At 45.0% G+C, this 57,671-nt stretch carries 55 protein-coding genes (2 of these 55 cut by a window edge); 41 read left to right on the forward strand and 14 right to left on the reverse strand.

Annotated elements, in window-relative coordinates:
• A protein-coding gene (locus tag AC0J20_RS00485; RefSeq protein ID WP_473020192.1) for a hypothetical protein crosses the window boundary here: on the reverse strand, positions 1–341 show its 5' portion. 532 nt of this gene lie to the left of the window's left edge; only the first 341 of its 873 coding nucleotides appear in the window; it begins with the start codon at positions 339–341; its stop codon lies off the left edge, out of view.
• A 27-nt stretch (positions 342–368) separates the two neighbouring features.
• Positions 369–1,691 carry an exodeoxyribonuclease VII large subunit gene (gene xseA / locus AC0J20_RS00490; RefSeq protein ID WP_473020193.1) on the reverse strand — a complete coding sequence of 441 codons (1,323 nt, stop codon included), beginning with the start codon at positions 1,689–1,691 and terminating at the stop codon, positions 369–371.
• A 126-nt stretch (positions 1,692–1,817) separates the two neighbouring features.
• Between xseA and guaB the strand changes: the two genes are divergently transcribed.
• Both guaB and guaA read left to right on the forward strand, forming a co-directional pair.
• Entirely contained in the window at positions 1,818–3,287 is a 1,470-nt protein-coding gene (gene guaB, locus AC0J20_RS00495; protein WP_229529538.1) for an IMP dehydrogenase, read from the forward strand.
• Positions 3,288–3,393: 106 nt separating this feature from the next.
• Positions 3,394–4,971, forward strand: coding sequence for a glutamine-hydrolyzing GMP synthase (gene guaA / locus AC0J20_RS00500; protein ID WP_473020194.1), 1,578 nt, complete (start codon positions 3,394–3,396; stop codon positions 4,969–4,971).
• Between the two features lie 154 nt (positions 4,972–5,125).
• Here the strand turns inward: guaA and AC0J20_RS00505 are convergent, their stop codons facing one another.
• The 3 genes from AC0J20_RS00505 to AC0J20_RS00515 all read right to left on the reverse strand — a co-directional run bounded on the left by AC0J20_RS00505 (position 5,126) and on the right by AC0J20_RS00515 (position 7,191).
• On the reverse strand, positions 5,126–5,737 hold the full coding sequence (locus AC0J20_RS00505; RefSeq protein WP_473020195.1) for a class I SAM-dependent methyltransferase: 612 nt from the start codon (positions 5,735–5,737) through the stop codon (positions 5,126–5,128).
• 125 nt (positions 5,738–5,862) lie between these two features.
• Positions 5,863–6,702, reverse strand: a complete 840-nt coding sequence (locus AC0J20_RS00510; RefSeq protein WP_473020196.1) for a class I SAM-dependent methyltransferase — start codon at positions 6,700–6,702, stop codon at positions 5,863–5,865.
• Between the two features lie 267 nt (positions 6,703–6,969).
• Positions 6,970–7,191, reverse strand: a complete 222-nt coding sequence (locus AC0J20_RS00515; RefSeq protein ID WP_229529536.1) for a hypothetical protein — start codon at positions 7,189–7,191, stop codon at positions 6,970–6,972.
• Between the two features lie 178 nt (positions 7,192–7,369).
• Between AC0J20_RS00515 and tadA the strand changes: the two genes are divergently transcribed.
• Entirely contained in the window at positions 7,370–7,882 is a 513-nt protein-coding gene (gene tadA, locus AC0J20_RS00520; RefSeq protein ID WP_229529535.1) for a tRNA adenosine(34) deaminase TadA, read from the forward strand.
• Here tadA and AC0J20_RS00525 read toward each other — a convergent pair.
• A complete protein-coding gene (locus AC0J20_RS00525; protein WP_229529534.1) occupies positions 7,879–8,028 on the reverse strand; it encodes a hypothetical protein in 150 nt (49 codons plus the stop codon). The genes tadA and AC0J20_RS00525 overlap by 4 nt on opposite strands.
• Positions 8,029–8,252: 224 nt before the next feature.
• Positions 8,253–9,638 (reverse strand): membrane-bound lytic murein transglycosylase MltF, encoded by a 1,386-nt coding sequence (gene mltF, locus AC0J20_RS00530; protein ID WP_473020197.1) that lies wholly within the window; start codon positions 9,636–9,638, stop codon positions 8,253–8,255.
• Between the two features lie 197 nt (positions 9,639–9,835).
• Here mltF and purL point away from each other — a divergent pair, with 197 nt between their 5' ends.
• Positions 9,836–13,723: a phosphoribosylformylglycinamidine synthase gene (purL, locus tag AC0J20_RS00535; RefSeq protein WP_473020198.1), complete on the forward strand. Its 3,888-nt coding sequence runs from the start codon at positions 9,836–9,838 to the stop codon at positions 13,721–13,723.
• 452 nt (positions 13,724–14,175) lie between these two features.
• Here the strand turns inward: purL and smrA are convergent, their stop codons facing one another.
• Positions 14,176–14,757 carry a DNA endonuclease SmrA gene (gene smrA / locus AC0J20_RS00540; RefSeq protein ID WP_229529530.1) on the reverse strand — a complete coding sequence of 194 codons (582 nt, stop codon included), beginning with the start codon at positions 14,755–14,757 and terminating at the stop codon, positions 14,176–14,178.
• Between the two features lie 273 nt (positions 14,758–15,030).
• On the opposite strand from smrA, the gene AC0J20_RS00545 reads away from it, so the two are divergent.
• Entirely contained in the window at positions 15,031–15,303 is a 273-nt protein-coding gene (locus AC0J20_RS00545; protein WP_229529529.1) for a RodZ family helix-turn-helix domain-containing protein, read from the forward strand.
• Positions 15,304–15,551: 248 nt separating this feature from the next.
• Here the strand turns inward: AC0J20_RS00545 and AC0J20_RS00550 are convergent, their stop codons facing one another.
• Both AC0J20_RS00550 and AC0J20_RS00555 read right to left on the reverse strand, forming a co-directional pair.
• Positions 15,552–16,415, reverse strand: coding sequence for a hypothetical protein (locus AC0J20_RS00550; RefSeq protein ID WP_473020199.1), 864 nt, complete (start codon positions 16,413–16,415; stop codon positions 15,552–15,554).
• Positions 16,416–16,965: 550 nt separating this feature from the next.
• On the reverse strand, positions 16,966–18,117 hold the full coding sequence (locus tag AC0J20_RS00555; RefSeq protein WP_473020200.1) for a flagellar assembly protein T N-terminal domain-containing protein: 1,152 nt from the start codon (positions 18,115–18,117) through the stop codon (positions 16,966–16,968).
• A gap of 283 nt (positions 18,118–18,400) precedes the next feature.
• Here AC0J20_RS00555 and AC0J20_RS00560 point away from each other — a divergent pair, with 283 nt between their 5' ends.
• Positions 18,401–18,898 (forward strand): LPP20 family lipoprotein, encoded by a 498-nt coding sequence (locus AC0J20_RS00560; RefSeq protein WP_229529526.1) that lies wholly within the window; start codon positions 18,401–18,403, stop codon positions 18,896–18,898.
• A 219-nt stretch (positions 18,899–19,117) separates the two neighbouring features.
• On the opposite strand, the gene flgN is transcribed toward AC0J20_RS00560, so the two are convergent.
• The 3 genes from flgN to flgA all read right to left on the reverse strand — a co-directional run bounded on the left by flgN (position 19,118) and on the right by flgA (position 20,731).
• Positions 19,118–19,537: a flagellar export chaperone FlgN gene (gene flgN / locus AC0J20_RS00565; protein ID WP_473020201.1), complete on the reverse strand. Its 420-nt coding sequence runs from the start codon at positions 19,535–19,537 to the stop codon at positions 19,118–19,120.
• Positions 19,538–19,540: 3 nt separating this feature from the next.
• Positions 19,541–19,876, reverse strand: coding sequence for a flagellar biosynthesis anti-sigma factor FlgM (flgM, locus tag AC0J20_RS00570; RefSeq protein WP_229529524.1), 336 nt, complete (start codon positions 19,874–19,876; stop codon positions 19,541–19,543).
• Between the two features lie 240 nt (positions 19,877–20,116).
• On the reverse strand, positions 20,117–20,731 hold the full coding sequence (flgA, locus tag AC0J20_RS00575) for a flagellar basal body P-ring formation chaperone FlgA (RefSeq protein ID WP_473020202.1): 615 nt from the start codon (positions 20,729–20,731) through the stop codon (positions 20,117–20,119).
• A 244-nt stretch (positions 20,732–20,975) separates the two neighbouring features.
• On the opposite strand from flgA, the gene AC0J20_RS00580 reads away from it, so the two are divergent.
• From AC0J20_RS00580 to flgL, 13 genes are all read left to right on the forward strand, one after another.
• Positions 20,976–21,914 (forward strand): chemotaxis protein CheV, encoded by a 939-nt coding sequence (locus AC0J20_RS00580; protein WP_229529522.1) that lies wholly within the window; start codon positions 20,976–20,978, stop codon positions 21,912–21,914.
• A gap of 6 nt (positions 21,915–21,920) precedes the next feature.
• Positions 21,921–22,745, forward strand: a complete 825-nt coding sequence (locus AC0J20_RS00585; protein ID WP_229529521.1) for a CheR family methyltransferase — start codon at positions 21,921–21,923, stop codon at positions 22,743–22,745.
• Positions 22,746–22,891: 146 nt separating this feature from the next.
• Positions 22,892–23,293: a flagellar basal body rod protein FlgB gene (flgB, locus tag AC0J20_RS00590; protein ID WP_229529520.1), complete on the forward strand. Its 402-nt coding sequence runs from the start codon at positions 22,892–22,894 to the stop codon at positions 23,291–23,293.
• Complete coding sequence (gene flgC, locus AC0J20_RS00595; RefSeq protein ID WP_229529519.1) at positions 23,293–23,718, forward strand: flagellar basal body rod protein FlgC; 426 nt, start codon at positions 23,293–23,295, stop codon at positions 23,716–23,718. Before flgB ends, flgC begins: the two co-directional genes overlap by 1 nt.
• A 9-nt stretch (positions 23,719–23,727) precedes the next feature.
• Positions 23,728–24,654 (forward strand): FlgD immunoglobulin-like domain containing protein, encoded by a 927-nt coding sequence (locus AC0J20_RS00600; RefSeq protein WP_229529518.1) that lies wholly within the window; start codon positions 23,728–23,730, stop codon positions 24,652–24,654.
• Between the two features lie 18 nt (positions 24,655–24,672).
• Positions 24,673–26,127 (forward strand): flagellar hook protein FlgE, encoded by a 1,455-nt coding sequence (gene flgE / locus AC0J20_RS00605; protein WP_229529517.1) that lies wholly within the window; start codon positions 24,673–24,675, stop codon positions 26,125–26,127.
• A gap of 121 nt (positions 26,128–26,248) precedes the next feature.
• Entirely contained in the window at positions 26,249–26,992 is a 744-nt protein-coding gene (locus AC0J20_RS00610) for a flagellar basal body rod protein FlgF (protein ID WP_229529516.1), read from the forward strand.
• Positions 26,993–27,072: 80 nt separating this feature from the next.
• Positions 27,073–27,861 (forward strand): flagellar basal-body rod protein FlgG, encoded by a 789-nt coding sequence (gene flgG, locus AC0J20_RS00615; protein WP_229529515.1) that lies wholly within the window; start codon positions 27,073–27,075, stop codon positions 27,859–27,861.
• An 18-nt stretch (positions 27,862–27,879) separates the two neighbouring features.
• Entirely contained in the window at positions 27,880–28,572 is a 693-nt protein-coding gene (flgH, locus tag AC0J20_RS00620; RefSeq protein ID WP_473020394.1) for a flagellar basal body L-ring protein FlgH, read from the forward strand.
• Between the two features lie 36 nt (positions 28,573–28,608).
• Positions 28,609–29,721, forward strand: a complete 1,113-nt coding sequence (locus AC0J20_RS00625) for a flagellar basal body P-ring protein FlgI (RefSeq protein ID WP_229529514.1) — start codon at positions 28,609–28,611, stop codon at positions 29,719–29,721.
• Between the two features lie 18 nt (positions 29,722–29,739).
• Positions 29,740–30,714 carry a flagellar assembly peptidoglycan hydrolase FlgJ gene (gene flgJ, locus AC0J20_RS00630; protein WP_473020203.1) on the forward strand — a complete coding sequence of 325 codons (975 nt, stop codon included), beginning with the start codon at positions 29,740–29,742 and terminating at the stop codon, positions 30,712–30,714.
• Positions 30,711–32,837: a flagellar hook-associated protein FlgK gene (gene flgK, locus AC0J20_RS00635; RefSeq protein ID WP_473020204.1), complete on the forward strand. Its 2,127-nt coding sequence runs from the start codon at positions 30,711–30,713 to the stop codon at positions 32,835–32,837. The genes flgJ and flgK overlap by 4 nt, the downstream gene beginning before the upstream one ends.
• A gap of 58 nt (positions 32,838–32,895) precedes the next feature.
• Positions 32,896–34,104, forward strand: a complete 1,209-nt coding sequence (gene flgL / locus AC0J20_RS00640) for a flagellar hook-associated protein FlgL (RefSeq protein WP_473020205.1) — start codon at positions 32,896–32,898, stop codon at positions 34,102–34,104.
• A gap of 11 nt (positions 34,105–34,115) precedes the next feature.
• Here flgL and AC0J20_RS00645 read toward each other — a convergent pair whose 3' ends face one another.
• Positions 34,116–35,111, reverse strand: a complete 996-nt coding sequence (locus AC0J20_RS00645) for a hypothetical protein (RefSeq protein ID WP_473020206.1) — start codon at positions 35,109–35,111, stop codon at positions 34,116–34,118.
• A 306-nt stretch (positions 35,112–35,417) separates the two neighbouring features.
• Between AC0J20_RS00645 and AC0J20_RS00650 the strand changes: the two genes are divergently transcribed.
• From AC0J20_RS00650 to aepY, 22 genes are all read left to right on the forward strand, one after another.
• A complete protein-coding gene (locus AC0J20_RS00650; protein ID WP_229529509.1) occupies positions 35,418–36,242 on the forward strand; it encodes a flagellin N-terminal helical domain-containing protein in 825 nt (274 codons plus the stop codon).
• Between the two features lie 611 nt (positions 36,243–36,853).
• Positions 36,854–37,678, forward strand: coding sequence for a flagellin N-terminal helical domain-containing protein (locus tag AC0J20_RS00655; RefSeq protein WP_229529508.1), 825 nt, complete (start codon positions 36,854–36,856; stop codon positions 37,676–37,678).
• Positions 37,679–38,034: 356 nt separating this feature from the next.
• Positions 38,035–38,865 carry a flagellin N-terminal helical domain-containing protein gene (locus AC0J20_RS00660; protein WP_229529507.1) on the forward strand — a complete coding sequence of 277 codons (831 nt, stop codon included), beginning with the start codon at positions 38,035–38,037 and terminating at the stop codon, positions 38,863–38,865.
• 1,630 nt (positions 38,866–40,495) lie between these two features.
• A complete protein-coding gene (locus AC0J20_RS00665; RefSeq protein WP_473020207.1) occupies positions 40,496–41,320 on the forward strand; it encodes a flagellin N-terminal helical domain-containing protein in 825 nt (274 codons plus the stop codon).
• A 79-nt stretch (positions 41,321–41,399) separates the two neighbouring features.
• Positions 41,400–41,852 (forward strand): flagellar protein FlaG, encoded by a 453-nt coding sequence (locus AC0J20_RS00670; protein ID WP_473020208.1) that lies wholly within the window; start codon positions 41,400–41,402, stop codon positions 41,850–41,852.
• Positions 41,853–41,864: 12 nt separating this feature from the next.
• On the forward strand, positions 41,865–43,373 hold the full coding sequence (fliD, locus tag AC0J20_RS00675) for a flagellar filament capping protein FliD (protein ID WP_473020209.1): 1,509 nt from the start codon (positions 41,865–41,867) through the stop codon (positions 43,371–43,373).
• A 16-nt stretch (positions 43,374–43,389) separates the two neighbouring features.
• Complete coding sequence (gene fliS / locus AC0J20_RS00680; protein ID WP_229529503.1) at positions 43,390–43,821, forward strand: flagellar export chaperone FliS; 432 nt, start codon at positions 43,390–43,392, stop codon at positions 43,819–43,821.
• Complete coding sequence (locus AC0J20_RS00685) at positions 43,818–44,129, forward strand: hypothetical protein (protein WP_473020210.1); 312 nt, start codon at positions 43,818–43,820, stop codon at positions 44,127–44,129. Before fliS ends, AC0J20_RS00685 begins: the two co-directional genes overlap by 4 nt.
• A gap of 52 nt (positions 44,130–44,181) precedes the next feature.
• Entirely contained in the window at positions 44,182–45,180 is a 999-nt protein-coding gene (pseB, locus tag AC0J20_RS00690; protein ID WP_473020211.1) for a UDP-N-acetylglucosamine 4,6-dehydratase (inverting), read from the forward strand.
• Complete coding sequence (pseC, locus tag AC0J20_RS00695) at positions 45,177–46,322, forward strand: UDP-4-amino-4,6-dideoxy-N-acetyl-beta-L-altrosamine transaminase (protein WP_473020212.1); 1,146 nt, start codon at positions 45,177–45,179, stop codon at positions 46,320–46,322. Before pseB ends, pseC begins: the two co-directional genes overlap by 4 nt.
• A complete protein-coding gene (gene pseF / locus AC0J20_RS00700) occupies positions 46,319–47,011 on the forward strand; it encodes a pseudaminic acid cytidylyltransferase (protein ID WP_229529499.1) in 693 nt (230 codons plus the stop codon). Before pseC ends, pseF begins: the two co-directional genes overlap by 4 nt.
• An 11-nt stretch (positions 47,012–47,022) precedes the next feature.
• A complete protein-coding gene (locus tag AC0J20_RS00705; RefSeq protein ID WP_473020213.1) occupies positions 47,023–48,000 on the forward strand; it encodes a glycosyltransferase family 9 protein in 978 nt (325 codons plus the stop codon).
• A gap of 2 nt (positions 48,001–48,002) precedes the next feature.
• Positions 48,003–49,073 (forward strand): pseudaminic acid synthase, encoded by a 1,071-nt coding sequence (gene pseI / locus AC0J20_RS00710; protein ID WP_473020214.1) that lies wholly within the window; start codon positions 48,003–48,005, stop codon positions 49,071–49,073.
• Entirely contained in the window at positions 49,070–50,101 is a 1,032-nt protein-coding gene (gene pseG, locus AC0J20_RS00715) for a UDP-2,4-diacetamido-2,4,6-trideoxy-beta-L-altropyranose hydrolase (RefSeq protein ID WP_473020215.1), read from the forward strand. Before pseI ends, pseG begins: the two co-directional genes overlap by 4 nt.
• Positions 50,098–50,652, forward strand: a complete 555-nt coding sequence (locus AC0J20_RS00720; RefSeq protein WP_473020216.1) for a GNAT family N-acetyltransferase — start codon at positions 50,098–50,100, stop codon at positions 50,650–50,652. Before pseG ends, AC0J20_RS00720 begins: the two co-directional genes overlap by 4 nt.
• Positions 50,649–50,888 (forward strand): acyl carrier protein, encoded by a 240-nt coding sequence (locus AC0J20_RS00725; protein ID WP_473020217.1) that lies wholly within the window; start codon positions 50,649–50,651, stop codon positions 50,886–50,888. Before AC0J20_RS00720 ends, AC0J20_RS00725 begins: the two co-directional genes overlap by 4 nt.
• A gap of 9 nt (positions 50,889–50,897) precedes the next feature.
• Positions 50,898–51,647 (forward strand): SDR family NAD(P)-dependent oxidoreductase, encoded by a 750-nt coding sequence (locus tag AC0J20_RS00730; protein ID WP_473020218.1) that lies wholly within the window; start codon positions 50,898–50,900, stop codon positions 51,645–51,647.
• Between the two features lie 22 nt (positions 51,648–51,669).
• Positions 51,670–53,028, forward strand: coding sequence for an AMP-binding protein (locus AC0J20_RS00735; RefSeq protein ID WP_473020219.1), 1,359 nt, complete (start codon positions 51,670–51,672; stop codon positions 53,026–53,028).
• Positions 53,021–54,085 carry a LuxE/PaaK family acyltransferase gene (locus AC0J20_RS00740; protein WP_473020220.1) on the forward strand — a complete coding sequence of 355 codons (1,065 nt, stop codon included), beginning with the start codon at positions 53,021–53,023 and terminating at the stop codon, positions 54,083–54,085. The genes AC0J20_RS00735 and AC0J20_RS00740 overlap by 8 nt, the downstream gene beginning before the upstream one ends.
• Before the next feature lie 64 nt (positions 54,086–54,149).
• Positions 54,150–55,280, forward strand: a complete 1,131-nt coding sequence (locus AC0J20_RS00745; RefSeq protein ID WP_473020221.1) for an acyl-CoA reductase — start codon at positions 54,150–54,152, stop codon at positions 55,278–55,280.
• A 201-nt stretch (positions 55,281–55,481) separates the two neighbouring features.
• A complete protein-coding gene (gene aepX / locus AC0J20_RS00750) occupies positions 55,482–56,783 on the forward strand; it encodes a phosphoenolpyruvate mutase (protein ID WP_473020222.1) in 1,302 nt (433 codons plus the stop codon).
• 36 nt (positions 56,784–56,819) lie between these two features.
• Positions 56,820–57,671, forward strand: the 5' portion of a protein-coding gene (aepY, locus tag AC0J20_RS00755; RefSeq protein ID WP_473020223.1) for a phosphonopyruvate decarboxylase. The gene runs 270 nt beyond the window's last position; 852 of the gene's 1,122 nt are visible here — the first part of the coding sequence; the start codon lies at positions 56,820–56,822; the stop codon falls past the right edge of the window.

Raw genomic sequence — 57,671 nt, forward strand, 5'->3', positions numbered from 1 at the left:
GGGTAAACAACTGTACCATCTGAATAGGTGGCCCTGTCGGTGGCCTGAGCGCGTTTAATCATGCAGGGAAAGCAGGCGTGTTGCCCTTCGTCCAGATATTTGCCAATGCGTGTGTGAGGCAATATCAACTCTTCATGTTGGATGTTTGGCAATGCCTGTTGCAGTGCAGAAAGCGTTACATCACATATGCCGGTGAGCTTGTGTTGACCGTGAGTGATAAAAAAGGGCGGGGCATCGTTAATTAACCAGGTGATTTTCTCTGGTGGGGGCAGCTCGGCACGCAGTGTCAAACACAGAAATGCCAATGTAGAGGTTAAAAATCGCCAGAGAAATCGCTTCACGAGTACCCTAATTGATTCTATGTCATATTATGAAACCTGACTATACACCTCTCCGTCAACTAATTTTGTACAAATATTGTCCCCTTTTTGTAATTGTCGGCTGCTTTTGACTATCGAATTATCTTTGTAAGTTATTGAATATCCGCGGGTTAATGTCGCCAGCGGGCTTACGGTATCCAGCAAATGACACTGATTGATAAATTGCTGTTGTTTAGACTGCAAAAGATGCTGAAATGCACTTTGCAAATGCTTCTTATCCCGGGCAAGTGAATGTTGTAATTGTGTGATATGTTGGTCCGGATTTTTTTTAACAATGCGGTGGTTCAGAGCGACGAGTTTCTCCCTGTGTCGTGACACACACTTTTCCGTAGCGCGTTGCAAAGCGGTTTGCAACCGGTCCAGACTCTGCCATTGCTCTCTTAATCTGGATTCCGGGTGTAACCGGTTCAGCTCATGGCGACGCTGTTGCAGTGCATGTCGTTTGGTGTGCAACAGATTCACAAAAGCTGCGCTAAGCTGCCGCCTGATATTCAACAGCTGATTTTGGGTTTCGGCATTAGAATAACTCAATAATTCTGCTGCTGCCGATGGTGTCGCAGCCCTGAGATCAGCGACAAAATCACAAATGGTAAAGTCAATTTCATGACCTACCGCACTGACCACCGGGATTGCGCTTTGGGTGATGTCACGGGCTAACTGTTCATCGTTGAAACACCACAAATCTTCCATTGAACCACCACCACGACCAATGACCAATGCATCAACGTACTGATGTGCGTTGGCCTGTTTTAATGCGTTGCGCAATGAGACGGCTGCACCGTCTCCCTGCACCAGCGCCGGATATACCGTTAATTCAATGCCGGGATTGCGCCGTTTGAACACCGTAATGATGTCTCTGATTGCTGCACCGGTGGGGGAGGTGATGATGCCGATGCGTTGTGGCCTGGGGGGCAGTGCCCTTTTTCTTTCCTGCGCGAACAAGCCTTCATCGGCCAGTCTGGTTTTCAGTTGTTCGAATTGTTGTTTTAAGTCGCCTTGTCCGTCTGGTTCAAGTTGAGAGGCGATAAGTTGATAATCACCACGGGCCTCATAAAGGCTGATATCGCCCCTGACCAGGACTTTATCCCCCTCTTTTGGTAACTGCCGTACTTTGCGGTTAGCACCTTTAAACATCGCTGCTTTAACCTGGGCTCTGGCGTCTTTTAAGGTAAAGTACCAATGGCCTGAACTTGCTGCGACAAAATTAGATATCTCCGCTGATATCCAGATGCTGCCAATTTCTGATTCTAAAATGTGTTTGGCAAACCGGTTGAGTTTGCTGACTGTAAAAATATCGCTACGACTTTGCATGTAATTGGCTCAGAATTTCAGGTTGGGGTAAAAATAAACTTTACTACAGATAGAGTTTTTAAGTTTACCTGATTAACTAAAGCAGCTACAATTGCGCCGCAACAAAATACTCATATAGGTAGTTACATGTTGCGCATCGCCAAAGAAGCTTTAACGTTTGATGACGTTTTATTGGTTCCCGGACATTCCTCCGTTTTACCTCATACTGCAAACCTACGCACCCGACTAACTCGTGAGGTGTTTCTCAATATTCCGCTGGTGTCAGCTGCTATGGACACGGTTTCCGAAGCGCCATTAGCTATCGCTTTGGCACAGGAAGGCGGTATGGGTTTTATTCATAAGAACATGTCTGCTGAAGAGCAGGCAGACCACGTTCGCCGTGTTAAAAAATACGAAAGTGGCGTGGTTTCTGATCCGGTCACTATCGATCCTGACGCCACTATTGCCGATGTTAACGCACTGAGTGCTTTGCACGGCTTTTCCGGTTTTCCCGTTGTTGATAAAGACAACAATCTGGTGGGTATCGTTACCGGACGGGATTTGCGTTTTGAACAACACTTAGATCAACCTGTTTCCAGTGTTATGACGCCAAAGGAGCGCCTGGTAACTGTGACTGAAGGTGCCGATCCGGAACAGGTACTGGAATTGATGCATGAGCATCGCATTGAAAAGATTTTGGTAACTGATGATGATTTCAAGCTCAAAGGCTTGATCACCGTTAAGGATTTCAAAAAAGCCGAAAGTAAACCTAATGCCTGTAAAGACAAATTAGGTCGTCTTCGTGTTGGTGCTGCGGTTGGCGTAGGGCCAGGTACTGATGAGCGAATTTCGCTACTGGTGGATGCTGGTGTAGATGTTTTACTTATCGACACATCTCATGGTCACTCTGAAGGGGTATTGGAGCGCGTCAGAACGGTTCGTGCTAAATATCCTGAGCTGCAAATTATTGCCGGTAATGTGGCTACTGGCGAAGGTGCCAAAGATCTGGCTGAAGCCGGTGTTGATGCGGTGAAAGTGGGCATCGGTCCGGGTTCTATCTGTACCACGCGTATTGTTACTGGTTGTGGTGTACCGCAAATTACCGCCGTGTCAGACGCCGTTGAGGCTTTAAAAGATCTGGATATTCCGGTTATTGCTGATGGTGGTATTCGTTACTCTGGTGATATCGCCAAGGCGTTAGTCGCTGGTGCCAGCTCGGTAATGGTAGGCAGTATGTTAGCCGGTACTGAAGAAGCGCCAGGCGAAGTAGAACTATACCAGGGACGCTACTATAAATCTTATCGCGGCATGGGCTCATTGGGTGCCATGAATCAGCGCAATGGTTCCTCAGATCGTTACTTCCAGGACAGCAAAAATGCTGAGAAGTTAGTACCTGAGGGCATTGAAGGACGTGTTGCTTATAAGGGGCCGATTGCCAACATAGTACATCAACAAATGGGTGGTTTGCGCTCTGCTATGGGCCTGACAGGTTGCCAGACTATTGATGAAATGCGCACCAAGCCGATGTTTGTGAAAGTCACGTCTGCGGGCATGGGCGAGTCGCATGTTCACGATGTTACCATCACTAAGGAAGCTCCAAATTATCGTATGGGTTAAGCCCCAATAATAATGGAGTCAGAGTTTTATCATCACGTTAACTCTGGCTCCAATTAATACCTCTTTTTTCTCGTTTCACACTTAACTGAATTCGGAAGACTATCAAATGAACTTAGACATCCATCAACACAAAATCCTGATTCTGGACTTTGGATCTCAGTACACCCAATTGATCGCACGCAGAGTGCGTGAGATTGGTGTTTACTGTGAACTGTGGGCCTGGGATGTCGATGAACAAAGTATCAAAGAGTTTGCGCCTAACGGTATTATTTTGTCTGGTGGCCCTGAGTCAGTGCATGAAGCGGATTCTCCCAGAGCGCCACAGTGGGTTTATGAGGCTGGCGTCCCTGTACTGGGTATTTGTTATGGTATGCAAACCATGGCTGAACAACTGGGCGGTAAGGTGCAGGGCAGTACAGAGCGTGAATTTGGTTACGCTCAGGTTGAAGTAGTCAATCCGTCTCCGTTGTTAGAGAAAATCGAAGATCATCTCAACAGTGCAGGTAATCCACTATTAGACGTCTGGATGAGTCACGGTGACAAAGTAGTTGCATTGCCGGAAGGCTTTGAGTTAATGGCACAAACTGAAACCTGTCCATTTGCCGGCATGTTTCATGCTGAAAAACAATTTTACGGTGTACAGTTCCACCCCGAAGTGACCCATACCAAACAGGGAATGCGCATGCTATCGCATTTCGTGCAGGATGTTTGTCAGTGTGAAGCCCTGTGGACCCCTGCATCAATCATTGAAGATGCGGTAGAGCGCATTAAACAACAGGTAGGTGATGAAGAAGTTGTGCTGGGCCTATCCGGAGGTGTTGATTCATCTGTGACTGCGATGTTGTTGCATCGGGCCATTGGCAGCAACCTGACCTGTGTCTTTGTGGATAATGGTTTACTGCGCCTGAATGAAGGACAGCAAGTGATGGATATGTTCGGTGATCACTTTGGTCTGAATATTATCAAAGTGCAAGCCGAAGAACGTTTTCTCAATGCGCTACACGGTATTGAAGATCCGGAAGCCAAGCGCAAAACCATTGGTCATGTTTTTGTGGAAGTGTTCGATGAAGAGTCTAAAAAGCTGAAGAATGCTAAATGGCTGGCGCAAGGCACTATTTACCCGGATGTTATCGAATCTGCAGGCTCCAAAACCGGTAAAGCGCATGTGATCAAGTCTCACCACAATGTCGGTGGTTTACCTGAAGATATGGAACTGGGACTGGTGGAACCATTGCGGGAATTGTTTAAAGACGAAGTACGCAAGATTGGCCTTGAGTTAGGTATACCTTACGACATGTTATATCGCCATCCGTTCCCTGGACCTGGTCTGGGTGTACGTGTACTGGGCGAGATTAAGAAAGAATATTGCGATTTGCTGCGCAGAGCCGATGCGATTTTCATCGAAGAATTGCACGCTGCCGACCTGTATCACAAAGTGAGTCAGGCCTTTACCGTATTCCTGCCGGTACGCTCAGTTGGCGTAATGGGCGATGCCCGTAAATATGACTGGGTGGTATCACTGCGGGCGGTGGAAACCATAGACTTTATGACCGCTCATTGGGCGCACTTGCCTTATGATTTCTTGGGTAAGGTATCTAATCGTATTATCAACGAAATCGACGGTATTTCACGCGTAGTTTACGACATCTCCGGAAAACCACCGGCCACTATTGAGTGGGAATAATTTTCAAGTTGGGCATCTGAAGGTAAGGATAGCGCTAGAGAACCAGAAATCCTTACCTTTAGCACTATTTTTCATTTTTAGACGGTGTAAGTAACTTTAATGATTAATCAGGAGCCATTAGTTTGGAATAAAAAATCCAGTATATACCTATGTGTTAATCATTGCTTAGTTTCAATAACAATCTCTGATAAGGCGGAAGCAATTGAATAACTGTGTGTTGCTCCTCAATTCTCATATGAGCTGAGACAAGGTCATCCAAATTCTTTTGAGATCTTACAAATCGACCTCTGTCCAAATTGGCAAGTGCATTCGCAATTGGTCTTCCTTTGCAGTAGGTTGGGTCAATACTTATTATTTTTGCTGATTTATTAAGCTTTTTTTTGAGTTTAGATAGAAAGTCGTTAATGCTGTCATCAGACATATGATGGAATACACCTTTCATTAATACTAAGTCGATATTATCAATGGGTAAACTTTCGATATTTTCAGCGGAAATACAATAAAAATCCCCAAAGTTAGAGTAAGTTGACTGAGCATGAGACACATATACTTGGGATATATCCATGCCAACGTATCTTTGGGCATCAGTAAAATAAACACTATCTTTTCCTGGACCACAACCAACATCTAAAACCAACTTTTTACTGTGGTTGCCAATAAGTCTAAACCAAGTATTTGATGTAGCTTTGTGTCTAAATAAAAGTTGGACGAAGCGATAGACGATAGGAACACGTAAAATCCTGTAAAGACCTTGTCTCTCAGACATATTATATTGAACCTTAAGATATTATGCTGGCAGTTTAATTAGAATTGGCTTTTCGCACAAGTGATGGTATCGAAGTTAATTAAGCTTATTAATAAGAGTGAAAGGTCTGCATTAACGCTCATTTTTTAATTTGGCGAGCCATCACGAATTCCTCTAACCAATTCAAGTTTCATGTAGGGAAGGTATTTTGGAAATAGCTTAATTATTTTGTTGAGTCTCAGAAAGAAAATCGATTTCGCTAATATTGTCAGGAAACGTTGCCGGGCTCTAAATTCAGGATCTATTATTCCTCTCAGAAGTAAGTCATCTATAATTCGCAAATCATCAAAGATTGTCATATCAAGTTGGTCTGAATTGGATTTAATATGAGCAATGACTTCATACTTTTTGACGAAGTTTATAGAATCCCATAGTCCTTCAGCTGAGTTTCTAGACTCGTATTCACGTATTTGGTTGTTGAACAGTGTATAAGTAAATTTAGGGTTTATTAAAATAGGAAGACTAAAGTGGCTTTCATACGGAAAGGAATAGTTGGGACAAAGAATGACCAATTTTCCCCCTTTTACAAGTCTTGAGTTACACCAATTCAGGAAGTGTTTCCAATCATTCAAATGTTCAAAAACATTTATACAATATATTAGATCATATTCCCTGTTATCTGTGTAATCTTCAAACCCCAAATTATGTATCTTAATACCACTGCTCTTTATTATCTTGTTTAATTCTTGCAACGAGGAAAAACCTGAACCGAAAGGTTCAATTCCTTCAAAATCTAGCTGTGTAAATCTTTCCGAAAGTATTGAGAGCAGAATACCACTACCACAGCCAACCTCTAATATTTGAGAGTTGGGACTCAAGTTTTCGCAATAGTGCTGTATATACTGAAAACCGAAGTTTGCTTCATTTATCCAGAGGTTAGCTTTTGGAACATTGAGCTTTTTTAAAAGTTTGATAATACTACTCATAATGTATTTGAAATTTTAAGTTCCATATTGTTACTCAATGGCATTGACTAAAAGTTATATTTCTCAGGGTAATGAGATTGAAGTGGAATATTGTAAACTTATCATTAGATACATTCATTCCTTACGTCGATTAGATGTGTTTTGACTTTTCATGTCCAGATTAATAACGCTAAACATTACGAGTTACATTCAATGATCAATAACACCATAGTTAGTTGCCAACAAGTGTTTGGAAACTAACTATGTTTGCATCATGAACGATTGATTTCAGCTCAGTGAGTCAAATTCTTTTTTCAGTTGGTACTTTTCGTCAGTGACGATTTTTTCCAGAGTGGCCACACGCTCTTTGAGTTGCGAAATTTCTGCCTGCAGACGCTCGCTGTCTACGGAATTGAGTCTTGACTGACTGCGGTGTTTTAAAATCATGCCGACTAAGGCAATGGAACACCCAAAGATAATAGAGATAATCGCAACAGCGGTGACATTCATAATTATTTCCCCTTAAAATATGAATCGTGTGATAATTTCATGAATATTCGCAACCTGAAAGCAAATCTTCGGCCAAAATAAAAAGCCTATATAAAACAATGTTTTATCAGATTTGCAAGTATCCTGAATTTATTGAGTTTGGCTATATTCGCCAAAGTATGACCTGAATGACGAAAAAATGCTAAAGCAAATAAAAGATGATGACTATTACATGGCGCAGGCGCTGGCATTAACGCCTAACGCAGAAGCCGCCGGAGAGATCCCGGTGGCCGCTATTTTGGTTAAAGATGGCGAAGTGATCGCACAAGGCTGGAATCAGAGTATTACGCTTAACGATCCTTCGGCCCATGCCGAGATGATGGCTTTGCGTCAGGCGGGTAGCGCACTTAACAATTACCGGATGCCGGGCACAACACTGTATGTCACACTGGAGCCCTGTCCGATGTGTGCGGGCGCACTGGTCCATTCACGTATCGAGCGGCTGGTATATGGTGCTTCTGATTATAAAACCGGTGCCTGTGGCAGCATTATGGATCTGGTGCGCAATGACAAGTTAAACCATCAGATAAGCGTGACATCGGGTGTGCTTGAGGCACAATGCAGTAGCGTGATTTCGGATTTTTTTAAGCGTCGAAGAGAGGAGAAAAAGGCATTAAAGCGGGCTGCTCAGGAAGCGGATAGAAATGCCTAGCCGGCAGTTGCCAGCTCCTGCATTTCTAACTGAGACTGAAAGTCTTGTCGGCGCATATTAACTTTGCGCTGTAGCTTTTTTAACAATTGTTTTCTGCGGGTTGCGCAGTTTATATTTCGTCTTTGGGTTACATTGTTTCTTTTCATATAAAACTCCTTGTTTTGTAAATAACCTCTTTGTTTTTATAGTGACTAACCAGAATGGCAATAAGTCACATTAACTATGACCTAATGTAGCGCACTTTTGTTTCATAACCGTTACATACAACGTTATATTTGAGACTTTTATTTCAAAATACAAGGGAAATTGTGAAGCTAAGCTGACATTATCGGTAACAAATTGTGATTTTCAGTCGTTGTTCCGGTCATTGTTATTCGGTGGCTTCAGTGTTGGCCGGATCTGGGTGCTCATCGTAGTAGTATACTAAGCTGTCGTAATAACGACGAATATTGGTGACATAATTGAGGGCTTCATGGCCGCGAGCATATCCATAGCGGGTCGTTTTGTAAAAGCGTTTTTGGCGCAACAAAGGCAGGTGCTTTTTCACATCCACCCACAAATCCGGGTTAGCTCCCTGTCTCTGAGTTAATACTCTGGCATCTTCCAGGTGTCCTAAGCCGATATTGTAGGCCGCCAGGGCAAACCAGAGCCGGTCGGGATACTGGATGCGATCGGGGATCCGGCTTAGTAAGCTGTTAAAATACTGGCTGCCACCGCGAATGCTTTGTTCCGGATCAAGGCGGGAGGTAACTTTCCAGTCCCGGGCGGTGGGCAAGGTTAACATCATCATGCCCCGTACACCGGTAGGTGATTTGGCTCTTGGGTCCCAGTGACTTTCCTGATAACTCATTGCTGCCAGTAAACGCCAGTCAATGTCGCCCGCGTATTGCCGAAACCAGGCTTCATATTTGGGTAATACCTCTTTTGCCGCTTTGAGAAAGAGTGTGGTATCGACATAATTAAACTGGCGGACATGACCGAAGTATTTATCTTCTAACGCGGCCAGTTGGCCATTTTGTTTGATGTTACCGAAATACTCTATTAAAGCGCCATTGAGTGAGTCGTCAGTTTTAACTGATGTTACCCAGGCGATGGGGTGGGTTTCGGTCACTGAAAATCCGACACTGAGTTCCGGATGTTTTCTGCGCACTAACGAAAGCAGATTGGAGTCTACGATAGTGTAATCAATAACCCCATTTACCACATTTTCCAGTAGTTCCAGTTCGTCCTGTTCGTCGGTCAGTTCAAATTGCCACTGCGCAGCGAGCTGGTTTTCGTAGGCTTGTGTTACCTCGCTGATTACGTGGCTGTCGCTGGTATCGCTGGCAATAACCAGGGTGCCGGCTAAATCGTCAAAACTTCTGGGCCGAACATTACCCTGCAAAAAGACCAGCTTTTCACTAACGTTTTGGTAGGCCGGACCAAATTTAAAATATGCCCTGTTGGCGTCTGTAACGGTCAGATTGGAGGCGATTAAATCAATATTGCCTTTGTCCAGCGCGCGCAATAGCGACGTACTGGCGTAATAGGGAAAAACCTCCAATTTCACGCCGAGATAATCGGCAAAGCCCCTGGCCATTTCATATTCGTAACCAAGCGGTTCAACTGCGCCATTGAGATAGGTAGTGGGGCCATACTGCATACCCACTTTTAACACGCCCTGCTGACTGACATGCAGTAAATTGGCGTCGGGTAATTGTTGTTGACAACCACCTGTCAGGCCGATGATTAGCGCAATCTGGAAAACTTTTTTCATTGAAACAAAAAAATACTAAAAATAAGTGAAAACTGTCCTGGTTTTTGGTCTGGCAACTTATAAAAAGTTTGCTTTTGCTCTATAATCCAGCCGCCATTAATACCTGATTCTGCATATTGCAGTTTGAGGTTATGTCCTTTTTATCAATTGATTTCCTTTAAATCAAAGGAAACTGTCATTCTGGGTAGTGATATCGCATGTTAATTTTGCATGGTGCCAGCGCACTTTCCGACTTCAAAGTTAAAAAACTCATTAATCAATTTCGCGAGCAAAATTTGCCGGTGGCTGACGTCAGTGCACAGTACGTGCATTTTGCCCATACCGCAAATCCACTAACTGACGCAGAAATGCAGGTGCTTGAGCAATTGCTTACTTATGGTATTCCCATGCAGAAGCAGTGTGCTGATGAGGTATCCGTATTGGTGACACCGCGACTGGGTACGATTTCTCCCTGGTCTTCCAAAGCTACAAATATTTTGCATAACACCGGGCTTACACAAGTCAGAAGAGTGGAGCGAGGTGTTGCTTACTATCTTTCCTATTCAGAAGCCGTTAATGAAGAGCAACAGGCTGCGATAAACGCCTTACTGCATGATCGCATGACGGAAGTGACAATGAGCTCTCTGGCTCAGGCTGAAACTTTGTTTGCTGAAACCGCGCCAGTGTCTTTTTCTCAGGTGGACATCCTCACCGGTGGTAAGGCGGCGCTGAGTGACGCCAACCTGACCTTAGGTTTGGCGTTGGCAGAAGATGAGATTGATTATCTGGTGGCAAATTATCAGACCCTGGGGCGCAACCCCAATGATATCGAACTGATGATGTTTGCTCAGGCGAACTCGGAACATTGTCGTCATAAAATTTTTAATGCTGACTGGACAATCGATGGTGTCGTGCAGGACAAATCATTATTTAAAATGATTAAGAACACCTACGAACAATGTTCAGACTATGTGTATTCGGCCTACAAAGATAACGCGGCTGTTATGGCTGGCTCCTATGCCGGACGTTTTTTCCCCGATGCTGAAAACTGTGAATATCGCTATCACATGGAAGATATTCACATTTTGATGAAAGTAGAAACCCATAATCACCCCACGGCGATATCGCCATTTCCGGGAGCGGCCACAGGGTCGGGCGGTGAAATTCGCGACGAAGGTGCCACTGGTATTGGCGCCAAACCCAAAGCGGGACTGGTGGGTTTTACGGTTTCCAATTTAAATATTCCGGCTTTGCCACAACCCTGGGAAATCGATTACGGAAAACCGGATCGTATTGTCACGGCCTTATCTATCATGTTAGAAGCCCCTCTTGGTGGTGCTGCTTTTAACAACGAATTTGGTCGACCTAATATTCTGGGTTATTTTCGTACCTATGAGAATCAGGTGAACAGCTTTAATGGCGAAGAAGTTCGCGGTTATCACAAGCCAATTATGATTGCTGGTGGCCTGGGCAATATCAGAGCTGAACACATTGAAAAGGGCGACATTACACCCGGCGCTAAGTTAATTGTGCTAGGTGGGCCAGCCATGAACATCGGTCTTGGCGGTGGTGCGGCCTCCTCTATGGCCTCCGGCCAATCTAATGAAGATCTCGATTTTGCTTCGGTACAACGCGATAACCCGGAAATGGAAAGACGTTGCCAGGAAGTGATCGACAGATGTTGGCAATTGGGCGAAGACAATCCCATTCTGTTTATCCACGATGTTGGCGCAGGGGGCTTATCGAACGCCTTCCCTGAATTGGTTAATGATGCCGGACGTGGTGGTGATTTTGAATTGCGCAATGTACCCAATGACGAGCCTGGTATGTCACCACTGGAGATCTGGTGTAATGAATCGCAGGAGCGTTATGTACTGGCGGTGGCGCCTGAAAAACTGGAAATTTTTGAGCAGATTTGTGCGCGTGAACGTGCCCAATACGCTGTTGTGGGTGTGGCCACTGAAGAGCAGCACCTGAGAGTCACTGATGCTCATTTTGGTAATGAGCCAGTGGATTTACCTTTAGATGTGCTGTTGGGCAAACCACCCAAGATGCACCGTGATGTGACTTCGTCTGAGGCTGAAGGCGATGATTTTAACGCCGCGGAATTGCCGTTATCTGAAGCGGTGGAGCGCATACTTAGCCTGCCTACCGTCGCCGAGAAAACCTTTCTGGTGACTATCGGTGACCGCACAGTGACCGGATTGGTGGCTCGTGATCAGATGGTGGGACCCTGGCAGATCCCGGTTGCAGATGTTGGCGTAACCTGCGCCGCATTTGATACTTACAATGGCGAAGCCATGTCTATGGGCGAGAGAACGCCAATCGCACTGCTGGACCATGCCGCCTCTGCAAGAATGGCCGTGGGTGAAGCCATAACCAACATTGCTGCTGCAAATATTGAATCCTTAAAGCGCATTAAATTATCGGCAAACTGGATGTCTGCTGCCGGGCATACTGGTGAAGATGCCGGGCTATACGAGGCAGTAAAAGCGGTAGGTGAAGAGTTATGTCCGGCTCTAGGGCTAACTATCCCGGTAGGCAAAGACTCCATGTCCATGAAAACGCAGTGGCAGGATGGCGATGAAGACAAGAGCGTAACCGCGCCATTATCACTCATTATTACTGCGTTTGCCAAAGTCGAAGATGTCAGAAAAACCTTAACACCACAGTTATCGACAACACTGCAAGACTCACGATTATTACTTATTGACTTAGGACGTGGTCAAAACCGCATGGGCGGCTCCTGTTTGGCTCAGGTATATCAGAAAGTGGGCAAATCGGTACCTGATGTGGATTCTGCAGAATCGCTTAAAGCTTATTTTGACGCGTTGCAAACCTTAAATACCAAAGGGTTACTACACGCGTACCATGATCGTTCCGACGGAGGATTGTTTACCACTTTAGTGGAAATGGCATTTGCAGCAAATTGCGGATTACAAATTTCTCTGGATTCACTCAGCGGTGATGCCAACAGTGCTTTGTTTAACGAGGAGCTGGGTGGCGTGATTCAGGTGGCAGGACATGACGTTGACCAGGTTATGGCAGTTCTTGCTGAAGCCGGACTAGGCGACATGGTGCACGAAGTGGCAACTGTAAACAACACTCAGGATATTGTGATCAGTCAGAACGAGCAGGTTTTACTGCAAAACAGCTGTTCTTACTTCCGTATGTTGTGGGCACAGACCACTTACAACATGCAATTACTGCGCGACAACCCTGAATGTGCGCAACAGGAGCATGAACTCAAAGCCAACCCGGAAAACACCGGACTATTCGCTAAATTGAGCTTTGATCCTTCAGAAGATGTTGCTGCTCCCTACATTTCTACCGGAAAGGCGCCCAAAATGGCGATACTGCGGGAACAAGGCGTCAATTCTCATGTTGAGATGGCGGCGGCGTTTGACCGTGCCGGGTTTAACAGTGTCGATGTTCACATGAGCGACCTGATTGCCGGCCGTGTTTCGCTGTCGGCATTTAACGGCCTGGTGGCTTGCGGTGGATTCTCCTACGGAGATGTACTGGGTGCCGGTGAAGGCTGGGCAAAAACTATCCTGTTTAATGAGCAGGTAAGAGAGCAGTTTCAGACCTTCTTTGAGCGACCCGACAGTTTTTCCTTAGGTGTGTGTAACGGCTGCCAGATGCTTTCCAATTTGAAATCGCTGATCCCCGGCGCAGAACATTGGCCGCACTTTGTGCAAAACTACTCAGAGCGTTTTGAAGCCAGATTCTCTATGGTAGAAGTGCAAAAGAGCCCATCTATATTTTTTGAAGGTATGGCCGGTTCTGTAATTCCGATTGCTGTTTCTCACGGTGAAGGGCGGGCTGTGTTTGCAAATAATGATGTGCAAACCGCAGCACAGAATTTGGTCAGCCTTAAATATGTGGATTATGCCGGTAAGGTCACACAGCAGTATCCGATGAACCCGAATGGTTCCCCGGATGGTATTACCGGACTCACCACCCAGGACGGCCGCGCAACCATTATGATGCCGCATCCGGAAAGGGTATTCCGCACCGTGGCAAATTCATGGCATCCACAAGACTGGCAAGAGGACGGCGCCTGGATGCGTATGTTCCGCAATGCCAGAAAGTCTTTAGGCTGACATTAATGTGGCGAGAGGAAATTTACCCTCTCGTCCACTTTCGGTGATTTTTGACTAAAAAAATCGAATTATTAGTAAAAAATCACCAATTTTGTAGGGTTTCCTGGTTGTTTGTGAAATCTATATTGTTTATGATTGCTCAAATAGTAATCTATGAGTATGTCTTATCATACGCTACAGGAACGTAGAAATATCACCTGACGGATAGGATTACCTGAAGGATAAAATGCGATGGTCATTTTCGGATAAACCTCAACAACAAAAACAAAAATAAGAGTAGGTTATGAATCGTTCCAGCAAAGGTTTCGGACTCACCGGTGTGTTGTTAACTGTGATAGTGCTCATTGTAAGCGCTATCATCAGCACGTCTGTTTCTTCCAAAGACACGCCATCCCTTAAACCTGTAGAGCATAAAACAGCGAAGTCAAATAACACAAAAACAAAAATTTAAACTACCTGAGTTTGTGACGTTCTCTGTTGTCGGCTTTTTGTTGCTTGTTTTTCTTCAACAACACGTAGGTGCTCTTTAGTCCGCCATGTTGTAGTTGACTGGAATGAAAGGCGAGCACTTCCGGGATTTGCTGTAGCCAAACGTTGAGATAACTTTTGAGGTAACCGGGAAAGGGTTTACGATTTTCGTTAAGGCCGTGCCGCATGAGCACGCATCTTAATCCACGTAAATGACTCTGAGTAATGAATTCAAACACCTCTTTATGTGCTACGTCCAGGGTCATAGATTGCATATTTAAGGTACTTTCTATCGCGTATTTCCCCAGCCTGAGGTTTTTATAAACCAAATCCTGAACGCCTTCCAGTTTAAACTGAATCGGATCATTTAGGGCTATTGGGTCGATGTCTGCGAGGGTAAGGTAGTTGTTACTGCGCCGTTGTTCGCTTTTGATGGCATCTCTGCGTAATCGTCTGGCCAGCTCATTGCCGTCCTGCCTTTTCAGAAATACCTTATCGTCTGATTTTAGCTGTTTCACATCAGCGACCTCAGCTAAAAATGCACTGAAATCCTCTTCAACAGTCATAACTCAACCTGTTTACTAACTACATTTTCTATTTATATTGGTATTAATTGGGGTCATTCAAGGTGTTGCGTTACTTGCTTTTATTGTTACCTGGCACGGAGACAATATGGAAATATTGAAAGGTAAAAAAAATATCCTGTTTGTGTTGTTATTTTAGCTGTTTTTGGTTAACGTTCACGGTAAGTAAACATATCGAAATAGAGTTATATCTCTGGTTAAAAAACTGACTAATTAACCAGCAGACAACTCACTATCAGGAAGTAGTAGTAAGCCATGGCGATTAAAAGTACAGATGTATTACATATTGAACGTTCTGAGGTGCTAAGAGGATTACGCCTGGAAAGCAGCCTGACGCAACAACAAATAGCCGATAAGTTGGGTATCAGCCGTGAAAAAGTCGTGGCGGTTGAAAATTGTCATGTTAAATCTATGCTGGCACTGGAACTGGATACAGTAAAAAACTGGTGGGAACTGTGCCGTCCCCGAGCTGATATTCAAACACAAAAACAATTTGTGAAACTCATGAAAAAGGAACTGAGTATCTGATCTCGGTATGCCTGTTTGACTACATTGTTGCTGGGTCTAATGGCCTGAAATAAGGGGTAAGATGGTCACTGATGTGAATCGAAATGTGGCCACACTTCCCGTCAAACTCAAAAGAGGTTGTGCATTTTCGGTGCAAGAGGTTTGATGCATTAACGATGGTTGCAAGATTTAGTTACTGACTCAAGTGTACTGGTGATTTACAAATAAAATTTTTAATAGAATCTTTTTCATAACCGTCCCGCTAGATCTCAATCATTATTCCAACCTGAATTCTTGTAAATTTCCTTTGTTTTCTCCTGTATCTCTCCGTTATCGTATTGGCTCAAAATGTTTTGCAGTTCTCCGTTTGTTAGACTGGAATTGAAATCTGAAATTGATAACCAGTAATACACTGCAGCGGTAAACGGTTCTTTTTCTTTCAACTCGTTTGCTAATTGATAGGTTATGTAACCTTTGTCTCTTTGGGTTTTTAGGTGAGGAATAATGTATTTGTAAGTTGCTATTGCATCATCCGTATAACCAGTTGTAGAGTAATAGCGACCAAGGAGTCTGGCAGCTTGTGCATCACCATCTGCTACTAAGCTATTCCAATACTTAAAACCCTCGTTGTAAGCATGTGCATCAACCCACTCTTCTTTGCCCTCAAAATCTGCACCCCCTACAGGACCTTCAGGATTTTCATTTTCAATACGAAGACTGCCATCGAGGAAGTAAGTCAGGTTAATCTCCAATTCTGCTCGAGTAAGTGGCATGCCTTTAATGTATTTTCCAATGATTGTCAGTTGTTCAATAGAATAACGATCAGGTCTCAAGCCAAAGTCAGTTTCCGTAATTTTTTTAATCGCAAAGTCAACAAGCTCTTTGTCAGTTGGAACTTTTTGAACTTCCAGGTCACCGGTATTGTCTTCGACGATTTGAGCTGACTCCTGCGCTTGCGATATGGAGGAGTCTTGGATTACAGAGGTTAAACCTTCTGATAAATTATTTTTGTTATCCGTGGCATTCGAAATTTCCAGGGATGTCTTCTCCACTACAGGTTCAACTGAGATGTAAAAGAAAAGACCAGATGCTATTAATAAGGAACCTGTAGTGACGATCAACTTGTTGTTCAAAGCGAATCCTTAAAGTCAATGAATAACTGCGAGAGGTAAATTTACCATTTTCATGTTGTTTCGTGGTTAATTATTAACTTCTTCAATGGATTTTATTTTAACTGTTGTGGGTGGTGTGTAGGCCATCATGGTAAATAAGTGACAGTTTAACAAATACTTTTTAGAGGTACTCTACAGGTGATAAAAAACTTCATAATTACAAAGAGTTAGATGTAAATGTTCAAAAACAACGATACCAGATTGCAGCGTATTTTTATGAAGGATTGAGTTACAGAAGAACAAAATAACACTTTTTGGCTGTTTTTTGACCTTTTTAGGTTTTTGGCGTGTCGTTTGATGAAATGCTGAACGCCTTTAAAGATGCAGATTGGGCATATTAAAGGGCTGCACGAATGGCGTCCCCACCGCGACTCGAACGCAGATCTAAAACTTAGGAGGTTCTTGTTTTATCCGGTTAAACTATGGGGACGCACAGGTTTTGGTTACAGCTTTCTATATTAGATACAAAGCCTTAGGTGATTATTACCCATTCAAAATCGCTTTGAAACCCCTATCTTCTGACCACAAAATCGTTTGGCTGAATATTGGCCAGCGGAGTACCGTCGGATACTCTGAGTAACGAGGAGTCATAAAAGGCTTCGGCGACGGTTACCTTAGAAGGGTGAATCGAATACTGGATATGCGGCATACCTGACGGAGAGAAAAATTGCCTCATTTGGAACACTGAGAGCTCATCGCCTTTTTGAACACCTTGCTTAGTCCCAAGATTAACTGACAGGCTGTTGTTGTGGATGGCGATAATTCTGCCATATGTGGGGTTACAGGCGATCAGGTTGTCGATATCTGCGGTTAATTCCCGTAGTAACTCTTCGGTGACCTTTCCAAACGGTGACTGCCACAAGGTTTTGCTATTGGTTTCCAGCGTTTGATGGCTGTCGAATTCCCATACCGAAGAGGTTCGATAAATCTTATCCAGCAATATGTCGCCTTTTGTCCCGTCAATTAACACAAAGCGGATCGCCAGATTGCGCTCCGGATGTTTTGTCTCCCAAAACCTGGCAACATCCAGATAAGTTTGTTCATTGCTATCCAGACTAATTTCAATGATGTCTCCGATGAGCACGTATTGAGCATTGGATTCGGCCGACAACAACATGGACTGTGTTTTTAGTTCATGAGCCTGCGGGAAAAAGGTGTAGGGCTCGATTTTACTGATCAGCGCTCGCTGAGAAAATGTATCAAAACTGGATTTAATGCGCTCAGAAATTGGGCCTGAAACATTATTCAGTCCACCTATGGCAGCCTGCCGAAAGGCACTTATGTGTAGTTTGCTGGTAACGATGCTTTTTTTATAATCAGAAGCACTGCATTGATCACGCTGTGGAAAAATATCCGCTCGAATAGCGACTTCTACATAGTCGTCAAAATAGTGTTCACTGATTAATTCTACGCTGGCGACTTCACCACTTGCGCGAATTTCGAGGCGGTCATTTTGTAGTAAACCGTCCGTCATCTCTTGTACGCTGCGCACCGAAGCACCGGCAAACAACAGTGCCTGTCTGATGGCCTCATGCGTAGCCTGCTGTTTTGCCAGGGTTTTGTTGTCATTGTGAATGACGGCCTGACCTGTTGATTCAAACCAGGCCGATTGCACGCCACAGGAAAGGATTGAAACACAACAGAATAATATTAGCTTGTACATGGTAACCTCGTTATGAGTCTGAACAGATCCATACAGTGGGCTGAGCATAGAATCTACATTTTAATAGTGTCAAAAAACTACGCTATTGCCCTTTTCTAAATATGTTGCCCCACTTAAAGCAGGATACGTACCACTATTTATTAATATGCCCGGTAAACTATGCTGGTTTGGCAAAAAACTTGCTTTGAAAAGCTGACAGAATATCAATGTCAATATTTTAACATTCATGGATATTGGCTTAGTGCCTGCTGAACAGTATGGCTGCAATAGATTTAGGTGAGTTATGATAAGCAAATTTGTAAACAGGATTGATAAGGCACTCATTGTCAGTGTACTTGCTCTGAGTGTTTCCGGGTGCAAGACATTGGAGTCTATGTATTACAGTGATAAACAGGTGGAGTGGGAGTATGTACAACCTGAAGAATATCCGGTACTAACTGCGGTGGGGTATGCTCCTATCAGTTCGCAGATGGGCAACAATGATTCCGTTAAAATGTTGATGGCTATTAAAGCATCCAAATTAGACGCATATAAAGAACTGGCAGAGCAGGTATATGGTCAGCGCATTGACACTGAGCAGTCTTTGGCTAATTTGGTCTTGCGGGACAATGAGCTAAAAGCCTCTGTAGAAGGAGTTATTCGCGGTGCACAAGTCATCAAATCATACCCGGTGGGCGAGGATGTTTACGCGACAGAGTTGTCATTGGATTTTCAAAAAGTTTACGACATTTATTTATCAACTGCCCGGCCTCGCAAAGTCAAAGACGTCGTTTATTACTAATCCGGGCGTGTTAACACGGCTGATGTCATATTGCGACCAGCGGCCAGCTAACACAGAGTAAGGCGACTACATAAAAGTAACCCCACCTGAAACCTCCTTTACCGGAGGTTTTTTAATGGAACTTCACCAACAAGATACAAAGTCACAATTATAGTGGATGAAAAACACCAGGTCACTGTCAGATGATATTGGGAAGAAGTCGTATAAAGGTGGGTAGGATCAGGCTTTAACGCCACTGCCGAGCATTCCGCCCTGGGTTTTACCTTTATTCGTGTAGGTCATAGATTCTTTATTGCGCGTCGCCATCATAACATCCCGCAGCCGTTGTAAACGAATCTGGTTTTTTTCAACCGCGATTGCATTGACGTTGGTTTGATGTTGGCACTGAAGTAACAAGGCTTTGCCATCTTCAGCTAATTGACGTTGAGCATCGTTGAATTCACCGGATGACAATCTGGCTGACTGCAGTACTTTGTCGTTTTCAGCAATCTGTTCCAGTAAATCTGATTTCTCGTTAACCAATGTCAGCAGACCGTCAGCGTCACGAGCAACAATTAATTCCAGCTCGTTATCGAGCTTTTCTTTCAATGCCTGCAGCAATGAAATTTGTTGCGTAAGCGCGTTAGTCATGTCTGACATTCATTAACCTTTGGATAAACCAAACAGGTCCGACTCAGCTTTAGAGATCTTGGAGGCTAATTGCTCTGCGTCGATCTTGTAAGAACCGTTCTGGATAGCTGCTTTCAGTTTATCTACTTTGTCCTGATTTACAGGAGCATCGTTGCCCTTTTTCTGCACGTTAGCAAGCTGCTGTGCAGACTGTGTTAAAGACACAGAATCTTGACGCGGCGCTGCTGATGCAGTTTGCGCCTGTTGTGCCGTGTTGGCACTCTGGCCCTGTTGAGTTTGCTGTTGATTGAGTCGCTGACTCTCCAACTGCGGTTTCTGGCCAGCACCATTTACATTGTTAATAGCCATGATTAATTTCCAATACTTTTGATACCCTCAGTTAGTGTATCGGCATCGACATTACTAACTTTAATAAAAAACCGACAATTTTGTCGTTTTTTTATGCACTGGATTTCGATTTATCCAGTGTAATCTAAGCACACATAAAAGTCTCTACAAAATCAACAACTTCATGTAGACAAAGTGGCTGAAACTAAACTGCCCAAAGGCAACATACCGGCACGCTGAGCCCTTTAAAAAAGAGGCGGATCAGATATGCACCTGAACTTCGTTGACATTGGCCACCTGAGCTTCAATCTGTTTCTTAGAGCGGCGATTTTTAACCGATATGGTATCGCCTATGTTGCCATCCTGGAGCGCAATACCACTGGTTTTGATTTCCAGACCGCTTAATTTTGCAGTAATCACTATGGCATCACCTTTACACACAAAACACAACATATTTGCAGTGACAGGGCTGCCATCGCGGGTCCGTCGTTTTAGCCTGGCACCAATGACTTCGTTTTTGTCACTGAAGGTGCCGCCGCGTAAACGCCGTTTGTCAATTTTTTCGATACTGAGATTGTTCTCTGTTAACAAGGTGCCTGGTGATATTGTATCGGCCACTACGACCACTTCCTGCATCTCAGTCACCTGAGCACTCATGTAGTAAAACCAGCCGTTGCTGGGACAACTGATTTTTACCGTAATATTGGATTGTTGTAGCGATTGCGTACTGCTACTGGCCACCAAATCAACCGGGCAGACCGGGATGTGCACACGCTCGTCGACATCCCTAATGGTGATCTCGACATCGTTAATGTTTTCGACGTCAGCGTTTTGATAAACATAAATTTCAGCGGTTTCTTTGACTAAATCATGCATTAAATGTTTTTCTTGCGCAGCCGCTATATTGGTTGTTATAAACCATCCCAAAAGGGAAAGTTTTAGAGTTTTCTTGATGTTGGCGAAATTTTTCATGTTCACTTTCTTCCAATTTGGCTATGCTTAAAGACAATTTCTAAAAACAGTAGACAGCGTCAAAAAAATAACGCTGTGCGGATAAATTTCAATCACGTGAACAAGATAATCAAATATCGTGCCTGATTGGATAAATTAGAGGTGCTATATGGCGGGAATTTTAGATTCTGTAAACCAACGAACTCAGCTGGTGGGGCAAAATCGACTTGAGTTGCTACTGTTCAAGTTGAATAACCGCCAACGCTACGGGATTAACGTATTCAAAGTCAGAGAAGTGCTGCAATGCCCGCCTCTCACCTCGATGCCAAAACTCAATGCGCTGGTACGTGGCGTAGCGCATATTCGCGGCCAAACTATCTCGGTTATTGATATGAGCATGGCCACTGGCGGTAGAAAAATTGAAGACATTAAAAACAGCTTCATCGTCATCGCTGAATACAACCGCTCAGTGCAGGGCTTTTTGGTGTCTTCGGTGGAACGTATCATCAATATCAACTGGGAAGCCATTTTACCGCCACCCGAGGGCGCCGGGAAAGCGAGCTATTTAACCGCAGTAACAGAAGTAGACGGCGAGCTGATCGAAATTCTGGATGTTGAAAAGATCCTCAATGAAATTGCGCCTGCCAGAGAAGTGGTCAGAGAGGACATGGTAGAAGAGCTGGCCAGGCACGATGCCAGTCTGGATGACAAGATCATATTCATTGCCGACGATTCTTCAGTTGCCCGCAGTCAGGTTAAAAAAGCGCTGTCTTCTTTGGGACTTGAAATCGAAGCGGCCAAAGATGGACGGGAAGCACTGGAGCGACTAAAAGAAATTGCGGCTGAAACCGGCGATGTCACCGACAAAGTAGGCGTCATTGTCAGTGATATAGAAATGCCTGAAATGGATGGTTACACCCTGACTGCAGAAATTAAGAGCACGCCAGAACTGGCGAAGCTGCACGTGGTATTACACACTTCTTTAAGTGGTGTATTTAATCAGGCGATGGTGAAAAAGGTGGGGGCTGACGATTTTATCGCTAAATTTCATCCCGATGAATTAGCCACTGCGGTTAAAAAATGGTTGGATAAATCTGCAACGGAATAATGGTTCGTGGTGAATAAAACCTTAAGTGAAGACGACTACACCTTATTCAGCGAATTTCTGGAGCGTTGTTGTGGCATTGTTTTAGGTCCAAATAAACAATACTTAGTGCGCAGCCGGTTAGCGCCATTAATGCGTAAATATGAAGAGCCATCACTCAGCCAGGTGGTTAACGATATTATTAATGGCCGCAATCGCGGGTTGCGTGAAGACGCAATAGATGCGATGACCACCAATGAAACCCTGTGGTTTCGCGATCGGTATCCATTCGAATTGTTGAACAAGGAGTTGTTTGCCCGATTTTCTGAAAGTCGTCAGCCGGTTAAGATATGGTGTGCTGCCGCATCCTCTGGTCAGGAACCTTATTCTATTGCGATGGCGGCGGCGGAATATCAAAAGCAAAACAGTCGTTTTCCGGGTGTACAAATAACCGGTACAGATTTGTCTACTGAAATGCTGAGAAAGTGCAAGCAGGCGACGTATGATAACCTGTCTTTGTCCCGGGGATTGTCAGATGAACGCAAGCGCCAATTTTTTGAAGATACCCCCGAAGGCAACAAGCGAATCAAACCTGAAATTACCCGCATGGTGAATTTTCGCCAGTTGAACCTGTTAGATAGCTATGCAAATCTTGGCCGCTTTGACATGGTGTTTTGCCGCAATGTACTGATTTACTTTGCTCCGGATGTTAAAAGTGCCATTTTACAAAAAATAGCGACAGTGCTTAATAAAGATGGCGTGTTGTTCCTGGGCGCTTCTGAATCCATGGCAGGCCTGTCGTCAGATTTTAATATGGTCCGCTGTAACCCCGGCCTTTACTACACCCGAAAGTAACCAGCCACGGCTTTAAGGCACTGAGCCGGGTGTTTCAACTCCGGCTCAGAGTCGCTCATTTTCACTTTTCCTCTGTTGAGTTTCATTTTTGGCATGTGCTTTGCTTTCACTCCACTGTAAGTTTTTTGACGCTGTGGAGAGTCATCATGGCCATCAGTTTAGATAAGTTAACCGCATTGCATCATCGCGCAGTGTCTGTTCGACAGGATCGAATGGAACTGATCGCCGGTAATTTGGCAAACCAAAATACACCGGGGTACAAGGCGCGTGATATTAATTTTCAGGAAGCGATGAAAAGTGCATCCTACGAACAGCGTATGCACTTAAACCGCACTTCCACCGGCCACATTGAAGGCCAGATGCAAAGCGATCGCTTAATTACTTTTCGGGTACCTACACAACCTGACACTGGCGATGGCAACACAGTCGAATCTCAAATTGAAAAGAATAACTTTTTAGACAACGGCCTGCGTTATCAGGCCAGCCTGCAGTTTTTAGACGGCAAGTTTAAAGGCATGAAAAAAGCACTGACCGGAGGGCAGCAATAATGAGTTTATTTAATGTCATGGATATTGCTGCATCAGGTATGCATGCAGAAGGTATCCGATTAAACACGACCGCCAGTAACGTTGCTAACGCAAACAGCGTCAGCTCGTCTTATGGCGAAACCTACAAAGCACGGCATGCTGTTTTCGCAGCCGAAATGAAAAATGCCAGTGATGCACAGTCCCCATTGGGAACCAAAGTGAATGTCCTTGGTGTGGTGGAAAGTCAAAAACCATTGCAAATGGAGTATTCACCCAATCACCCTATGGCCAATGAAGACGGTTACATATTCAAGCCCAATGTCAATGTTGTGGAGTCTATGGCAGATATGTTGTCAGCATCTAAAGCGTATGAAGCAAATGTGCAGGTGGCGGATACAACTAAACGTATTTTCCGTCGGGTTATGATGCTTGGTCAGGGTCGATAGGAGAAGAATATGGACGCTATTCGAGACAGATTATTAAACGATGGTCTTTACTGGCAGGACGAAGGGGTACCTGTTGCTGATCCCAATGCCAATTCCCAGTTAACACAGGAAGATTTCTTTTCTTTGCTGACTGAACAGCTCGCAATGCAGGACCCCACCAAGCCGGTAGATAACGACCAGATGGTGGCGCAGATGACCAGCTTTACTATGGCTGACAGCTTATCGCAGTTAAACGATAAGTTTGATGAGTTTGCAGCATCAATGAATTCCAATCAGGCATTACAGGCCACCAGTCTCATCGGACAAACAGTGTTAACTGAGTCCAGTGTGGGTACTACCTGGCAGGATGGTGCAGTCAGTGGAGCCATTATTGCCGATGCTCCTGTGGAAGACATGAAAATTCAAATCCTGAATGAATATGGCGAAGTGGTGCGTGAGATTGACGGTGGTAATCATGATGCAGGAGCTATTTCCTTTGGTTGGGATGGCACTGACGCAGATGGAAACCACATGCCGCGTGGAAAATACAAAGTTGAAGCCACTGGTACGGTAGATGGCTTAAACACCCAACTGAATGTTCAGATGAACGCCCAGGTGACAGGTACAGCCGTTGCCGCTGAAAACGTCAAAGACATGAAAATCATCGTCGAAGACAGTATTGGCCAGGTATTGCGCACCATTGATGTGGGCAGTCAGCAGGCTGGTAATATTGAGTTTGGTTGGGACGGAACCGATGATGCTGGCAATATTTTGCCGCCCGGCTCCTACAAAATCAAAATCGAGGGTGAGGTTAACGGTCAAACCGAATCTATCCCATACGGAATTAATCGCAGAGTAGAAAGCGTCAGTCTGGCCGGTGCCGGTACTTCAGGCGTGGTACTCAACCTGGCGGGTGATGAGAGTATCCGCCTATCAGATATTATAAATGTCGGCTAATTAACAGGAGAACGAGCAATGTCATTTAATATAGCCCTGAGTGGTGTCGCTGCCGCTCAAAAAGACCTGGATACCACGGCAAACAACATTGCCAACGTTAACACCGTGGGATTCAAAGAATCACGTGCCGAGTTTGGCGATGTTTTTGCGTCATCACTTTTAGGTGGTGGTCGTACTAAAGTCGGTGATGGTGTAGTCACGCAGGAAGTTGCCCAGCAATTCAGCCAGGGCAGTTTGCAGTTTACTAACACCGCACTAGATTTAGCCATTACCGGAAACGGCTTTTTCGTGACGGTGCCGGATATATCGTCACAAGACTTTACCTATACCCGGGCAGGTCAGTTCAAGCTGGATGAAGATAACTTTGTGGTTAACTCACAGGGAGACAACTTGTTGGGCTTCCCGGTTAACAGTGATGGCACTTCTTCATCTATCGCGCTGAGTACTGCTGAGCCGGTGCAGATCCCCGATTCATCGGGTAATCCATCGGCGACTACAGAGGTGGATTTAAGAATGAATCTGCCGGCTGGTGATCCGGCGCTGGACCCCGATGATTTTAACCCCAATGACACTACTACCTATAATGCGTCTACATCGATTACTATCTATGACTCATTGGGCGAATCTCATATTCAAACTTTTTATTTTATTAAAGACGAAAACGCCGCCAGCAATGAATGGTTAGTGGTAACCTCAGTCGATGGTGAGTTTTACGACTATACCAACCCCGACGGTACGGTGCCTGCAGATCCAACTATCCCAAATGATGGTCCGGTAGCCGGTGTAGACCAAAACTATGTGGGCTTTGGACAATCCTTAACCGGACCCGGTGGAGCTACCGGCACTACGGGTGTTTGGGCAACCCGCTTAGTCTTTGATTCCAGTGGTGATTTTACTCAAGTGCAAGCCGCTAATGGCTCTTCTTTACCAACAGGGACTGCCGGTGACATATTATTGCCAACAACGGTTGCCCTGACCGGGCTGACGTCAGGTGCTGATACAGCGCAGACATTGGCAATCAATTTCAATCTGGACACCAACGGAATTGGCGACAACGAACCCACCCAGTTTGCATCTTCTTTTGAAGTGACTTCACTGGAGCAGGATGGTTTGCCGGTAGGGCGCTTAACAGGCATTGATATCGGTCCGGACGGTCTGGTGCGTGCAACTTTCTCTAATGGTACCTCTGAGCCTATCAGTCGTATTGCATTGGCGCGTTTTTCTAACGAGCAGGGCCTGACTCAAAATGGTAATGCGTCCTGGAAAGAAAGCATCTTGTCTGGCGAAGCCCTGGCGGGTGAGGCTACCACAGGTACTTTCGGCGATATCAACTCCTCCGCACTGGAACAATCGAATGTTAACCTGACCACAGAGCTGATTGACATGATTATTGCTCAACGGAACTTCCAGGCGAACTCGCGAGCACTGGAGATTAACAACGCTCTGAATCAGACTATTCTGGGTATTCGATAAGCTATTCTTTGTTCTGTTATCAAAGGCCACTGTTCTGTGGCCTTTATTTTATCCGCTCTTATCTTCCTGGCATGATTAATGCTTTTATCCTGTTAAGTTAATAACAGGTCAAATAACTGTCATGGATAAAATGCTCTATATTGCCGCCTCGGGTGCCTCGCAAGACCTTCTGGCAAGCGCGGTTCGGGCCAATAACCTGGCCAATGCGCAAACTACCGGTTTCAAAGCAATGATGGAACAGGCCCGTGCCATGCCGGCATTCGGCGACGGTTTGCCGACGCGGGTGTTCGCCATGACGGAAAGTCCGGCCAATCGCTATGATCCGGGCGCCATGGTTCAAACTAACCGCGATCTGGATATTGCCGTTGAAGGGAACGGCTGGTTTGCAGTACTGGATAAAAATGGCGGTGAGGCCTATTCCCGAAATGGTAGCCTGCAAATGGGGACCAATGGAGAATTATTGGATACCCGGGGCAATCAGATAGTGGGTGAAGCGGGGCCAATTTTCCTGCCTATACCACTTTCTAACGTGAATGTTGCGCAAGACGGTACCATTTCTGTTCGACCTCAGGGCGCTCCTGCCAATGTGCTGGAGCCGGTAGGTCGCATCAAATTAGTTAAACCCGACCTGAATAATTTAGAACGCAGCCAGGATGGCTTGTTTCGCCTGCCAGATGGCGAACAGGCTGACCAGGATTTAACTGTTGGTATCAGAACCGGCTTCCTGGAGGCCAGTAATGTCAATCCCATTGAAGAGATGATGGGCATTATCCAGTCGCAACGTCATTACGAAATGCAGGTGAAGTTTATGAAGCAGGCAGAAGAAATTGATGAGCGCGGTACGCGACTGATGATGATCATGTAATGGCTTAACCGCATCAGGCAACAACGATTTTGAATATATCTGAAAGCATAAGGCTTTCGAAATAAATGAGGAGGTGATTTATGCACCCGGCATTGTGGATTAGTAAAACAGGATTAGACGCGGCACAAACAGACGTGTCTGTCATTTCAAATAACCTGGCCAACGCCAGTACGGTCGGTTTCAAAAAGGACCGGGCAATATTTGAAGATTTGCTGTACCAGAACATTAACCAACCTGGTGGTCGCTCATCTGCGGATACTGAATTGCCGTCAGGTTTGATGGTGGGAGCGGGCAGTAAGGTGGTTGCGACGCAAAAAGCACACACCCAGGGCAATATGCTGACGACTGAAAACTCGCTGGATATGTCGATTCAGGGCAGAGGTTTTTTTGAAATTTTGCAGCCGGACGGTTCGATTGCCTATACCCGGAATGGTCAGTTTACCCTGGACGATACCGGACAGATTGTGACCCCTGGTGCCGGCTTCCAGTTGCAACCAGCCATTACTATTCCGGAAGATGCGCAGCAAATCACTATCTCTCAGGATGGTGAAGTGTCAGTACAGGTGCGAGGTCAGGCGGCACCTACTATTGTGGGGCAGCTGAATATTTCTGATTTCGTTAACTCTGCGGGTTTACAACCCATTGGACAAAATCTTTATGTCGAAACAGCCGCCAGTGGTGCGCCTATACAGGGAGTTCCCGGACTGAATGGACTGGGCACTATCCAACAAGGTGCTTTGGAAACCTCCAACGTTAATGTGACGGAAGAATTGGTCAACCTGATTGAGAGCCAGCGCTTATATGAAATGAACTCCAAAGTAATTTCAGCGGTGGATCAAATGTTAGGTCAGGTTATCCAGCAATTATAGAGGTGATCTAAGATGAAAATGCTCAATGCCCAACAGGCTCTGATTGCTTCGGCTGCATTACTGATGACGGCCTGTCAATCTACTGTTCCCGTCGATCCGCGGCCCAATGATCCCTTTTTTGCGCCGGTCGTGCCAGAAATGCCTGTGGAGCAAATCTCCAATGATGGCTCCATATTTAACGCTATACATGCCAACAGCTTGTATTCAGACGCTAAGGGCAGACGTATTGGCGATATTATTACCGTCATTCTGCGGGAAAATACCTCGGCGACTAAATCCGCCAGCACCACATTGGAACGGGAATCTGAAATTGACTTTGACCCCATCACCGGACCTGGTGGTGGTAACTTAAATTTGGGTTTGGGTGGTGATTTTCAACTGAATTTGGGTGCCACTAACGACTTTGAAGGCGATGCCTCAGCGAACCAAAGTAATAATCTTAGCGGTAACATCTCCGTAACTGTGGTGCAGGTGATGCCCAACAACAATCTGATTATTCGCGGCGAAAAATGGCTTACGTTAAACAATGGCGATGAGTATATACGCCTGACCGGTATTGTCAGACCGGCTGACATCAATCCGGCGAATGAAGTTTTATCGTCCAAAATAGCTAATGCCAGAATTCAATACAGTGGCACGGGTAGCTTTTCTCAGGTGCAGCAACAAGGTTGGCTTGGCAAGTTTTTTGCTTCTACCTGGTGGCCCTTTTAATTTTTTGACGTATTGAGGCAAGTGAGGAACTACATCATGAATCGTTTTACCATCGTTTTAGCGCTGACAGCAATGTTGTTGAGCACTTCAACCTATGCGCAAAAAATCAAAGATGCGGTTTCTATTTCCGGCGTTCGCAGCAACCAATTAATCGGTTATGGTTTAGTGGTTGGTTTGCCGGGTACCGGCGAGCAAAGCCCTTTTACTGAACAGAGCTTTCGCGCCATGCTATCTAACTTTGGGATCGCTCTTGCCAGTAACGTCAGCCCTAAGATTTCCAACGTGGCTGCGGTAGCGGTACATGCTGATCTACCGGCATTTGCCAAGCCGGGCCAAAAAATTGACATCACAGTTTCTTCTATCGGTGAATCGGAAAGTTTGCGCGGTGGTACGCTGATGCAAACCTTCCTCAAAGGTATGGACGGCAAAGTCTATGCCGTCGCGCAGGGCAGTTTAGTGGTCAGCGGCTTTGGGGCAGAAGGTGCTGATGGCTCCCGAATTATCGCCAATACACCTACAGTTGGTCGCATTCCCAATGGTGCCGTCGTGGAGCGCTCCGTTCCCAGTGGCTTGATGAACGGCGACTTTTTAACCCTGAACCTCAATTACCCCGATTTTTCTACGGCTAAAATCCTGGCGGATACAATCAATCAACGTTTGGGTGCCGATCCTGATAAAGGGTATGTCATTGCAACCCCGATTGATGCTGCCTCAGTACGGGTCTCTGCGCCACGTGAAGTGGGCGCCCGGGTTGGCTTTTTAGCCACTATTGAGAATTTCGAATTTGAACCAGCTGATGCACCGGCGCGCATTGTTATCAACAGTCGCACCGGCACCATTGTTATTGGCGAAGATGTCCGGCTTAAACCGGCTGCAATTACCCATGGTGGATTAACGGTCACCATTGCTGAGACGCAAACCGTTTCGCAACCTAATCAGTTTGCAGAAGGCGATACCACGGTAACACAGCAGTCGATTGTGGATGTGAATCTTGACGATACCCGCATGTTCAAGTTTGACCCGGGGGTCAGTCTCGATAACCTGGTTCGGGCCGTGAATGAAGTCGGTGCTGCGCCTGGTGATCTGATGGCCATTTTAGAAGCGTTACGCGAAGCCGGTGCCCTTCAGGGTGAGCTGGTGATTATTTAGGGTGACATGATGGACTCTATGAATCACGTGCAAACACAAATTCAGCAGGCGCGAAATGCTTACGACGTGCAAAGCCTTGATGCGTTGCGTCAGGGGGCACAAAAAAATGACAAGCAAGCGTTAGAAGAAACCGCCAAACATTTTGAAGCTATTTTTGTACAAATGATGCTGAAATCCATGCGGGCCGCAGAAGATGTGCTGGCGGATGAAGACAGCCCGTTTAATTCCCAGGAAGTGCGATTTTATCGCGACATGCACGATCAACAATTGGCAACGAATATGTCAGCCTCTGGTAGTGTCGGCCTGGCAGAGTTGATTGTGCAACAATTGGATCCTCAGGGCAGTAATGTCATGCCAGCTAACGCAATTCGCAATGATGGCAACCTGTCCTCCATTAATGACTTTAGTCGCGCCAAAGTGAGTATGGCTCAAAGTTCCGCAATACCCGGAAATCATGCGGTTGCTAATCTGGCACCGGAAAAACGTCCCGGATTCGAGTCGCCCGAAGACTTTGTTAAGAATCTGATGCCCATCGCTGAGCAGGCAGCTGAAAAAATTGGCTTAGATCCCAAAGCGATGGTGGCTCAGGCCGCAGTAGAAACCGGCTGGGGCCAGTATTTAATTCATTCAGGTGACGGTCAAAATTCCCATAATTTATTTGGGGTTAAAGCGAGTCGGGGTTGGCAGGGCGATAAAAATTATATTGATACGCTGGAGTTTGATAATGGGACAGCCCACAAAACTAAAGCAGCGTTTCGTTCTTACGGCTCATTTGAAGAATCTATGAACGACTATGTCGAGTTTTTGCAGTCCAGTCCGAGATACCGACAGGCGCTGGAAAAAGCCGACGATCCCCAAACCTATTTTAGTGAATTACAAAAGTCCGGGTACGCCACGGACCCCAGCTACGCTGAAAAAGTGATGTCAGTGTACAACAGTCAACGGTTAAGCGGCGAGGACCGCCAAATTAATACTATGAGGTCTGCGTTATGATCCAAACGGATATTTTTACTATTGCTACCTCTGGCTTAAATGCCCAGCAAGGGTTGCTAAATACTACCGCCAATAACATTGCCAATGTTAATACTGAAGGTTATATACGGCAACGCGGCGCGCTTGAAGAGCAAAGTGTTGGCGGTGTGTTATTGGGGAACGTGGAGCGCGTTGTTGATAAATTTGCTCAGGAACAATATATTCGCGATACCTCTGCGTTAGGTGAGGCGGAGCAATATCTGGACAAACTCAATCAATTGGACAACATCTTTGCCAGTGAAGCTATTAGTGCGGCAGAGGGGATGAGCCGTTATTTTGCTGCCTTGCAAACAGCCAATGATGATCCGAATAATGTGGCCGCCAGGGAAATAGTACTGGCTGAAGCTGAAGCCATGGTCAAACAGTTTAATAACCTGGACGGTTATTTAGAAAACAGTGTTGAGGTGGTTAATCAGGAGCTGGATGATAAACTGGAACAGGCCAATGATCTTATTGCACAGATCGCAGAATTGAATACGCAAATTAAAGCAACGCAATTTGCACCGCAAACCTCCGGCTCAGAATCCGTCAAAAACCAGCGTGACAAGGCCATTGTGGAATTGTCTGAATTAGTTGAAGTTACTACGCAACAGCGCACAGATGGCTCAACACTGGTGTTTATGAGTACCGGTCAGGCGCTGGTGTTAGAAGATGGTTCGTTCAATGTATTCAGTGAAAATGGAAACCCCGATCCCACCTATAAAGACCTGGAGTTGAGGGTTGCCGGAAAAGAGAATATTACCATACCACTAAGTGATGATGATTTAGGTGGTCAGATTGGTGGTTTGATTCGCTATCGGGATGATGTACTGGAACCCAATGTCCGTGAGTTGGGACAAATCGCCCTGGCGTTGACAGATGCAATGAATGAACAGAACAAATTGGGCATGGATCTCGATAATGAATTGGGCACTGACCTGTTCACCACGCCTGTATTTGGTGCTTTGACATATGAAGACAACACTACAACCACCGGGGTCAATGCCCGTATTCCTGATGGTGGCGGTGGTGACATTACGTCTGCTGATTATCAGATTACCATTGATGCGGTTACAGCAGGTCCACCTGATACCGTCGATATTACTATCGCATTATTAAATGCAGACGGCTCTGCGGTTACCGATAGTAGCGGTGCAGCCATTACCCAGACGGTGACAGGGGTTGCCGCAGCAGGCGGCACTTTTACCACCATTCCGGCAGGTAATATTGGGGGAGATTTAGAACTTGAATTCCCGGATGGCGCAGGTTACGCCGCAGGTGATCAATTCTTATTGCAACCCGCTAAAGAGGCGGCGGGGGCCATTGCGATGGCCACCAACCGGCCCGAAGATTTAGCGTTAGCTTCGCCAATTCGGGTTGAGTCTGATCTGAATAACCTGGGTACAGCGTCGGTTTCGTCAATTACGGTTACTAACACTGAGGTCAGTGCCGGTACCGACGGTTCTGCATTTGATGGCGCGGGTGGCATTCAGGGACCTGGTGCATCACCACATGGCGGTGGGGATGGCGCGCCAACAACGATTGTATTTACAGCGGCTGATAGTTTTGAAGTACGGGATTCCGCCGGCACGGTGCTGGCGACGGTGAATAACGCTACATCCCTGGAAAACCTGTTGCAGCAGGCAGCGGCAACACCATGGGATGCCGGTTTTACCGGCCAGGATGATTATCCTGGTTATGATCTGAGCATCGAGGGTGTGCCACAGGCAGGCGACACCTTTACCATTGCGTACAACACCAATGGCTTTAATGACAATAGCAATGGTCTGGAGCTTGCTGCATTGCAGGAAGCAGATACCATGTTGCGGGGAAATGACGGCAACAGCACACAGGTTACCTTTCACGAAGCCTATGCCGGTATCGTTACCGATATTGGCTCAAAAACGGCCAGTGCCAATGTCGAATATGATGCTGCTGTGGCAATGGAGCGTCTTTCAAAAGAATGGATGGACTCTGTTTCCGGGGTGAACCTGGATGAAGAAGCGGCCGATCTGATCCGTTTCCAGCAAGCTTATGCTGCATCCGCCAGGGTCTTGACCACAGCACAAAGTTTGTTCCAAACTATCTTAGGTGCAGTGAGCTAATGGCACAATTTAGGCAATTGATCATCGCGGGGATATTGATCATCGTGGAGAGAATGTCATGAGGATATCGAACAACCAAATATTTGATCGGGCCATCAATGGCGTGATTGATAATCAAATCGGTTTATCTGAAACCCAGTTGCAGTTATCTACCGGCAAAAAACTGATTACCCCATCGGATGATCCTGTGGGGGCTGCCAGTGTGTTGCGTCTGACTGAAGAGTTAGATCAGATCACTCAGTACAATCGCAACAATACACTTTTACAAAATTCCCTGTCGCAGGAAGAAGCGGTACTCAGTAATGTCACCAGTTCAGCCAACAGAGCCAGAGTGCTGGTGGTGCAGGCGGGTAATGGTATTAATACCGACGAAGACCGCACCGCTATCGCTGGTGAGCTGGCACAGATCCGCGACGAAATCTTTGATTTAATGAACAGTCAGGATGCCAACGGAAACTACATTTTTGCCGGTAATCAGTCTGACTCTCCGGCGTTTGTTTACAATGCAACCGCCACCGGAAATCGCTATGTGTTTCAGGGGGATGACGGGCAAAACAAGTTGCAGTTATCCAATAATGTCACGGTTGCGGGCAGTGATTCTGGCAAAGATGTTTTTGAGAATGTGCTGGCGAGATTAACCGGAACCGTTACCGGTGGAACAGCGAATGCCAGTGTAAAGGTTATTCAACAGGGCGAGTTCGATAATTTTCACAAAGCTAATTATGATGCGGTTACCGCCGCAAATAACGTTTTCACCGGTACAGTGAATGGGGCCGGGAATCAGATAACCTTTGACGATCCGGACGCAACTACCCTTAATTTTACTTCGGGTGAGCCCTTTACCTTTAAAGGGGTTGAGTTTACGGTTACCGGTGGGGCTGCCAGTACCGTGGAATTTACTTTATCTCAGCCGGAAAAGAAAAACCTGGCTGTGACGCTGGATGAAATTGTAGCAGCGTTAAATGATCCAACAGTCAGTGGTGACGCCCTCTCTGAAGCGCTAAATGATGCATTGGTGGGACTGGACAATGGTCTCAAGGAAGTGTCTAACACCGTGGCTACAATAGGTGGACGTGTAAAGGTTGCCACTTCTGTTTATGAGTCTAATCTGGACCTTGAAATTGCAAACAAAGATGCCCGTTCTAAAATTGAAGATGTAGACTACGCTGAAGCAATTTCAGAGCTGAGTAAACAGGAAACCGCCTTGCAGGCGGCGCAACAAACCTTCGGACGGGTAACTAATTTATCACTGTTTGATTATATATAAGTCAGTGTAATTTACTCATCTTTGACTTCAAATTGAGCCAGATAAATCTGGCTTTTTTGATCTTCATGACTGGAATAGTAAGACAAAAAGAGAGTCTTGTTGTGCAGTACCAATCCCGGATAGCTGTTATCGCCAGCCGATGGTAGTGTGGTTATTTTCCTGAGCTGTTTATCCTTCAGGTTTAATCGTAACAATGCCGTTGAGAATCGTTGGTTTTGCCAGATTCTGCCGGCCAGCCACACTTCCCCGTTATCACCGGGCTGCATACAAGGGCCACCCAGATAAAACCCAAGGTCGTGCCATTGCCACCGTTTAAAGGGCCAGTTTGAATAACCTAATTGTGCGCTGCAGGAATCGGCATCTCTGCGCACAATTGCCCAGGCGATATTGTTGGAGAAAAACAAATCACTTTCATTTGGGTATCCCAGTTTGTGTTTTTCTAAACTCAACACGTCTGGCTGATGAATGTGAAATGAACCGACAGGATCACCGGAATACAGGTGTACACTGTTCGCTGCGCGATTATAGGCAAAGCCAAAGGCCTGGTGTTGCGTTTTTGAGCTGGTTGCATGTCTTTGCTGATGCCAGCGCATTCGCCAAAGCCACCAATTTTTGTGGCCCAATGTTGTTCTCGAAGACCAACTGTTTCCATTAGCAGATTGATACACCAGCGGCTGGCTGTGAAGGTGCTTGCCCATGGCATCAAAGATGCGTTGATAGGCCAGCAGCATGAGGGTGTTTTGTGGTGTTACTGATAATTTAGGGTCGCGTAAATCAGATGACACTTCGCGAATCGTATCTTTTGCCAGTACATTACCTTCTAGGTCCAGTTTCAGAATAGCAATGTGGCCATCATTACTGATGTGATTTAACGCCTCCCGAAAACAGCAATACAGATGTCCCCGCCAAAAACAAAGATCCGTGAAAGCGCTGTGAGTGGCTGTGCCTGAGATTTTAGTAACGGTGTAATGCATAGCGATAAATTTGTTTTTTGCGGATAGTAACAATTTATCGCCTTAAGCGGGAATATTGATTGTGTTTTTCCGCACGCCAGTTTTCAGCTCGGCTGACCCACTAAATTCAACATTACAAGTCACTGTTTTATATATATTTCTCAAAAAAGTACAAAAAACCTTCAAGGAAATTTTTACCAGTACGATAACCCTAAGTGAGAGAGCCAGTGACAATCACTTAATAAAACCAATAAACGGGTGATTGTTGAATATTAACGATTTGACTGTACGACGACAGTCACCGGTAAAGCCCAAATACCTCACAAGCTGATCCGGGTCGAGAGTGTAGGAGAGAGACAAATGTCTTTATTTGTAAATACTAACGTATCTTCATTGAACGCCCAGCGTCAATTATTCGATTCAGGCAACGCCCTATCAACTTCATTTGAGCGTTTGTCTTCCGGTTTTCGTATCAATCGCGCTGCAGACGATGCCGCCGGTTTACAGATTACTGACCGTTTTACCTCACAAATTCAGGGCCTTGACCAGTCAGTGCGTAACGCCAATGATGCGATTTCACTGGTACAAACTGCTGAAGGCGCGTTAAACGAGACCACCACGTCATTGCAACGTATTCGTACTTTGGCCATTCAGTCTCAAAACGGTATCAATTCATCTGCTGACAGAACCGCTTTACAGCAGGAAGTTACCGCATTAGTTGCAGAATTATCAAGAATCGGTGCCGATACACAATTTGCTGGCAATGCCATCTTAAGTGGTAGCTTTTCCGCGACGTTCCAGATTGGTGCCAATGCCGGACAAACTATTGGTGTTAACCTGTCCCGTACCGGTGGGTTTGGCGCATCAGGTTTAGGTGTCGGCACAGTTGATATCTCAACAGCTACGGGTGCTTCAGGTGCATTGACTGCAATTGATACGGCTATTTCAACCATCGGTGCACAGCGTGCATCTTTAGGTGCCTTGCAAAACCGTTTCCAGTCTACAATCCGTAACCTGAGTAATGTATCAGAGAACCTGTCCGGTGCCCGTTCACGTATCAAAGATACGGACTTCGCTACTGAAACAGCTAACCTGACGCGTAATCAGATTATCCAGCAGGCCAGTACCACGGTACTTGCACAGGCTAATCAGCGTCCGCAATCAGCGCTGTCACTGTTGGGTTAATCATCCAGGGTGGGTTGAGTATCCGAGGTGGGTTAATAGCCCGCCCGCTATTTTTGATTGTGATTTGTGTTGTCGGTATGCATTCCGAGCCACAAAGAATACAAGGTCGGAAATTAGCCGTCCTGCAGGAAATGTGATTTCTTTGTTCTGATGAGCGAATGCTGCATTACAGAGGCACATTTTCCAAAGTTTTGCTCACTTTTCCTAACGTCCGGGCAGCTGGCCGAAGCATAAATGCTTCGGCTTTTTTCGTCTTTTATTAGTACTCAAAAAATTCCATTCTGCTATGTTCCACGGAATAACACAGGTAACCACAGCGGTACGTTGGGTTTTCATCCTTGCCGTGAATAATCCTTCCTTGGCTCGCTATTTTTACGGTGATTTTTCAATAAAAGTCTTTAAATACAAAAGATTAAAAAAAATGTCATTTTTTGTTCAAGGTTTAAGAACTGCAGGCGATAACCTTATGTGAGAGAGCCAGTGCAACAGTTTTATGATATTACCCATATTTAAAGCTGTTGTTGTTTTAAACTTTTAGACCTGTTCCACAGGTCAGATCCCAGATCTATATTTACCCAATATAGCTGGATCGAGAGTGTAGGAGAGACTTCATGTCTTTATTCGTTAATACCAACGTTTCTTCACTGAACGCTCAGCGTCAGCTGTTTGATTCAGGTAACGCGTTATCTACTTCATTTGAACGTTTATCTTCAGGTTTCCGTATCAATCGCGCCGCAGATGATGCTGCCGGTTTACAGATCACTGATCGTTTTCAGTCTCAAATCGAAGGTCTTAATCAATCTGTTCGTAATGCTAATGACGCCATTTCACTGGTGCAAACCGCTGAAGGTGCATTATCAGAAACGACAACTTCATTACAACGTATTCGTACGCTGGCAATTCAGTCTCAGAATGGTATTAACTCTTCTGCGGACAGAACGGCTTTGCAACAGGAAGTTACCGCTTTGGTAGCTGAACTGTCCAGAATCGGGACTGACACCAACTTTGCGGGCAACAATATTTTAAGTGGTTCATTTTCTGCCACTTTCCAGATTGGTGCCAATGCGGGTCAAACTATCGGTGTAAACCTGTCACGTTCAGGTGGCTTTGGTGCATCGGGTTTGGGTGTGGGTACGGTCGACATATCTACTGCTACGGGTGCGTCAAGTGCGCTAACTGCCATTGATACAGCAATTTCTACAATTGGTGCTCAGCGTGCTTCATTAGGTGCTCTGCAAAACCGTTTTCAGTCTACTATCCGTAACTTAAGCACGGTTTCTGAAAACCTGTCTGGTGCTCAGTCGCGTATCAAAGATACTGACTTTGCAACTGAGACTGCAAATCTGACACGGAATCAGATTATTCAGCAGGCCAGTACTTCGGTACTTGCGCAGGCAAACCAGCGTCCTCAGTCAGCGTTATCTCTGTTGGGATAAGCTAAAAAAGGATATCTTGCCAGGAGGTAGTGTGAGAACTTTTTGAGCAAGAATAATAAAGAGCCAGCCAACGTGCTGGCTTTTTTGTGTCGGTGATTTAATGAGAATTTCGCGTCAAAAAAGTGACATTTATGTGTGGGTTAACGTATTGAAAATAAAGGGAAAAATAAAATAAACAAAAAATAGTCAAAAAAAAGTTAAAGGAAAAATTTAGTACTGACGATACATAGGCAAAGGCACTGAGCAATCAAAAACAAAAATAAGCCGGGCCTAGCTAAGTAAAGAACAACAAAAACACCTTACTTAGCAAACGAGCAAACGCTCAAATTAATATTAAAATCGTTAGGAGAAAAAAAATGGGTTTATTCGTAAATACCAATGTTTCATCATTAAATTCACAACGTCAGTTATTTAACTCTGGTAATGCACTTAGCACATCTTTTGAGCGTTTATCTTCGGGTTTTCGTATCAACAGGGCTGCTGATGATGCCGCCGGTCTGCAGATCACTGACAGAATGACCACCCAGATTCAAGGTTTGGATCAATCTGTTCGCAATGCCAACGATGCGATTTCTCTGGTGCAGACCACTGAAGGTGCATTAGCTGAGTCGGTTACCGCGTTGCAGCGTATCCGTACCCTGGCAATTCAATCACAAAATGGTATTAATTCATCAGCAGACAGAACCGCCCTGCAACAAGAGGTGACGGCGCTGGTCGCCGAGTTATCCAGAATTGCCACGGATACTCAGTTTGCCGGAAACAATATATTGTCGGGAACTTTCTCTGCACAGTTTCAGGTGGGGGCTAATGCCGGACAAACAATATCTGTCAACTTGTCTTCAGCCAATGGCGCAAGTTTTGGTGCCTCTGGTCTGGGCGTGGGCACAGTTGATATAACCAGTGCCGCCAATGCGTCTGCCGCACTATCCAATATTGATGTGGCCATCTCGTCAATTGGTGCGCAACGTGCAGAGCTGGGTGCTTTACAAAATCGGTTCCAGTCAACAATCCGTAATTTAGCAAACGTATCTGAAAACTTGTCTGCTGCGAGATCACGGATCAAAGACACTGACTTTGCCGTTGAAACTGCCGAGCTGACACGTAATCAGATCATTCAACAGGCCAGTACAACGGTTCTGTCACAGGCTAACCAAAGACCACAATCTGCGCTAAGTTTACTGGGATAGAGTTAGGTAGATAAGAAAGCTCGCTTTTGAACCCTCAATCTCAGGGAAGAGATTAAGTCGCCGACTTACGAGACCAACGCCAGGAGGTAGTGTGAGGTATTGAGGTATAGGCCATCAATCCCGCAAGTCGACGAAGAGCTTTCGCTCACTCTATAGCATAGGACTTTGTTAATCAGTTTCCCAGCTATTTGTCAGTCAAAAAATTAACTGACAATAATTATAAAGCAGTAACTGTGCCAAGATTAAAGAATTTGATAACTTTTGACAGTAAAAGTCGGTCGACAACAACAAATTATCACAAAAGAGGAGGTGCAAAATACGGGGCTTCGCGAATAATCTTTATATGTAAATCCAATGGGTAGAATTTACATATAAAAAGCACTGATAAAAGTTGAGCGAAAATACGCTTTTGAAAGTTTAAAACAGTATGGCTCTTATACCTTTTTAACTTCCGGCTTAGCTTTTTAGTATTATTCGTTTTCAGGCAACTGAATCAGGTGACATAGCATTGACGCAGTGAAAATTAATGGATTTCCTGACGTGTCACTGAGTAACCAGGGTAGCGTTTTTAATGAGGGTAGGAGATGAGAGGCCGCCTCAGGAAACGCCGACTAACAGGATCGAGAGTGTAGAAGTATGGTTGAGAGGCCAGTATTCCTTCCCAAACCTGCAGTCGGGCGACAAACATTAACATCGGAACATATTCCGACAAAACAACAAATACAGGGGCGAATCATTTAGGCAACGGGAAATTTAACAAGCCACGGTGCTGACCTAAATTCTGACCTATAATAAATATAAAACGCCGACTGACAGGATCGAGAGTGTAGAAGTATGGTTGAGAGGCCAGTATTCTTTCCCAAATCCCGCAGTCGGGCGACAAACTCTAACATCGGTAATCATACCGATAACGGCACGCTGCAAGCCAGGATTCAGTCCGGCATCAGGTGTCACCATCGGCTTAAAATCCGATATACAATCCGGTTTTTGTTTCACTGAAAAAATAACACTATAAAAATCAGTGAAAACGCCGACTAACAGGATCGAGAGTGTAGAAGTATGGTTGAGAGGCCAGTATTCCTTCCCAAATCCTGTAGTCGGGCGACAAAACCCTATTGCTCGTTCTCCTAACGTGAGCAATTTGGCCAGGTCTTATGACCTGGCTGTTTTTATATCTCTTCATGTAACATCATCATCTGTGTCAAAACTTTGAACAATTGAGTGATATCTGTCACTTGCTGAATACAAAGCACATCCCATGCCAAAATTTAAATCTTTGTAAATTTTTAACCGGATTTAAGTTCTGGATTCTGTCTGTCCCAGGCAACCAAATAAGATATGTCTCCCCAAACCAGCGCATAGTCTTATTTTTTCTTGCAAGAAAAAATTAATTAAAACAATGGTTTATGTTTTGTTTAAAAAAACTTTAAAAAAAATAAAAAAATTTCTAAAGAACCTCAAGAGATTGCCGATACCTATTGTTGAGGGGTATTGCGGGTTTTGTTTTTAAGGTTTCGAGTGAGGTCGAAACACTAAGGGCAAAACAAGTTTAACGTCAGCACTCTCGACTGACAAAAGTAGGCGAACCAGTGGCTCTCTCTATAGTTAATTGGTTCTCAGGAGGTATAACATGGGTATTTTTGTAAATACAAACGTTTCGTCATTAAATGCGCAACGTCAATTATTTAGCTCAAATGAAGCATTAAACACATCATTCGAAAGATTGTCTTCCGGTTTTCGTATAAACCGGGCATCCGATGATGCGGCGGGTCTGCAAATCTCTGCAGAATTAACCAGCCAAATTCAGGGTATTGATCAGTCTGTTCGAAATGCCAACGATGCGATTTCTTTGGTCCAGGTAGCTGAAGGTGCACTGACCGAAAGTACAACGTCACTTCAACGAATTCGTCAGTTGGCCATTCAGTCGCAAAATGGTATTAACTCTTCTGCAGACAGAACCGCTTTGCAACAGGAAGTAGCGGCGTTGGTGTCAGAATTGTCGCGCATCGGTACTGATACACAATTTGCGAATGTTAATATCCTGAATGGTGGCTTTTCTGCAACGTTCCAGGTCGGCGCAAATGCAGGTCAAAGTATTGCAGTAAATCTTTCCCGTTCTGGTGGTTTTGGTGCATCAGGTCTGGGAGTTGGCACAGTGGATATTTCTACTGCAGCTGGTGCATCGGGTGCATTAGCGTCGATAGATACAGCGATTTCTGCAATAGGTGCGCAACGAGCTTCTTTAGGTGCTTTGCAGAACCGTTTTCAGTCAACAGTTCGAAATCTGGCCAGTGTCAGTGAAAACCTGAACGCCGCACGTTCACGTATTCAGGATACTGATTTTGCTTCTGAAACAGCAAACTTAACCAGAAATCAAATTATCCAGCAGGCCAGTGTGTCGGTGTTGAGTCAGTCGAATCAGCGTCCGCAAACGGCTTTGGCATTGTTAGGATAGTTGCTGTTGTATTGATTTTGCCTGATTGCAATGCCGGTAACCGGGATTGCAATCGCTTTTACCTAACAGGAGGTGAAAGATGGAAATTGATTTAGCACAATCAGGTTTTAATGCTAATCTGGCACAAAATACACAGCCCGCTGTTGTAAGACGCCGAGAGGAATTACAGGCCGAAAGTGACAACGCAAATGGTGGTGAAAGTCGCGCCGCCAGTCGTTCAAATTTTCGCGAAGTGCCTAATGTTTCAAATTCTCAGGTCGATAACAATAGTGAAGGTGAAAATGCTTCGATACAGGACATTGAAAATGCCGTATCTGAAGTCAGAGATTTTGTGCAGTCTCAAAGAACGAATCTAAACTTTTCGTTTAACGATGACTCTAATCGTTCAATCGTACAGGTAACAGATTCGGATACGGGAGAATTGATCAGACAAATTCCTTCGGAAGAGGTACTGGCATTGTCAGACCGAATCAGAGGGTTACAGTCTGATGTGGGTGAGGCCGTAGGAGTACTGTTTAGCAAAGAAGTCTAGTAGAGGTAAATCATGGGCATTCAGAGTTTAGGGGTTGGTTCAGGCTTAGCGCTTGATGATCTGGTTACTCAGTTGATAGAAGCTGAGCGAGCTCCCAAAGAAGAGCGTTTAAATGAACGTGAAGAAACTCTGGATGCCACTATTTCTGCTATAGGTTCATTAAAATCTAAAGTGGACGAGTTCCAGGATGCGGTTGAAGAGTTGAAAAACAACTACAACCTGAACGCTCGTGAACCCACTATAGATCATCCCACTTCTCTCGAAGAAGGTGAAACCGGTCCATTTACGGTGGAGGCGTCCACCAGTGCTTTGGAGGGGAGTTATAAGATTTCTGTCGCACAATTAGCGGCAGGTACCGAATATCGTACTGCTGATGGCGAGTTTTCGTCCACGACGGATACCCTGTATACCGGTGCAGATACTACGGTTTCCTTCAGTTTTGCCACTTCCAGCGATAGTTTCTCGGTTGACGTGACGTCGGGAATGACATTGCAGCAGTATGTCAGTGCCATCAACAATTCCGAAGACAATATTCAAAGCGACGGCACCACCAAGCTGGTTAATGCGATCTTACTGGACACCGGCACTGCATCAGGTCCCAAGATTATTTTCGAGTCTCTGATTACTGGTAACGGTGATGACCTGCGCATTGTCAATGACAGTGACGCTGCAGAACTTACCTCGGTGACCAGCCATTCTTCGGCGCTGGCCGCCGACCAGGACCTGAGTACAAATGCCGGCACCAATGCGCCTGTAGCAGCGGTTAACGCTCAGGCTTATGTGAACAACATTCTGGTTGAAAGCAGTACTAATGAGTTTGAGAATGTTATTCCGAACGTTTCATTCGAAGCTTTTGAAGTGTCAGAAACTGATGCCAGTACCGCCACCGGTTTTGCTGCTTCATCGGTGACTATCGGTAACGATAAAGAAGGTCTTAAATCTAAGATTCAGGATTTCATCGATAGCTATAATTCACTAATCGATGAAATAACCCGATTGACACGCTATGGTGAATCCGAACTGGAAGACGATGGTGCGTTAGCGGGTGATTTTATGGTACGGGGATTGCAGAATGGGATCGCCAATGTTTTGACGACCAGTGTTTCTGGTAATAATTTGGGCAGTATTTTTAACTTTGGTTTATCCTTTGATGATGATGGTAAGTTAGAAATCAGTGCCGTAGATGAATTTGGCATTGGCAGCGGCGAAGAGCGGTTGGATGATGCATTAGAGGACAGCTTCGATGAAGTGGCTGATGTCTTTACTAATAGCAATAATGGCGTAGCGAAGACGTTGTACGATTTTCTCTACGAGTACACCACGTTTGGTGGTTTACTACGAGACAGAGAATCAGAGCTGAAAGATGAAAAAGAGCTTTTGGCGGACGAGCGCGAAGCATTTGAGTTAAGAATGTTATCATTCGAACAAATCCAACGTAATAAATATATTGCGCTGGATAAAACCGTTTCTTCATTAAATAATACCGGTAATGCATTGTTTGCTGCATTGGGCGGAATTTAAGTGGTAAAGGTGAAAAATGGGTTTAAAAGGTATACAGGCTTATAAGAAAGGCAGTTTAAAACAGGACTTATCAACCGCCGATCCTCATAAAATCACATTGATGCTGATGCAGGGGGCTTTGGAAAAAATTGCCATGGCCAAAGGGAGTATCGAACGCAAGGAGTTTGAATCAAAGGCTTTGCATTTGTCCAAAGCCACATCAATCCTGGTGAATCTGCGGGATACCATTGATTTAGAAGTGAAAAGTGAAGTAGGCGAAAACCTCTATGCTTTGTATGATTATATGATCCGCCGTTTAACAGACGCCAATATTCAGAATAGCTTGAAGATCATGGATGAAGTGATTAACCTCATGCTACCTATTAAGAATGCCTGGGCTGAAATTCCTGAATCTGCCAAACAGGAAGCATACGAAGCTCAGCGTCAAAAACGCCAAGCAGCAGTTTGAAGACAAACATACCTAAATTTTCTGACCGGGAGCCGGAGTCGCTCCGACAAAACTCCGATGCCATTAAGTCAGTATTAATGGCAGAGGAGCTGGATGCTGAAAAACTGCAGGAAGTCGTCGAGGCCCGGGAAAAGCTTATCGTCAGTTTTTTACAAGATAACGCTGCGGCAGATAAAACGTTATTGCAAGAGCTCTTGCGAACTAACAACGAACTGACTACTCTTGTTAATGGCCTCAAGAATGAGCAACAAGACGTTCTGGTGGGCTTTTTACGAAATCGCAAAGCTGTAAAAAAATACAAAAAATAATTATAAAAGTTGCCCATCAATAATCCGTTTGGGTCAAGTTTAAAGGTATCTTATGTTTGATGGTAAGAGCGTTTTAATTACCGGTGGTACAGGTTCTTTCGGCCACCGTTTTGTGTCCCATCTCCTTGAAAAATACAAGCCTCGAAAAATTATTGTTTACTCCCGGGACGAACTCAAACAGTTTGAAATGCAGCAGAAGTACGATGCCAAATGCATGCGTTATTTTATTGGTGATGTTCGCGATAAAGAGCGCCTTAAGGCAGCGATGCGTGATGTGGATTATGTGGTACACGCCGCCGCGCTAAAGCAGGTACCGGCTGCAGAATATAACCCGAATGAATGCATCAAGACTAATATTCACGGTGCACAAAATGTGATTGATGCTGCGATTGAGTCCAATGTTAATCGCGTTATTGCCCTCTCTACCGACAAAGCGGCGAATCCGGTCAATCTCTATGGGGCAACTAAGCTTGCGTCTGATAAGTTGTTTGTCGCGGCCAATAACATTAGTGGTGCCAAGGGGCCGCGTTTTTCTGTGGTGCGCTATGGTAATGTGGTTGGTTCAAGGGGCTCCGTTGTTCCATATTACGAAAAACTTCTAAAGGAAGGGGTTTCTGAACTTCCTATTACACACGTCGAAATGACCCGTTTCTGGATAACCCTGGATGAGGGGATTGCTTTTGTAGATAAGAGTTTCAGGCGCATGCGTGGTGGTGAGATATTTGTGCCGAAAATCCCTTCAGTAAAGATTACTGATTTGGCCTATGCCATGAGCGGTAACGAGCAGTTTGACGTGATTGGTATTCGGCCTGGGGAAAAGTTACATGAAGTCATGGTGCCAGAAGAAGTGGCGCATCATTCACTGGAGTTTCACGATCACTACGTCATTACACCACCCATTATCTTTTTTGACAAAGACATTAACTATGCTGAAAACAAGTTGGGGGAAACTGGCGAGCCGGTTGACGATAAATTTGAATACAATTCGGGCACTAACCCGCACTTTTTAAGCCATGATGAAATTATTCGCCTCAACAAAGAAAACTCATGATCCAGTATGGAAAACACAACATCATAGAAACCGATATCGAAGCGGTCTGTGATGTATTGCGAAATCACCATTTAACACAAGGTGCTAAAGGTCTGGAGTTCGAAGAGGCGCTCTGCAAATATACCGGAGCGGCACATGCTGTAACGGTAAATAGCGGTACATCAGCATTGCATATCGCCTGTCTGGCTCTGAATATTGGGGAAAAAGATCTTGTATGGACTGTACCCAATTCTTTCGTTGCTTCGGCAAACTGTGCTCTTTATTGCGGCGCAGAAATTGACTTTGTCGATATTGACGTTGACAGTCGAAATATCGACACGCAAGCCTTGCAAGCCAAATTGTATCAGGCAAAACAACGTGGGCGTTTGCCAAAGGCGGTAATACTGGTGCATTTCGCCGGGTTATCCTGTGAAATGAAGCTGATAAGCGAAATCCTCAAACCATTTAACATTGCCATTATCGAAGATGCCTCTCATGCTTTGGGGGCGAGTTTCGAAAATGAGCCGGTGGGCAACTGCAAATATTCTGATTGCTGTATTTTCAGTTTTCATCCGGTGAAATCGATTACTACCGCGGAAGGCGGTGCTCTGATGACTAATAACGAGCAGATAGTTGCTGTTGCTCGCTCTTTTGCAAAGCATGGCATCACTCGTGATGTTTCTTCCTTTTCGCAGTTTATTGGTGAGCCCTGGGAATACGAGCAACAAAATTTGGGATTTAACTATCGCCTGAGTGATATTCAGGCAGCTTTAGGTATATCTCAGTTACACAGGTTGAATGAGTTTATCCAACAGCGCAAAAAGCTGGCTGAACGCTATCAGAAATTATTGGCGGATCTTCCGCTCAAATTGCCGGCTTTTTATGCACATATTCAATCAGCCTGGCATATTTATGTGGTGGAACTGCAGCATCATAATAAAAAACAAGTGTTTAATATGATGCGTGAAAGGGGGATTGCACTCAATGTGCACTACATTCCTATTCATCTGCAACCTTATTATCGGCAATTAGGGTTTAATGCAGGTGACTTCCCGATTGCTGAACAATATTACAAAATGGCATTAACTTTGCCTCTTTATCCGGACTTGTCAGAATCCGAACAGGATTATGTCGTTGCATCATTAAAAGAGGTTTTAGTTTGAAGCTTGCAGTCATACCCGCAAGAGGTGGAAGTAAACGAATTCCGGGGAAGAATATCAGGCTATTTTCCGGGAAGCCTTTAATTAATTACTCCATTGAAGCAGCCATTAACAGCCAGTTGTTTGACAAGGTTATCGTGTCTACCGATTGTGAAGAAATTAAAGCCTTGTCTTTATCTCTCGGTGCCGAAGTGCCATTTTTACGACCAGAGCACTTATCTAATGATATTGTTGGCACACGTCCGGTTACCAATCACGCCATCGAATATTGCCGTGAGCACTTTTTTAACCCTGAATATGTGTGCTGCATTTATGCGACTGCACCATTTATAGAACAATCTTACCTTAAACAGGGGCTGGAGGCTCTGGAAGCCAATGAGCGATTAGATTTTGCGTTTTCAGTGACTACTTTTCCTTTCCCGGTACAAAGAGCATTGGTAAAGGATGCGGCCGGGGTAAAACCTATGATGCCGGAATTTATCAACAAGCGCTCGCAGGATCTGGAAGAGGTGTATCACGATGCCGGTCAGTTTTATTGGGGGAAGGGAGAGTCCTGGTTATCGGGTAAAGTCGTATTTTCGGCAAACAGTTATCCCGTTGTATTACCCCGGCATTTAGTTCAAGATATTGATACACAAGAAGATTGGATAAGGGCGGAGCTAATGTATCGCGCTTATGTTCAGGATCGTTAAGGAGCATACAAGTGGCTGATCCCGCTAAAATTCTTATTATCAGGATGCTCGGATTAGGTGATGTCACCTGCATCGGTATTCCTGCCATTCGTTATATCAGATCCCGATATCCCGAGGCTGAAATTTCAGTGTTAACTTTTTCAGCGGGCGCTGACGTAATTCAGCTGGCTGAGCCAGATGTCAAAATTATAAAAATGGAAAAGGCGGAATGGCCGGATAATATCATCCCCGCCATGGAACGCTTTTTGATGTTGGCTGAAAAGATAATCGGCACAGAGTATCAACAGATTATTAATCTGGATACCTGGTTTATGCCTTGTTTTTTGGCCCGCTTCCTGAAAGATGCCGGAGAAAACCTGCAGGGCAATTTCATGTCAATTTCGGTGGCAGACCTTATCGACCAACTGGATAAGCAAACCTTGCAACATGACTATGTCCACGATCCGGCAAATTATATGAGTAGTACCTTCTTTGGTATGGCGCGCTGGCATACCCCCTGGTGGGAATTTGGCACTGTCCCCGATTTTGGCTATCCGGAATTTTACCTGAGGCAGTGTTGTGGTTTTGCTGACATTGAAATGAATATGAGCATCGATGTTGAAGCCAACCATACGCTGGACAAAATTAAGAAAAAGCAGATGGTTATCGCATTAGCTACTGATGCCAGAACCGTAGAGAGAAGTTATCCCTTTGGGGAGGAACTGAAAAAATCGCTGGAAAAGGCGGGGTTTCATGTCTGGACGGGCTTTGATGGCTCGCAGTCTATGCGCAAGACGCTGGCTATGCTGAAGAGCAGTGACCTGTTGATTACCGTGCCCTCGGCGCCGCAGTGGTTAGCGACGACAGTAAACTGCCCAAGTCTGGTGATTGTTGGCGAAGTAGATGCAAGGACACTGATGCCTGATTATGCTACAGAACGGTCCGCAACCCCAATCCCTGCGAAAGAATTAACTGAGAGTGTGTTGTCACTTTTTGAAAAAGCAGATTGAGTATGGCCAAACAATTTAAACAACAGTTTCAAATTGGTCATTTTAGTATCGGCGCTGGAAAACCACTGATTATTGCCGAGTTAAGCGGCAATCACAGTCAAAGCTTCGATACTGCGCTTGCGATGATCGACGCCGCGCACGAGGCGGGTGTTGACGCTATCAAATTGCAAACCTATACCGCTGATTCCATGACACTGGATAGTGATCATAGCGATTTTGTGATTGGCGAAAAAGACAGCTTATGGGCCGGGGCAAAACTGCACACCTTGTATCAAAAAGCCGCTACGCCTTACGAATGGCACAAGCCCTTGTTTGAGCATGCTCAGGCAAAAGGCTTACTGGCGTTTAGTTCTCCTTTTGATGAAGACGCTGTGCACTTTTTAGATGGGCTTGGTGTGCCTTGTTTTAAAATCGCTTCTTTTGAATTAACTGACATCCCTTTGATAGCCTGTGCTGCCAGCAAGAAAAAGCCGTTAATCATGTCAACGGGCATGGCTTCTCTGGAGGAAATAGAAGAGGCAGTAGATACTGCGTACGCTCATGGGTGCAGGGAGCTGGTGCTGTTAAAATGCACCAGTACCTATCCGGCAACGCCTGAAAACACCAACCTGGTGACAATGCCCGATATTCAGAAGCGATTTGGCTGTTCGGTCGGTTTGTCTGATCACACTCGTGGAATCGGGGTGGCTATAGCCAGTGTTGCATTGGGTGCCTGCGTAATCGAAAAACACTTTGTTTTGGATCGCAATGCTGGTGGTGTAGATGCTGAATTTTCGTTGGAGCCTGCGGAATTTAAATTACTGGCTGAAGAGACTCAACGGGCCTGGCAGGCACAAGGTGAAGTGACCTATGGTGGCACGCTCGCTGAGCAAAATTCAAAGCGTTATCGACGTTCAATTTATGTGAGTGAGAACATTAAAAAAGGTGAGTTGTTCACCCGGAAAAATTTAAAAATTGTCAGACCTGCTATGGGGCTTGCACCTAAATATTTTAATGAAATATTGGGTAAAACAGCTGAATGTGACTTGCAAAAAGGCCAGGCAATGGACTGGATATTCGTGGACAAACCGTGAAAGCCTGGTTTTTAACAGAGGCTTCAGAAACCGCGGGGATGGGCCATTTGATGCGCTGCATGGCGCTGGCGCAAGCCTTGTCTGAGCAATATGTCGAATGTGTTTTTGTTGTCTGTGCTGAAACAATTCCCTTTTGTATGAAGCGGCATGACTGGCGCTTTATGATTCAGGAAATCCCATCTGGTTTATCTGAAACTGAGCAACTCCAATGGCTGCAAGAGCATGTGACTGTGACAAATGATGATTTAATCGTACTGGATAGTTACAAATTCTCCGCCAGCTTTATTAATCAGGTGTCTGAATTACCAGGCAGTACAGTTTTGTTTGATGATTGCAATGATCGCGGTACGCTTAATGTCAGCTTGATAATCAATAGTGCCGGTGGGGCTAAAGCATTGAATTACGAGCAAACTGCGCCCAAAGCTAAGCTTTGTCTGGGGGATAAATTTCGTTTGCTGAGACAGGAGTTTTTTAGCGAGCTGCCGTTATCTCTGACAAGCAGACGATCATTGACTCTGGTGATGGGCGGCACGGATGTAAAAGGGCTTTCATTGTTGTTCTTAAAAGCATTAAATGAGCGAAATGTGAATATGCCTGTTCGCCTGGTAGCGACCAGCGACAACAACCAACTGGCAGAGATTAAAAACTATGTTCAGAAAGCGCAGATAAGTGTTCAGTTGGTGATTGATTGCCAGGACCTGGCTTCTGTTTTTTCCAATAGCTTGCTAACCATCTCTGCAGCCGGGTCTACCCAATTTGAATTGTTGGCGATGCAGTGTCCGTCATTGTTGTTGGTTGTGGCGGATAATCAGTTAAATGCTGCAAAGGCCTCTGAACAGCAGGGCTGGTGCCAGAGCTTTGATTTCAGACAGGATATAGCAATTTCTGAAGTTGTTGAGCTGGCCGATACTTTGTGGTCAAAACCTGAACTATTGCAAACTATGTATCAACAGGCTGAAAAACACCGTGATATGCAGGGCACCGCAAGACTACTGGATCAGCTGGCCGGATTACATGAGATTGAATGATGCGTAACGAACTCTCTGGCTATGGCGTGAATATGTTGCCGATAGAAAAGCCACATCTGGAGCTGTTGCGGCAGTGGCGTAACTCCGATTTTGTCCGTGAGCAAATGGTATCCGGTGAAATTATCGATGAGCAGCAACAATTAAACTGGTTTCAGAATATCAGTGAGCGGCAAGATCAACAGCATTTTATCATTCAATACCGCGCTGATTATATTGGTGCGGCAAATATAAAATCATGCGATGGCAAGCCGGTCACTGAAGCGATAACTTTGGAGCCTGGTATCTATATTGGAGATGAACGCTATCGTTCTAACATTCTGGCTTTTGCCCCATCGTTAGTGCTACTGGATTATTGTTTTGATTATCTAAAAGTGAACCAGGTGACGGCTAAAGTTAAAAGCCAAAATTCAGCGGCACTCAGTTACAATGGTAAACTTGGCTATGCCGAGGTCGATAAGGATAGAGAATACACAATTATTGCCCTGGAGCGAGAGCGCTATATCCAATCGACAGGCACATTAAAAAACTTACTTTCGAGACAGCGTAAATGAATAATCAGGAAAAGCTTTTTCAGGCATTCGCTTCAACCCTTAACATTGAGCTCAATCAGGTGTCACCTGAGTTAACCTATAACACTATTGCTGAATGGGACTCAACTGCACATATGATACTGATCGCAGAAATTGAAGGAGTATTCGATGTGATGCTAGATACCGATGACATCATTGACATGAGCTCTGTGGCTAAAGCACAGGAAATATTGACCCGATACGAAGTTCAGTTTTAGTTTAAGCTTATGTCTTTGTTGCAAGATAAAATAGTTCTGGTTACCGGCGCATCGCGCGGTATTGGCGCTGCAACAGTTAAATGTTGTCTGGAATCCGGCGCGACAGTACTGGCTAATTGCCGGACAGCAGCTGGATTTCAACAATTGCGCGATTCATTTGAAGACGGCGATACTGCCCGATTACATTGGTTGCACTACGACGTGGTTGACAGTGATGCTGTTAAACAGCAATTCAGGCAAATCCAGTCGGAATTTGGCAGACTGGACGGCCTGGTGAACAATGCCGGCATTATGGTTGAACAGGCAATCGCCATGACAGCGAAAAAGGACATGAACAACTTGTTCAATATTAATGTCTCAGCAGTATATGAACATATTCAGCTGGCAACACGCCTGATGACCCGAAATCGGCAAGGGAGCATTGTCAATGTGGGCTCAATCGTTGCCCAGCAGGGGGCCAAAGGTCAGTCGGCCTATGCTATGAGTAAGGCCAGTTTAGCGGGCCTGACCCTGTCAGCGGCCAAAGAGTTGGGTGCTGTTGGAATCAGGATAAACACTGTTTCACCTGGGTTTGTGGAAACTGACTTAACGGCGCATTACCCTGCTGATAAAAAACAGGCATTGCTGGCGCAAATCCCTTTAAATCGGTTTGCTACGGTTGGCGATGTGGCAAAAAGTATTCGTTTTTTATTGTCAGAGGATGCTGGTTATATCACAGGTCAAGACATAGGCGTCAACGGCGCTTTGACACTGCCCTAATGGTGTGGCAACCGGAGTCTTTATGTATTGGCAGTTTCCTCCCGAATATCATCCGCGCATTGCATTCGTCGTTGAGCAGACTTGTTATACCTATTCCCAGCTTCAGCAGTTGATTGAGGAAGCGCAGGACAAATTGCCAGGGCAAGGTGAACTGGCTATTTTGTTATGCAGCAATACCCTCAATACTGTGGTTAACTATCTGGCTTGCCTGCAGAAAAAAGTACCGGTTATGTTGCTGCAACGGGATATTGATGAAGCCCGATTGGCGAAGCTGGCAACTGAATTTCAACCTCATATGCTAATTCGGGAGGCCGATTATCACCTAACCGGATACACACAAGCAGAAATAGACCCTCGGGTAGCCATTTTGTTGTCTACTTCAGGCAGCACGGGTACGGCAAAACAGGTGGTGTTGAGTTACGATAACTTGCAGGCCAATGCTGATGCGATCGCACAGTATTTACCGATACAGGACTCAGATATCACCATTACCACGTTACCCTGTCATTACTCCTATGGCTTATCAGTTATTAATACCCATTTGTTAAAGGGCGCTTGTTGCGTACTTAATAGTGATTCCGTTGTGAGTGCAAATTTCTGGACACTGCTTAAAGAACACAAGATTTCCAGTTTGGCCGGAGTGCCCTATACCTATGAAATGTTGGCAAAATTGCGCTTTCATCAAAAAAAATACCCACATCTGAAATATTTAACTCAGGCCGGTGGACGCATGAAACACGAAATCCTGGAATTGTTTGCTGACTGGTCAGGAAAGTATAATAAGCCATTTTATGTGATGTATGGCCAAACTGAAGCTACGGCCAGAATGGCCTGGTTGGATCCTGAACTGCTTCGCCAAAAAACGGGGGCGATTGGGCGAGCCATTCCTGGTGGACAATTTACTCTGATAAACGATAGTGGTGCGCCCGTTATCGAAGGGGAAGGGGAGCTGGTATACGAAGGCCCTAATGTTATGCTGGGATACGCCAGTGGACGAGCAGAGTTAGCCTCTTTTGCACCGCAATCAAAACTTAAAACCGGTGACCTGGCCCGTAAAGATGGTGATGGTGATTATTTTATTACAGGTCGAATAAAGCGATTTGTAAAAGTGTTTGGCTTGCGCATCAGCCTGGATGAGGTGGAAAAAGTTCTGGAAGCGAATGATGTATCTGCCAAGGTAACCGGTAAGGATGATTTGCTTTATGTGGCTATTATTTCTGGTGAAGCAGACGAAGTCAGGAATTTTCTGAGCAAAGCATTGACACTTCATGTCAGTACTATCAAGGTAATGAAACTGGATAGTTTTCCGGTAAACGCTAATCAGAAAACGGACTATCCGGCTCTGAAACAGTTATTTGAAGAGAGTCAGGGCAATGTCTGAGTTAATTCCTGAAGACTGGTTTGAAATGAATCCCTTTGCCTTAAACCAGGCAGATAAAGAGATAAAAATGCGGCAAACATTAACCAGTCTGCATCATCATCACCTTCAACATTGTGAAGCTTATAGCAACCTGTTCTCAGATGCTTCAACGGATAGTCTTGAAGATTTCCCCTATTTGGCGGTCAGGTTGTTTAAATATCTGACATTGCAGAGCATTCCCCAGGAGCAGGTGTTTAAAATCCTGTATTCCTCTGGTACGACAGGTCAGACTCCGGCAAAGGTCATATTGGATCAGGATACCAGTCGGCGTCAGTCAAAAGTGCTGGTTAAAGTGCTCCAGGATTTTATCGGCAAAAAGCGAATGCCAATGCTGATCATAGATCATCCCGGTGTGCTTAAAAGTAAGGATAGTTACTCTGCCCGGGGAGCTGGTATTCAGGGGCTTTCTATGTTTGGTCGACAGCCGATATATGCTTTAAATGAAGATATGTCACTAAACATAGAGGTAGTACAAGCTTTTGCTGAAACGCATAAAAACCAGCCGGTATTATTGTTTGGCTTTACCTTTATGGTGTGGCAGCATTTTATTCAGGCATTAAACAACAATGCTGTAAAACTCAATCTTAGTGGTGGCATATTGCTGCACAGCGGAGGTTGGAAAAAACTGGAAGCACAAAAAGTCAGTAACGAGGAATTTAAGCTCGTCTGCCGCAATACACTCAACATCGAAAAAGTGCATAATTTCTATGGCATGGCCGAACAGGTAGGTTCAATTTTTGTTGAATGTGAAGCGGGGCATTTGCATGCCCCCATTTATGCCGATGTGGTAGTGCGGGATCCGCAAACGCTCAAGGTTATAGATAATAATAGTCCAGGGCTGCTACAAGTGTTGTCTATTGTTCCTGGTAGTTATCCTGGAAATTCACTATTAACAGAAGATCTTGGCTCGGTATTGGGGGTTGATGATTGTCTCTGTGGTCGTAAGGGGAAATACTTTGAGGTGCTAGGGAGACTGCCTAAAACTGAAGTGAGGGGGTGTAGTGATACCGCAAAATAAGCTCCCCCATATTATTAATGATAGAACTGTACAGCTTGCGGAAAAAGTAATTCAGGTACCTTGTTTGCCAGCTTTTTCAGCAGAAACTACTGCGTTTATCAACGCACTATCTGGTGCGCTACTGACCGAAGCCGCCTGTAAGAGTTATCCTGAAATTACATCACTCGGATTCTGGCTTCGTGCCAGCAACATCAAGCGACTGCAGCAACAGTACTTTTCTCTGGAGACTGCTTCCAGCAACTTGTTTATTAAGCCGTTGGGCAGTGTTTTACATATTGCCCCAGGAAATGTTGACACCATGTTCGTGTATAGTTGGGTGTGTAGCCTGGTAGTGGGTAACAATAACATTGTGCGAACACCATCGCGTTCGACAGAAGCGGTGCAGCGACTTTTAACCGTAATAAGTGAGCTATTAAACCGACCAGAGTTTGAGAATGTTGCACAACGAAACATTATCGCCACCTGGCCGCAGGAAAGTCGTGTATCTGCCATTTTATCCCAAAAGGTTCAGGCCCGAATGATATGGGGCGGAGACGAAACTGTGGCACGAATCCGTAGGCTGCCGACACTACCCCAGTGTAAAGATATCGCTTTTTCCGATAAGTTTTCGGTTTCAGTTTTGCAAATGCAGGGCAAAACGTCTGAGGAAATAGAAACCTTGGCGGAGCTGCTTTGGCGAGATATGAACACCTTTCAGCAAGCCGCCTGTTCGTCTCCTAAGATACTAGTTTTTTGTAATAGCCCCGAGGGACTTAAGCAGCAGTTATATACTGAGTTAGCATCGCGAGCCAAAATACAGGTCAGTGAGCCATCCAGGAGTAATAATCATTTGGTGACCAAGCAGCTTCTTTTAGCTCAACATCGAGATAATCAATTGATAGAAGCAGATCCCCTTTCAATCGTTAAACTTCACAAGTTGGAGGAAAACTATATTGACTGGCATCCGGCGCAAAACTTTTTGTATGAATATAATGTTGATGAATTAGCTGAACTGTTTGACCGGATACCGGCTCATTGTCAGACTGTGAGTCATTTCGGATTTCACCCTGATGAGCTTCAGACTTGTGTCGCACAGTACCAGGGGCCAGCGGTCGATCGTCTGGTGCCAGTAGGCCAGGCGCTTAATTTTTCCGAGTATTGGGATGGTTTTGATGTACTCAGGCAACTTTCAAGATTGATTGAGCTACGTACCTAAACAATCCTGAGTATGGGTCGATACTGAAATAAAGTGTGTTAATCCGTCCTTCAATTTTGTGGTTCACATTAATTTTCGCGCGATTCCAGGGAAAAAGAAACGCTAAGTAATAGAAAATGAGACGGCCTTAAGTTCGCACGCAAAATATGATAGTGCAATGTAAAGATATAAAACAAATATTAGCCAGAGAATTAAACCTTTATGAGTAAAACAGTATATGTAGGGATGAGCGCTGATCTGGTGCATCCAGGGCATTTAAATGTGATTGCCAAAGCCGCAGAGCTAGGGGAAGTGACGGTTGGGTTACTAACGGATGCAGCGATCGCCAGTTATAAACGTTTGCCATTTATGACATTTGAGCAGCGCAAAATCGTAATTGAAAATATTAAAGGTGTAGATTTCGTCATACCACAGAAAACGCTTGATTATGTGCCTAACCTGGAAGAATTGAAGCCTGATTATGTTGTACATGGTGATGACTGGCAAAGAGGTGTTCAAAAGAAGACACGCCAAAATGTAATCGATTGTCTGGCTCAGTGGGGGGGCGAGTTGGTTGAAGTGCCCTACACAAAAGGCGTTTCTTCTACTCAATTCCACAATGCCATGAAAGAAATAGGGGTGACACCTGAGATACGCCTCAAGTCTTTGCGCAGACTCTTATCGGCTAAGCCGCTGTTACGTTTTTTAGATATTCATAACGCCCTGTCTGGGCTGATCATTGAGAATACTAAAGTTATCAGAGACGATATGCCTGTGGAGTTCGACGGTATGTGGGGCAGTAGTCTGACAGATTCCACTGCTAAAGGTAAGCCAGACATCGAAGCTGTCGATGTGTCTTCTCGTATGTCTACCTTAAATGAAGTGATTGAAGTTACCACCAAGCCCATTCTTTACGATGGTGATACTGGTGGCAAACCTGAACACTTTAAGTTCACTGTGAAAACTCTGGAACGCCTGGGCGTATCGGCAGTCATTATTGAAGATAAAACTGGACTAAAAAAGAACTCATTGTTTGGTACTGAAGTGGCGCAAACACAGGATAGTATCGAAAGTTTTTGCGCCAAGATTAAAGTAGGTAAATCTGCGCAGGCTACAGACGACTTTATGGTAATTGCAAGGATTGAAAGCCTTATTTTAAACAAGGGAATTGACGATGCGATGGAACGGGCGAAAGCATACCTCGATGCCGGTGCCGATGGCGTAATGATTCACAGTCGGGAAAAGCAGCCTGATGAAATTTACGAATTTTGCAGGCGCTACAATCAGCTAGAAAATCGCAAAACCCTTGTGGTTGTACCCAGCAGTTATAACCATGTATATGAACATGAATTGCAGAAAATGGGCGTAAATATTGTAATCTATGCCAATCAGCTTTTGCGCAGTGCTTATCCGGCTATGATCAATACGGCTAAATCTATCCTTTTAAATCAGCGTTCATCGGAAGCCGATGACGTCATGATGCCTATTAAAGAAATATTGGAATTGATTCCTGGCGGCAAGTAATGCCCTTTTGGTTGTAAGCTGAGGTGAGATGTTAGCGTGATAGTACCTGCAAATTTTTGTCAGTTCCTGCAATCCCACGGGATATCCTTCTATGCCGGTGTGCCTGACTCCCTGTTAAAAAATCTTTGTGCCTACATTGATGATGCATTTGATGCCCATCAACATGTCATTACAGCAAACGAAGGTAATGCTATCGCCATGGCAATGGGACATTTTCTGGCAACGGGCGATCCCGCAGTAGCATACATGCAAAATTCGGGATTGGGCAATGCAGTAAACCCCATATTGTCTATGGTGAGTGAGGCAGTATGTAGTATCCCTATGTTGTTGATCATTGGTTGGCGCGGTGAGCCAAGTGTCCATGATGAACCGCAACACATCAAACAAGGGGCTATAACACCTGATTTATTGGATTTAATGGGGATTCCCCATGTGGTACTGGATGGATCGAGCAATGTCGAAGAAATATGCACCGGATTATTGGAGAGTATGGTGAGAGCATCTAAGCCAGTAGCAGTTTTAGTACGTAAGGACACATTTTCCGAAACTGCAATTAAAAAGGAACTAACTGGTGACTTAATGTTACGCGAAGTCGCGCTATCCATAATTGAATCAAATTTGCGCAATGAAGATTTGGTGATAGCTACAACAGGCAAAACCTCCAGGGAGTTATACGAGCTTCAAATGCAAACAAAGGCTGAATGTACTGCGTTTTTGACTGTTGGAGCTATGGGGCACGCCTCTAGCATTGCTGCCAGCGTAGCTATGGCAAAACCAGAAAAACAAGTATTCTGTTTGGATGGTGATGGTGCATTGTTGATGCATATGGGAGCGTTGGCTATTATTGGTAAACTGCAGCCGCACAATTTCGTGCATGTGTTGATTAAC

The sequence above is a fragment of the Planctobacterium sp. R6 genome (assembly GCF_055755215.1).

What these genes read in the sequence shown, in the direction of transcription:
- xseA (WP_473020193.1), bottom strand. Translation starts at nt 1,691, where the DNA reads ATGCAAAGTCGTAGCGATATTTTTACAGTCAGCAAACTCAACCGGTTT.
- guaB (WP_229529538.1), top strand. Translation starts at nt 1,818, where the DNA reads ATGTTGCGCATCGCCAAAGAAGCTTTAACGTTTGATGACGTTTTATTG.
- guaA (WP_473020194.1), top strand. Translation starts at nt 3,394, where the DNA reads ATGAACTTAGACATCCATCAACACAAAATCCTGATTCTGGACTTTGGA.
- AC0J20_RS00505 (WP_473020195.1), bottom strand. Translation starts at nt 5,737, where the DNA reads ATGTCTGAGAGACAAGGTCTTTACAGGATTTTACGTGTTCCTATCGTC.
- AC0J20_RS00510 (WP_473020196.1), bottom strand. Translation starts at nt 6,702, where the DNA reads ATGAGTAGTATTATCAAACTTTTAAAAAAGCTCAATGTTCCAAAAGCT.
- AC0J20_RS00515 (WP_229529536.1), bottom strand. Translation starts at nt 7,191, where the DNA reads ATGAATGTCACCGCTGTTGCGATTATCTCTATTATCTTTGGGTGTTCC.
- tadA (WP_229529535.1), top strand. Translation starts at nt 7,370, where the DNA reads ATGCTAAAGCAAATAAAAGATGATGACTATTACATGGCGCAGGCGCTG.
- AC0J20_RS00525 (WP_229529534.1), bottom strand. Translation starts at nt 8,028, where the DNA reads ATGAAAAGAAACAATGTAACCCAAAGACGAAATATAAACTGCGCAACC.
- mltF (WP_473020197.1), bottom strand. Translation starts at nt 9,638, where the DNA reads ATGAAAAAAGTTTTCCAGATTGCGCTAATCATCGGCCTGACAGGTGGT.
- purL (WP_473020198.1), top strand. Translation starts at nt 9,836, where the DNA reads ATGTTAATTTTGCATGGTGCCAGCGCACTTTCCGACTTCAAAGTTAAA.
- smrA (WP_229529530.1), bottom strand. Translation starts at nt 14,757, where the DNA reads ATGACTGTTGAAGAGGATTTCAGTGCATTTTTAGCTGAGGTCGCTGAT.
- AC0J20_RS00545 (WP_229529529.1), top strand. Translation starts at nt 15,031, where the DNA reads ATGGCGATTAAAAGTACAGATGTATTACATATTGAACGTTCTGAGGTG.
- AC0J20_RS00555 (WP_473020200.1), bottom strand. Translation starts at nt 18,117, where the DNA reads ATGTACAAGCTAATATTATTCTGTTGTGTTTCAATCCTTTCCTGTGGC.
- AC0J20_RS00560 (WP_229529526.1), top strand. Translation starts at nt 18,401, where the DNA reads ATGATAAGCAAATTTGTAAACAGGATTGATAAGGCACTCATTGTCAGT.
- flgN (WP_473020201.1), bottom strand. Translation starts at nt 19,537, where the DNA reads ATGTCAGACATGACTAACGCGCTTACGCAACAAATTTCATTGCTGCAG.
- flgM (WP_229529524.1), bottom strand. Translation starts at nt 19,876, where the DNA reads ATGGCTATTAACAATGTAAATGGTGCTGGCCAGAAACCGCAGTTGGAG.
- flgA (WP_473020202.1), bottom strand. Translation starts at nt 20,731, where the DNA reads ATGCATGATTTAGTCAAAGAAACCGCTGAAATTTATGTTTATCAAAAC.
- AC0J20_RS00580 (WP_229529522.1), top strand. Translation starts at nt 20,976, where the DNA reads ATGGCGGGAATTTTAGATTCTGTAAACCAACGAACTCAGCTGGTGGGG.
- flgB (WP_229529520.1), top strand. Translation starts at nt 22,892, where the DNA reads ATGGCCATCAGTTTAGATAAGTTAACCGCATTGCATCATCGCGCAGTG.
- flgC (WP_229529519.1), top strand. Translation starts at nt 23,293, where the DNA reads ATGAGTTTATTTAATGTCATGGATATTGCTGCATCAGGTATGCATGCA.
- AC0J20_RS00600 (WP_229529518.1), top strand. Translation starts at nt 23,728, where the DNA reads ATGGACGCTATTCGAGACAGATTATTAAACGATGGTCTTTACTGGCAG.
- flgE (WP_229529517.1), top strand. Translation starts at nt 24,673, where the DNA reads ATGTCATTTAATATAGCCCTGAGTGGTGTCGCTGCCGCTCAAAAAGAC.
- AC0J20_RS00610 (WP_229529516.1), top strand. Translation starts at nt 26,249, where the DNA reads ATGGATAAAATGCTCTATATTGCCGCCTCGGGTGCCTCGCAAGACCTT.
- flgG (WP_229529515.1), top strand. Translation starts at nt 27,073, where the DNA reads ATGCACCCGGCATTGTGGATTAGTAAAACAGGATTAGACGCGGCACAA.
- flgH (WP_473020394.1), top strand. Translation starts at nt 27,880, where the DNA reads ATGCTCAATGCCCAACAGGCTCTGATTGCTTCGGCTGCATTACTGATG.
- AC0J20_RS00625 (WP_229529514.1), top strand. Translation starts at nt 28,609, where the DNA reads ATGAATCGTTTTACCATCGTTTTAGCGCTGACAGCAATGTTGTTGAGC.
- flgJ (WP_473020203.1), top strand. Translation starts at nt 29,740, where the DNA reads ATGAATCACGTGCAAACACAAATTCAGCAGGCGCGAAATGCTTACGAC.
- flgK (WP_473020204.1), top strand. Translation starts at nt 30,711, where the DNA reads ATGATCCAAACGGATATTTTTACTATTGCTACCTCTGGCTTAAATGCC.
- flgL (WP_473020205.1), top strand. Translation starts at nt 32,896, where the DNA reads ATGAGGATATCGAACAACCAAATATTTGATCGGGCCATCAATGGCGTG.
- AC0J20_RS00650 (WP_229529509.1), top strand. Translation starts at nt 35,418, where the DNA reads ATGTCTTTATTTGTAAATACTAACGTATCTTCATTGAACGCCCAGCGT.
- AC0J20_RS00655 (WP_229529508.1), top strand. Translation starts at nt 36,854, where the DNA reads ATGTCTTTATTCGTTAATACCAACGTTTCTTCACTGAACGCTCAGCGT.
- AC0J20_RS00660 (WP_229529507.1), top strand. Translation starts at nt 38,035, where the DNA reads ATGGGTTTATTCGTAAATACCAATGTTTCATCATTAAATTCACAACGT.
- AC0J20_RS00665 (WP_473020207.1), top strand. Translation starts at nt 40,496, where the DNA reads ATGGGTATTTTTGTAAATACAAACGTTTCGTCATTAAATGCGCAACGT.
- AC0J20_RS00670 (WP_473020208.1), top strand. Translation starts at nt 41,400, where the DNA reads ATGGAAATTGATTTAGCACAATCAGGTTTTAATGCTAATCTGGCACAA.
- fliD (WP_473020209.1), top strand. Translation starts at nt 41,865, where the DNA reads ATGGGCATTCAGAGTTTAGGGGTTGGTTCAGGCTTAGCGCTTGATGAT.
- fliS (WP_229529503.1), top strand. Translation starts at nt 43,390, where the DNA reads ATGGGTTTAAAAGGTATACAGGCTTATAAGAAAGGCAGTTTAAAACAG.
- pseB (WP_473020211.1), top strand. Translation starts at nt 44,182, where the DNA reads ATGTTTGATGGTAAGAGCGTTTTAATTACCGGTGGTACAGGTTCTTTC.
- pseC (WP_473020212.1), top strand. Translation starts at nt 45,177, where the DNA reads ATGATCCAGTATGGAAAACACAACATCATAGAAACCGATATCGAAGCG.
- pseI (WP_473020214.1), top strand. Translation starts at nt 48,003, where the DNA reads ATGGCCAAACAATTTAAACAACAGTTTCAAATTGGTCATTTTAGTATC.
- AC0J20_RS00720 (WP_473020216.1), top strand. Translation starts at nt 50,098, where the DNA reads ATGATGCGTAACGAACTCTCTGGCTATGGCGTGAATATGTTGCCGATA.
- AC0J20_RS00725 (WP_473020217.1), top strand. Translation starts at nt 50,649, where the DNA reads ATGAATAATCAGGAAAAGCTTTTTCAGGCATTCGCTTCAACCCTTAAC.
- AC0J20_RS00730 (WP_473020218.1), top strand. Translation starts at nt 50,898, where the DNA reads ATGTCTTTGTTGCAAGATAAAATAGTTCTGGTTACCGGCGCATCGCGC.
- AC0J20_RS00735 (WP_473020219.1), top strand. Translation starts at nt 51,670, where the DNA reads ATGTATTGGCAGTTTCCTCCCGAATATCATCCGCGCATTGCATTCGTC.
- AC0J20_RS00740 (WP_473020220.1), top strand. Translation starts at nt 53,021, where the DNA reads ATGTCTGAGTTAATTCCTGAAGACTGGTTTGAAATGAATCCCTTTGCC.
- aepX (WP_473020222.1), top strand. Translation starts at nt 55,482, where the DNA reads ATGAGTAAAACAGTATATGTAGGGATGAGCGCTGATCTGGTGCATCCA.